54 protein-coding genes and 3 tRNA genes (1 of these 57 only partly in view) are annotated in these 55,203 nt (G+C 65.9%); 23 read left to right on the forward strand and 34 right to left on the reverse strand.

Going from position 1 to position 55,203, the window contains the following annotated elements:
* Nucleotides 1-139: 139 nt before the first annotated feature.
* The 7 genes from FHT19_RS05385 to FHT19_RS05415 form a co-directional block, all read right to left on the reverse strand.
* Nucleotides 140-215 (reverse strand) — tRNA-Lys (locus FHT19_RS05385).
* 47 nt (nt 216-262) lie between these two features.
* Nucleotides 263-338, reverse strand: a tRNA-Lys gene (locus FHT19_RS05390).
* Between the two features lie 104 nt (nt 339-442).
* Complete coding sequence (gene rodA / locus FHT19_RS05395; protein WP_168555473.1) at nt 443-1,558, reverse strand: rod shape-determining protein RodA; 1,116 nt, start codon at nt 1,556-1,558, stop codon at nt 443-445.
* A gap of 5 nt (nt 1,559-1,563) precedes the next feature.
* A complete protein-coding gene (mrdA, locus tag FHT19_RS05400; protein WP_169474213.1) occupies nt 1,564-3,642 on the reverse strand; it encodes a penicillin-binding protein 2 in 2,079 nt (692 codons plus the stop codon).
* Between the two features lies 1 nt (nt 3,643).
* Nucleotides 3,644-4,198 (reverse strand): rod shape-determining protein MreD, encoded by a 555-nt coding sequence (gene mreD / locus FHT19_RS05405; protein WP_169474214.1) that lies wholly within the window; start codon nt 4,196-4,198, stop codon nt 3,644-3,646.
* Between the two features lie 15 nt (nt 4,199-4,213).
* Nucleotides 4,214-5,125, reverse strand: a complete 912-nt coding sequence (mreC, locus tag FHT19_RS05410; protein ID WP_168554598.1) for a rod shape-determining protein MreC — start codon at nt 5,123-5,125, stop codon at nt 4,214-4,216.
* A 108-nt stretch (nt 5,126-5,233) separates the two neighbouring features.
* Complete coding sequence (locus FHT19_RS05415; RefSeq protein WP_168554599.1) at nt 5,234-6,280, reverse strand: rod shape-determining protein; 1,047 nt, start codon at nt 6,278-6,280, stop codon at nt 5,234-5,236.
* 189 nt (nt 6,281-6,469) lie between these two features.
* Here FHT19_RS05415 and mutL point away from each other — a divergent pair, with 189 nt between their 5' ends.
* From mutL to FHT19_RS05430, 3 genes are all read left to right on the forward strand, one after another.
* Nucleotides 6,470-8,323 (forward strand): DNA mismatch repair endonuclease MutL, encoded by a 1,854-nt coding sequence (gene mutL, locus FHT19_RS05420; RefSeq protein ID WP_169474215.1) that lies wholly within the window; start codon nt 6,470-6,472, stop codon nt 8,321-8,323.
* Nucleotides 8,324-8,400: 77 nt separating this feature from the next.
* Nucleotides 8,401-9,210 carry a ribonuclease E inhibitor RraB gene (locus FHT19_RS05425; protein ID WP_169474216.1) on the forward strand — a complete coding sequence of 270 codons (810 nt, stop codon included), beginning with the start codon at nt 8,401-8,403 and terminating at the stop codon, nt 9,208-9,210.
* Nucleotides 9,207-9,599: a hypothetical protein gene (locus tag FHT19_RS05430; protein WP_169474217.1), complete on the forward strand. Its 393-nt coding sequence runs from the start codon at nt 9,207-9,209 to the stop codon at nt 9,597-9,599. Before FHT19_RS05425 ends, FHT19_RS05430 begins: the two co-directional genes overlap by 4 nt.
* A gap of 121 nt (nt 9,600-9,720) precedes the next feature.
* Here the strand turns inward: FHT19_RS05430 and FHT19_RS05435 are convergent, their stop codons facing one another.
* The gene (locus FHT19_RS05435; RefSeq protein ID WP_168554603.1) at nt 9,721-10,482 is read right to left on the reverse strand and encodes an AAA family ATPase; all 762 of its coding nucleotides are present in this window, start codon (nt 10,480-10,482) and stop codon (nt 9,721-9,723) included.
* Between the two features lie 187 nt (nt 10,483-10,669).
* On the opposite strand from FHT19_RS05435, the gene FHT19_RS05440 reads away from it, so the two are divergent.
* A complete protein-coding gene (locus tag FHT19_RS05440; RefSeq protein WP_168554604.1) occupies nt 10,670-11,164 on the forward strand; it encodes a hypothetical protein in 495 nt (164 codons plus the stop codon).
* A gap of 122 nt (nt 11,165-11,286) precedes the next feature.
* The gene (locus FHT19_RS05445; RefSeq protein WP_179504530.1) at nt 11,287-11,739 is read left to right on the forward strand and encodes a hypothetical protein; all 453 of its coding nucleotides are present in this window, start codon (nt 11,287-11,289) and stop codon (nt 11,737-11,739) included.
* A 50-nt stretch (nt 11,740-11,789) separates the two neighbouring features.
* On the opposite strand, the gene FHT19_RS05450 is transcribed toward FHT19_RS05445, so the two are convergent.
* Nucleotides 11,790-12,248: a MaoC family dehydratase gene (locus FHT19_RS05450; RefSeq protein WP_169474218.1), complete on the reverse strand. Its 459-nt coding sequence runs from the start codon at nt 12,246-12,248 to the stop codon at nt 11,790-11,792.
* Between the two features lie 43 nt (nt 12,249-12,291).
* Entirely contained in the window at nt 12,292-13,392 is a 1,101-nt protein-coding gene (gene ychF / locus FHT19_RS05455; protein ID WP_169474219.1) for a redox-regulated ATPase YchF, read from the reverse strand.
* A gap of 171 nt (nt 13,393-13,563) precedes the next feature.
* Between ychF and FHT19_RS05460 the strand changes: the two genes are divergently transcribed.
* A complete protein-coding gene (locus FHT19_RS05460) occupies nt 13,564-15,138 on the forward strand; it encodes a tetratricopeptide repeat protein (protein WP_169474220.1) in 1,575 nt (524 codons plus the stop codon).
* A 159-nt stretch (nt 15,139-15,297) separates the two neighbouring features.
* Here the strand turns inward: FHT19_RS05460 and FHT19_RS05465 are convergent, their stop codons facing one another.
* From FHT19_RS05465 to FHT19_RS05485, 5 genes are all read right to left on the reverse strand, one after another.
* Nucleotides 15,298-15,711: a PEP-CTERM sorting domain-containing protein gene (locus tag FHT19_RS05465; RefSeq protein ID WP_169474221.1), complete on the reverse strand. Its 414-nt coding sequence runs from the start codon at nt 15,709-15,711 to the stop codon at nt 15,298-15,300.
* A gap of 212 nt (nt 15,712-15,923) precedes the next feature.
* Nucleotides 15,924-16,493 (reverse strand): aminoacyl-tRNA hydrolase, encoded by a 570-nt coding sequence (pth, locus tag FHT19_RS05470; RefSeq protein ID WP_169474222.1) that lies wholly within the window; start codon nt 16,491-16,493, stop codon nt 15,924-15,926.
* Between the two features lie 117 nt (nt 16,494-16,610).
* Complete coding sequence (locus FHT19_RS05475) at nt 16,611-17,222, reverse strand: 50S ribosomal protein L25/general stress protein Ctc (RefSeq protein ID WP_169474223.1); 612 nt, start codon at nt 17,220-17,222, stop codon at nt 16,611-16,613.
* 131 nt (nt 17,223-17,353) lie between these two features.
* Nucleotides 17,354-18,235 carry a TraB/GumN family protein gene (locus FHT19_RS05480; RefSeq protein ID WP_168554611.1) on the reverse strand — a complete coding sequence of 294 codons (882 nt, stop codon included), beginning with the start codon at nt 18,233-18,235 and terminating at the stop codon, nt 17,354-17,356.
* 3 nt (nt 18,236-18,238) lie between these two features.
* Complete coding sequence (locus FHT19_RS05485; protein ID WP_169474224.1) at nt 18,239-19,171, reverse strand: TraB/GumN family protein; 933 nt, start codon at nt 19,169-19,171, stop codon at nt 18,239-18,241.
* Between the two features lie 98 nt (nt 19,172-19,269).
* Between FHT19_RS05485 and FHT19_RS05490 the strand changes: the two genes are divergently transcribed.
* From FHT19_RS05490 to ppdK, 3 genes are all read left to right on the forward strand, one after another.
* A complete protein-coding gene (locus FHT19_RS05490) occupies nt 19,270-20,175 on the forward strand; it encodes a glycine--tRNA ligase subunit alpha (protein ID WP_169474225.1) in 906 nt (301 codons plus the stop codon).
* Entirely contained in the window at nt 20,142-22,496 is a 2,355-nt protein-coding gene (gene glyS, locus FHT19_RS05495; RefSeq protein WP_248290277.1) for a glycine--tRNA ligase subunit beta, read from the forward strand. Before FHT19_RS05490 ends, glyS begins: the two co-directional genes overlap by 34 nt.
* 65 nt (nt 22,497-22,561) lie before the next feature.
* A complete protein-coding gene (ppdK, locus tag FHT19_RS05500) occupies nt 22,562-25,228 on the forward strand; it encodes a pyruvate, phosphate dikinase (RefSeq protein ID WP_168554615.1) in 2,667 nt (888 codons plus the stop codon).
* Nucleotides 25,229-25,362: 134 nt separating this feature from the next.
* Here ppdK and FHT19_RS05505 read toward each other — a convergent pair whose 3' ends face one another.
* Nucleotides 25,363-26,190, reverse strand: coding sequence for a methyltransferase domain-containing protein (locus FHT19_RS05505; RefSeq protein WP_246865885.1), 828 nt, complete (start codon nt 26,188-26,190; stop codon nt 25,363-25,365).
* 67 nt (nt 26,191-26,257) lie between these two features.
* Between FHT19_RS05505 and FHT19_RS05510 the strand changes: the two genes are divergently transcribed.
* From FHT19_RS05510 to FHT19_RS05520, 3 genes are all read left to right on the forward strand, one after another.
* The gene (locus FHT19_RS05510; protein WP_168554616.1) at nt 26,258-27,004 is read left to right on the forward strand and encodes a ComF family protein; all 747 of its coding nucleotides are present in this window, start codon (nt 26,258-26,260) and stop codon (nt 27,002-27,004) included.
* Nucleotides 27,005-27,405: 401 nt separating this feature from the next.
* A complete protein-coding gene (gene hisI / locus FHT19_RS05515) occupies nt 27,406-27,789 on the forward strand; it encodes a phosphoribosyl-AMP cyclohydrolase (RefSeq protein ID WP_348981757.1) in 384 nt (127 codons plus the stop codon).
* A 33-nt stretch (nt 27,790-27,822) separates the two neighbouring features.
* Nucleotides 27,823-28,305, forward strand: a complete 483-nt coding sequence (locus tag FHT19_RS05520) for a MerR family DNA-binding transcriptional regulator (RefSeq protein WP_211184768.1) — start codon at nt 27,823-27,825, stop codon at nt 28,303-28,305.
* Nucleotides 28,306-28,327: 22 nt separating this feature from the next.
* Here the strand turns inward: FHT19_RS05520 and FHT19_RS05525 are convergent, their stop codons facing one another.
* The 5 genes from FHT19_RS05525 to tyrS form a co-directional block, all read right to left on the reverse strand.
* Nucleotides 28,328-29,029 carry a dienelactone hydrolase family protein gene (locus FHT19_RS05525; protein ID WP_168554617.1) on the reverse strand — a complete coding sequence of 234 codons (702 nt, stop codon included), beginning with the start codon at nt 29,027-29,029 and terminating at the stop codon, nt 28,328-28,330.
* A 6-nt stretch (nt 29,030-29,035) separates the two neighbouring features.
* Nucleotides 29,036-29,953, reverse strand: a complete 918-nt coding sequence (gene cysK, locus FHT19_RS05530; protein ID WP_169474226.1) for a cysteine synthase A — start codon at nt 29,951-29,953, stop codon at nt 29,036-29,038.
* Nucleotides 29,954-29,983: 30 nt separating this feature from the next.
* Nucleotides 29,984-31,279: an MFS transporter gene (locus FHT19_RS05535; RefSeq protein WP_169474227.1), complete on the reverse strand. Its 1,296-nt coding sequence runs from the start codon at nt 31,277-31,279 to the stop codon at nt 29,984-29,986.
* 113 nt (nt 31,280-31,392) lie between these two features.
* Nucleotides 31,393-31,731 carry a PilZ domain-containing protein gene (locus FHT19_RS05540; protein ID WP_168554619.1) on the reverse strand — a complete coding sequence of 113 codons (339 nt, stop codon included), beginning with the start codon at nt 31,729-31,731 and terminating at the stop codon, nt 31,393-31,395.
* Between the two features lie 109 nt (nt 31,732-31,840).
* The gene (gene tyrS / locus FHT19_RS05545; protein ID WP_169474939.1) at nt 31,841-33,067 is read right to left on the reverse strand and encodes a tyrosine--tRNA ligase; all 1,227 of its coding nucleotides are present in this window, start codon (nt 33,065-33,067) and stop codon (nt 31,841-31,843) included.
* Nucleotides 33,068-33,098: 31 nt separating this feature from the next.
* Between tyrS and FHT19_RS05550 the strand changes: the two genes are divergently transcribed.
* Both FHT19_RS05550 and FHT19_RS05555 read left to right on the forward strand, forming a co-directional pair.
* The gene (locus tag FHT19_RS05550; protein WP_248290278.1) at nt 33,099-33,665 is read left to right on the forward strand and encodes a DOMON-like domain-containing protein; all 567 of its coding nucleotides are present in this window, start codon (nt 33,099-33,101) and stop codon (nt 33,663-33,665) included.
* Nucleotides 33,662-34,864, forward strand: coding sequence for a DUF1343 domain-containing protein (locus tag FHT19_RS05555; RefSeq protein ID WP_169474228.1), 1,203 nt, complete (start codon nt 33,662-33,664; stop codon nt 34,862-34,864). The genes FHT19_RS05550 and FHT19_RS05555 overlap by 4 nt, the downstream gene beginning before the upstream one ends.
* Before the next feature lie 60 nt (nt 34,865-34,924).
* Here the strand turns inward: FHT19_RS05555 and FHT19_RS05560 are convergent, their stop codons facing one another.
* Both FHT19_RS05560 and FHT19_RS05565 read right to left on the reverse strand, forming a co-directional pair.
* Complete coding sequence (locus tag FHT19_RS05560; protein ID WP_169474229.1) at nt 34,925-35,488, reverse strand: outer membrane beta-barrel protein; 564 nt, start codon at nt 35,486-35,488, stop codon at nt 34,925-34,927.
* Between the two features lie 207 nt (nt 35,489-35,695).
* Complete coding sequence (locus FHT19_RS05565) at nt 35,696-36,133, reverse strand: GFA family protein (protein ID WP_211184767.1); 438 nt, start codon at nt 36,131-36,133, stop codon at nt 35,696-35,698.
* Between the two features lie 95 nt (nt 36,134-36,228).
* On the opposite strand from FHT19_RS05565, the gene FHT19_RS05570 reads away from it, so the two are divergent.
* Both FHT19_RS05570 and FHT19_RS05575 read left to right on the forward strand, forming a co-directional pair.
* Complete coding sequence (locus tag FHT19_RS05570) at nt 36,229-36,969, forward strand: glutathione S-transferase family protein (RefSeq protein ID WP_169474230.1); 741 nt, start codon at nt 36,229-36,231, stop codon at nt 36,967-36,969.
* A 156-nt stretch (nt 36,970-37,125) separates the two neighbouring features.
* The gene (locus tag FHT19_RS05575; protein ID WP_169474231.1) at nt 37,126-37,935 is read left to right on the forward strand and encodes a hypothetical protein; all 810 of its coding nucleotides are present in this window, start codon (nt 37,126-37,128) and stop codon (nt 37,933-37,935) included.
* Between the two features lie 19 nt (nt 37,936-37,954).
* Here the strand turns inward: FHT19_RS05575 and FHT19_RS05580 are convergent, their stop codons facing one another.
* From FHT19_RS05580 to FHT19_RS05600, 5 genes are all read right to left on the reverse strand, one after another.
* Nucleotides 37,955-39,052 carry a hypothetical protein gene (locus FHT19_RS05580; protein ID WP_169474232.1) on the reverse strand — a complete coding sequence of 366 codons (1,098 nt, stop codon included), beginning with the start codon at nt 39,050-39,052 and terminating at the stop codon, nt 37,955-37,957.
* 82 nt (nt 39,053-39,134) lie between these two features.
* Complete coding sequence (locus FHT19_RS05585; RefSeq protein WP_169474233.1) at nt 39,135-41,060, reverse strand: methyl-accepting chemotaxis protein; 1,926 nt, start codon at nt 41,058-41,060, stop codon at nt 39,135-39,137.
* A 114-nt stretch (nt 41,061-41,174) separates the two neighbouring features.
* The gene (locus FHT19_RS05590) at nt 41,175-41,972 is read right to left on the reverse strand and encodes a hypothetical protein (RefSeq protein WP_169474234.1); all 798 of its coding nucleotides are present in this window, start codon (nt 41,970-41,972) and stop codon (nt 41,175-41,177) included.
* Between the two features lie 151 nt (nt 41,973-42,123).
* On the reverse strand, nt 42,124-44,148 hold the full coding sequence (locus FHT19_RS05595) for a DNA topoisomerase IV subunit B (protein WP_169474235.1): 2,025 nt from the start codon (nt 44,146-44,148) through the stop codon (nt 42,124-42,126).
* A 69-nt stretch (nt 44,149-44,217) separates the two neighbouring features.
* On the reverse strand, nt 44,218-45,423 hold the full coding sequence (locus FHT19_RS05600) for a penicillin-binding protein activator (RefSeq protein ID WP_246865887.1): 1,206 nt from the start codon (nt 45,421-45,423) through the stop codon (nt 44,218-44,220).
* Nucleotides 45,424-45,462: 39 nt separating this feature from the next.
* On the opposite strand from FHT19_RS05600, the gene rsmI reads away from it, so the two are divergent.
* The 4 genes from rsmI to FHT19_RS05620 all read left to right on the forward strand — a co-directional run bounded on the left by rsmI (nt 45,463) and on the right by FHT19_RS05620 (nt 48,503).
* Nucleotides 45,463-46,305 carry a 16S rRNA (cytidine(1402)-2'-O)-methyltransferase gene (rsmI, locus tag FHT19_RS05605; protein ID WP_169474236.1) on the forward strand — a complete coding sequence of 281 codons (843 nt, stop codon included), beginning with the start codon at nt 45,463-45,465 and terminating at the stop codon, nt 46,303-46,305.
* Complete coding sequence (locus FHT19_RS05610) at nt 46,302-46,652, forward strand: YraN family protein (RefSeq protein WP_169474237.1); 351 nt, start codon at nt 46,302-46,304, stop codon at nt 46,650-46,652. Before rsmI ends, FHT19_RS05610 begins: the two co-directional genes overlap by 4 nt.
* A 200-nt stretch (nt 46,653-46,852) precedes the next feature.
* Nucleotides 46,853-47,803 carry a glutathione synthase gene (gshB, locus tag FHT19_RS05615; RefSeq protein ID WP_169474238.1) on the forward strand — a complete coding sequence of 317 codons (951 nt, stop codon included), beginning with the start codon at nt 46,853-46,855 and terminating at the stop codon, nt 47,801-47,803.
* A 58-nt stretch (nt 47,804-47,861) separates the two neighbouring features.
* A complete protein-coding gene (locus tag FHT19_RS05620) occupies nt 47,862-48,503 on the forward strand; it encodes a DedA family protein (protein ID WP_169474239.1) in 642 nt (213 codons plus the stop codon).
* A gap of 87 nt (nt 48,504-48,590) precedes the next feature.
* Here the strand turns inward: FHT19_RS05620 and accC are convergent, their stop codons facing one another.
* The 5 genes from accC to FHT19_RS05645 all read right to left on the reverse strand — a co-directional run bounded on the left by accC (nt 48,591) and on the right by FHT19_RS05645 (nt 51,747).
* Entirely contained in the window at nt 48,591-49,943 is a 1,353-nt protein-coding gene (gene accC, locus FHT19_RS05625; protein ID WP_168554633.1) for an acetyl-CoA carboxylase biotin carboxylase subunit, read from the reverse strand.
* 13 nt (nt 49,944-49,956) lie between these two features.
* Nucleotides 49,957-50,445, reverse strand: a complete 489-nt coding sequence (accB, locus tag FHT19_RS05630; RefSeq protein ID WP_169474240.1) for an acetyl-CoA carboxylase biotin carboxyl carrier protein — start codon at nt 50,443-50,445, stop codon at nt 49,957-49,959.
* A 118-nt stretch (nt 50,446-50,563) separates the two neighbouring features.
* On the reverse strand, nt 50,564-51,010 hold the full coding sequence (aroQ, locus tag FHT19_RS05635) for a type II 3-dehydroquinate dehydratase (protein ID WP_169474241.1): 447 nt from the start codon (nt 51,008-51,010) through the stop codon (nt 50,564-50,566).
* Nucleotides 51,011-51,101: 91 nt separating this feature from the next.
* Nucleotides 51,102-51,536, reverse strand: coding sequence for a hypothetical protein (locus tag FHT19_RS05640; protein WP_169474242.1), 435 nt, complete (start codon nt 51,534-51,536; stop codon nt 51,102-51,104).
* Between the two features lie 134 nt (nt 51,537-51,670).
* A tRNA-Pro gene (locus FHT19_RS05645) sits at nt 51,671-51,747 on the reverse strand.
* A gap of 261 nt (nt 51,748-52,008) precedes the next feature.
* Between FHT19_RS05645 and yajC the strand changes: the two genes are divergently transcribed.
* Genes yajC through secF form a run of 3 tightly spaced genes read left to right on the forward strand, consistent with a single transcriptional unit; the run spans nt 52,009 to nt 54,951 of the window.
* Entirely contained in the window at nt 52,009-52,332 is a 324-nt protein-coding gene (gene yajC, locus FHT19_RS05650) for a preprotein translocase subunit YajC (RefSeq protein ID WP_168554636.1), read from the forward strand.
* Nucleotides 52,333-52,359: 27 nt separating this feature from the next.
* Nucleotides 52,360-53,958 (forward strand): protein translocase subunit SecD, encoded by a 1,599-nt coding sequence (gene secD / locus FHT19_RS05655; protein WP_169474243.1) that lies wholly within the window; start codon nt 52,360-52,362, stop codon nt 53,956-53,958.
* 15 nt (nt 53,959-53,973) lie between these two features.
* Nucleotides 53,974-54,951 carry a protein translocase subunit SecF gene (gene secF / locus FHT19_RS05660; protein WP_168554638.1) on the forward strand — a complete coding sequence of 326 codons (978 nt, stop codon included), beginning with the start codon at nt 53,974-53,976 and terminating at the stop codon, nt 54,949-54,951.
* Between the two features lie 137 nt (nt 54,952-55,088).
* On the opposite strand, the gene FHT19_RS05665 is transcribed toward secF, so the two are convergent.
* Nucleotides 55,089-55,203 carry the end of a glycosyltransferase gene (locus FHT19_RS05665; protein WP_179504548.1) on the reverse strand. The gene runs 1,085 nt beyond the window's last position, so the window shows 115 of its 1,200 coding nt (coding positions 1,086-1,200); its start codon lies beyond the right edge, outside the window; the stop codon is at nt 55,089-55,091.

Consider the following 55,203-nt stretch of genomic DNA (forward strand, 5'->3'; position numbering starts at 1 on the left):
AATTTCCTGAGGATATTTTTCTGCGCCAGAGCACGCGAGGATACGCCAGCGCACCCCGAAAACCGATTACGTGGCGATTACGCGGGCCGAATTCGCCTTGGGCGAAAACGGCGTAATCGGCGCTAAGTGCTTGAAAAGGTGGTGGACGCACTTGGGCTCGAACCAAGGACCCGCTGATTAAGAGTCAGCTGCTCTACCAACTGAGCTATGCGTCCACACCTGCGGTTTGCGCAGGCCGGTGTTGGCGCACCGGAAAAAGGAGTGGTGGACGCACTAGGGCTCGAACCTAGGACCCGCTGATTAAGAGTCAGCTGCTCTACCAACTGAGCTATGCGTCCGGGTTCCCGAGCGACCGTCGCCGCCCGGGAGCGGCCCCAATAGCGTTTTCTCGCTCGCTGCCAAGCCCCAATTTCAACTTTTTTGGCAAAAGCCCTGTGGAGAATCAGGACAGGCCGGTGGCGCCCCGGCGGCTCCACCGATCGACCGCCATGATCGTGCCGATGCAGACCATGTTGGTCATCATCGACGAGCCGCCATGGCTGAGAAACGGCAGGGGAATGCCCACCACCGGCGCCAGGCCCATGACCATCATCATGTTGATGCAGGCATAGAAAAAGATCGTGGCGACCATGCCGGCGGCCAGCAGGCGGGAAAAGCGATCGGGCGCGCGCAGGGCAACCTTCAGCCCCCAGCGCAGCACCAGGCCGAACACCAGCAGGACGAACAGGCCGCCCAACATGCCCCATTCCTCGGCCATGGTGGCAAACACGAAGTCGGTGTGCGCCTCGGGCAGGTAGTCCAGGTGGCTTTGCGAGCCATGGCCAAAGCCCTTGCCGAAAAAGCCGCCAGAGCCGATCGCGATCTTGGACTGGGTGATGTGATAGCCCGCGCCCAGCGGATCGCTTTCCGGGTCCATGAACACCAGCACCCGCTTGCGCTGGTAGTCATGCAGGGCAAAGAAGAACGCGAGCGGGGCAATCACCGCGCCAGCGCCGCCCGCGCCCAGGAACCAGCGCAAGGGCAACCCGGCCAGGAACATCACGCAAACCGCGCCGAAACAGATCGCCAGCGCGGTGCCCAGGTCGGGCTGCAGCATCACGAACGCGGCGGGGAAACCCACCAGCAGCGCCGGCGGCGCCAGCGCGCGCCAGGTGCGCGTTTCGCCCGTGGGCAGCACGCTGTAGAACCAGGCGAGCACCAGCACGATGCCCGGCTTCATCAGTTCCGAGGGCTGCAGCGTCATGAAGCCCAGGTTGAGCCAGCGCTGGCTGCCCCCGCCGATGCCGCCGATCAGCTCCACCAGCACCAGCAGCACGCAGAGCGCACCATAGGCCGGCAGGGCGGCGCGGCGGAACCAATCCTGCGGGATGCGGGCCACCACCATGGCCATGGTCAGGAACACGAAGAAGCGCGCCACGTGCGTGGCCGCCCATGGCTGGAAATGCCCGCCGGCGGCCGAATAGAGCACTGCGCCGCCAAACAGCACCAGCATCAGCAGCGGCAGCAGAACGCCCCAGGGCTGGCGCGAGAGGGCAGCAGGGATGTAGGCGCGGCGCATGGCGGTCACTGCCCCCCGTTGGCCGGCGTCGCCGGGCCACCGGCAGTGCCGGGCGAGGGCGTGGGCTGCGGGGTGGGCGCATCGGGTTCGGGGGCGGGGGGCGCGGCGTCGGTCTGCGCAGCGGACGGCTCGGGCGCGGGCTTGTTCTCGTCTTCGACCACTTTGCTCGCCTGCGCTTCGTCGGGCGCGCGCGGGGCGCTGGTGCCATATTGCGCGGCAAAGGCATTGTAGCGGGTGGCCATGCGCTGTTGCACGTTGCCGCCCCAGCCTTGCTCCAGTTCCTCCAGCGCGGCCATCGCCTTGGCCGGATCGAACAGGTAGGTCATCACGTCGCGCGCGATGGGATAGGCACTGGGCGAACCGCCGCCATGCTCGATCGCCACGGCGCAGGCATAGCGCGGCTTGTCGAACGGGGCGAAGCAGATGAAGTGGCCATGGTCGCGCCGCTTCCATTCCACGTTCTTGCCGTTGCCGTGTTGCAGGCCCACGACCTGCGCGGTGCCGGTCTTCCCGGCCATCAGCACGTTTTCGATCGGAATGCGCGCCTTGCCCGCCGTGCCGCGCCCGTTGACCACTTCGTTCATCGCCGCGTGGATCAGGTCCAGATGGTCTTGGGCAAAGCCCATCGAGGGCGGCGGCGCGGCGTGCTTGTCAAGGATCAGGCGCGGGGTGAGTTGCAGGCCCGAGGCGATGCGCGACACCATCGTGGCCTGCTGCAGCGGGTTTACCAGCATGTAGCCCTGGCCGATGGTGGCGTTCACCGTGTCATAGATCGCCCATTCCTTGTGGTATTTCCGCAGCTTCCATGCCGGATCGGGCACCGTGCCATAGGATTGCCCCGGATAGGGCATGGGAAATTCCTGGCCCAGGCCCAGGCGCCGCGCCATGGCGGCAATCTTGTCCATGCCGATCTGTTGGGCGAAGTGATAGAAATAGACGTCGCAAGACTGGTAGATGCCCTTGAGCATGTCGGTCGAGCCGTGGCCGTGGTGGTTCCAGCAGTGGAACACACGGTTGCCCACGCGCAGGCCGCCGGCGCAATTGACCGACGCCTTGGGATCGAGCCCGGCTTCAAGAAAGGCCATGGCCACCAGTGGCTTGACCGTGGAGCCGGGGGGATAGAGCCCGCGCAGCACCTTGTTGCGCAAGGGCACGTGATCGTCTTCCGACAGCATTTTCCATTCGATGCGGCCGATGCCGTCGGAAAAGCTGTTGGGATCGTAGCAAGGCATGGAAACCATCGCCAGCACATCGCCCGTGGCGCAATCCATCACCACGACCGAGCCTGATTCCAGGCCGATGCGCCGCGCGGCATAGTCCTGCAGTCCGCCCAGGATGGTCAGCTGGATCGGCTGGCCGGGCACGTCCTCGCGCGTGCCCAGATCGCGCACCACGCGGCCCGAGGCGGTGGCCTCCACCCGCCGCGCGCCGGGCACGCCGCGCAGGCGCACTTCGAAATGCTTTTCCAGCCCGTCCTTGCCGATCTTGAAGCCGGGCGTGATGAGCAGCGGATTGCGCTCGCGCTCGTAATCTTCGGCAGAGGCGGGGCCGACATAGCCGACCAGGTGCCCCACCGATGGGCCGGTGGGGTAATAGCGCGAATAGCCGCGCTGCGGGATCACGCCGGGCATTTCGGGCAGGCGCACGCTGACCGCGGCGAACTTGTCCCAATCGAGCTTGGCCGCCACTTCCACCGGCTGGAACCCGCGCGCCTTGTCCAGCTTGTCCTTGATGTCGTTGATCTTGTCCGCCGTCAGGCCGAGCAGGCCCGACAGCTTGGACAAGGTATCGTCGGCATCGACCAGGCGATCGGGTATGACGTCCACCCGGAAATCGGCGCGGTTGGAGGCCAGCGCCGCGCCATTGCGATCGAGCACCCAGCCACGCCGGGGCGGGATCAGCGACAGGTTTACGCGATTGCTTTCCGATGCGGCCTTGTACTTCTCGTTCTCGAAGATCGAGAGATAGGCAAGGCGCGTGGCGAGCAGCGCGCCGACGCTGGCCTGGGCCATGCCCAAGACGAACGTGCGACGCTCGAAACGATTGGTCAGGATAGCCGAGGTGAGCGGCAACTTCTGCTTCACGTCACAGCCTTTTGAGCGGGAGCAGGCGGATCCGGTCGAGCAGCGCGACGATCCGCGTGATCACCGGGTGCAGCAACACCGCGAGCAGCACTTGTGGCCCCACCGTGACGGGCAAGGGATAGCCGGTGGCCAACCCGGCGAGGCACGCCGTGAGCACGACATAGGCCGCCAGCAGCGTGGCGGCGGTCAGCCAGTCCTGGATAAAGCCGCGCCACAGGAATTTCTCGTCGATCACGTCCATGGCCAGCATGGTGAGCGACCACAGCACGATGCCGCTGCCAAACGGCTGGCCGCTGTAGAGATCGTCGAACAGGCCCAGCGGCAGCCCGGCCCAGACCGGCAGCAGCGTGGGCCGCAGCAGGCGCCAGGCGAGCAAGGTCATGAAGCCGAGCGGCGGCAGCACCGGCGCGGAGGCGACCACCGGCGAAAACGTGACCATCGAGGCGAGCATGATCGAAAGCCACGGCAGGCCTTGCGCCACCACGGGCGAAGGCCCGCGATTGAGGCGGCGCCGCACGAGGTCTTCGGGATGCGCGGGAAGGAAGGGGAGGGGCATCGATGCGGCCGCGCTTCAAGGATTGCCGTCGTCGGCGGGCGGCGGCGGCGCGGCTTTCTGTGCAGCTTCCAGCGCGGCCTGGGCGCCGGCCTGCCAGGCCGGTAGCACGACCACGAAATCGGCGTCCGACGGGTCGCTGGCGAGATGGCCGGTGGCGCCATCGCGGTGCGGCTCTGTCGCCACGGCCACGGGAATGCCCGGCGGATAGAGCCCGCCCGAGCCCGAGGTGACGAAGACATCGCCCTTTTTCAGCGTGGCGACCCCGGTGTTGATCAGGCGGATTTCGATCCGGCCGTTGGCACCGCCCTGCACGAAGGCGGTAAGGCCATCCGAGGCGCGGCGCACCGGCACCACGTTGTCGGGATCGGTCACCAGCAGCACGCGTGCGGTGTTGGGCCCGGTTTCCACCACGCGGCCGATCAGGCCGCCGGCCGCGCGCACCGGCTGGCCGTTTTGCACGCCCTGGTTGCTGCCCACCGAAAGCACGGCAAAGCGGCGGGTGGACGTGGCGGTGGAGCCGATCAGGCGCGCGCCGGTAACGGGGCGCACGGCGGGATCGACGATCCCGAGCAGCGCCTTGAGCCGGGCGTTTTCCTGTTGCAGCGCATGCATCGTAACCGCGTCGGCGCGAGCGGCCTGCACTTCGCGGGTGAGCGCGGCGTTCTGCCGGCCGGCGTTGAAATAGGCGCCGATCGCGGCAAACACGCCCTGGCTGGCGCTGCGCGTTTCCGCGCCGGCCTGGCCCAGCGGACGCGCCACTTCGCTGGCGGTGGTGCGGGCAAAGGCAAAGGCTTCCGGGTTGAACATCGAGACGCCGAGCACGACGAGACCCGCCACGACGCCCAGAACGGCGATCACGTAGCCGGTGAAAATCCCGTATTGCGCCCTGCGCGAAAAGCCCGGGCGCCGGTCAGGCGACCGCGCCATGATATTCTACCCCTGATACTCTTCTCTATGCCAAGCCAGAGACGCGATGAAGGCCGGCTGAACCGCCGCTTGCCCCAATCGCGCCGCCGGCCCGAATATCGGCATTCCTCAGGCGGTCATCAGCACGCCGCGATAGATCGGATCTTCCATCGCGCGCCCGGTGCCCAGCGCCACGCACGACAGCGGATCTTCCGCCACGCTGACGGGCAGGCCGGTTTCCTCGCGCAAGTGCTCGTCCAGCCCGCGGATCAGGGCGCCACCGCCGGTCAGCACGATGCCCTGGTCGACAATGTCCGCCGCCAGTTCGGGTGCGGTGTTTTCCAGCGCGATGCGCACGCCTTCCACGATCGCGCCGATCGGTTCGGACAGCGCTTCGGCCACGTTGGCCTGGGTGATGGTGATTTCCTTGGGTACGCCGTTGACCAGGTCGCGGCCCTTGATGTGGATGGTTTCACCGATGCCGTCGGCCGGCATCGTGGCGATGCCATAGTCCTTCTTGATGCGCTCGGCCGTGGCTTCTCCAATGAGGAGATTGTGATGGCGGCGCACATAGCTGACGATGGCTTCGTCCATCTTGTCCCCGCCCACGCGGACCGAGGTGGTATAGGCCAGGCCGCGCAGCGACAGCACGGCCACTTCGGTGGTGCCACCGCCGATGTCGACCACCATCGAGCCCACCGGTTCGGTCACGGGCATGTCGGCGCCGATCGCGGCGGCCATGGGTTCCAGGATCAGGTAGACCTGGCTGGCGCCGGCATTGCTGGCCGCGTCACGAATGGCGCGGCGTTCCACCGACGTGGACCCCGACGGCACGCAGATCACGATTTCCGGGTAGCGCAGCAGGCTCTTGCTGCCGTTCACCTTCTGAATGAAGTGCTTGATCATCGCTTCGGCGACTTCGATATCGGCAATCACGCCATCGCGCAGCGGGCGGATCGCTTCGATGCTGTCGGGCGTCTTGCCCATCATCATCTTGGCATCGTCGCCCACGGCCTTGACCTTCTTGATGCCGTTCAAGGTTTCGATGGCAACGACGGACGGTTCATTGAGAACGATGCCGCGATCCTGGACATAGACGAGGGTGTTCGCCGTGCCGAGGTCGATCGCAATGTTCTGGGAACCGAACTTGAAGAATCGGGAAAACATCGAAGCCATCAGAAAATCCGTGTGATTCGCGCGCGGTACCACCGCCATTGGTGGCCTATGCGCAAAAGTGAGCGCCCGGGGAAGGCGGCTCATTAGCGCAAGCGGGGGGTAAAACCCAATATTTTGTGCGATGGCGGCGTGGGATAAGTCATGCCGCCCGTCTCGAAAAAGGGCACGTTCGTCGCTAGGTTGGCTTCCATGGCCAGTACAACCCGCGTGATACGCCGCCTGCCCGATACGCTGATCAACCGCATCGCCGCGGGCGAGGTGGTGGAGCGCCCGGCCAGCGCGCTCAAGGAACTGGTCGAGAACGCCATCGACGCGGGCGCCACGCAGATTTTCGTGCGCCTTTCGGAAGGCGGCCTGGGCCTGATCGAAGTGACCGACGATGGCTGCGGCATGCACGCCGAAGAGATCGCCCTGGCGCTGGAACGCCATGCCACGTCCAAGTTGCCGGACGAGGCAATCGAACTGGTGGCGACGCTCGGTTTCCGTGGCGAGGCCCTGCCTTCGATCGCTTCGGTCGCGCGCGTCACGATCGAAAGCCGCAGGCGTGAAGATGGCAGTGGGGCGCAAGGCGAGGCATGGAAACGCGTGGTCGATCACGGCGCGCTGGTGGCCGAAGGGCCCGCCGCCCTGCCGCCGGGCACGCGGGTGCGGGTAGAAGACTTGTTCGGCAAGATCCCGGCGCGGCGCAAGTTCCTGCGCAGCCCGCGTTCGGAATGGGCTTCGAGCCTGGATGTGGTGCGCCGCCTGGCGATGGCACGGCCCGACATCGGCTTTACCCTAGAGCATGATGGGCGCCGCGCGCTGCACGTGCAACCCGGTGACAACCTGGCCGCGCGCGTGGCGCAGCTGGTGGCCCGCGAACTGGCGGACAACGCCGTCGCGGTGGACCTGGCGCGGGGCGATTACCACCTCGTCGGCGTCGCCGGCCTGCCCACATACAACCGCGGCGTGGCCGACCACCAATACCTGTTCGTCAATGGACGCCCGGTGAAGGACCGGCTGCTGATGGGCGCGGTGCGCGGCGCCTATGCCGATATGCTGGCGCGCGACCGCCATGCCGTGCTGGCGCTGTTCCTCAATGTCCCGCCCGAGGAAGTGGACGTCAACGTGCACCCGGCCAAGACCGAAGTGCGCTTCCGCGACAGCGCCCTGGTGCGCGGCATGATCGTGACGGGCCTGCGCCAGGCGCTGTCCACCGGCGATCGTCGCGCGGCCCAGACGCCCGACGCCGGGGCGATGCGGGCGTGGCAGGCAGAGCCGATCGTTTCATCCCCCGCGCCGCTGTTCACGCCGCCCGCGGCGCCAGAGCCGGCGCGCCAGGGCAGTATCTTTGCGCCCTCCTATCAGCCGACGCGGCTGAGCGAAGCGGGGCAAGCCTGGCGTGGTTATGAAGCCAGTGTCATGGCCCCGCCGGTTGCGCGGGCCGAGGAAGCGGCAGCCCCGGTGCCCGAAGCGGTGGAGCACCCGCTCGGCGTGGCGCGTGGCCAGGTGGCCAAGACCTATATCGTGGCCGAAGCCAGCGATGGCCTGGTGATCGTCGACCAGCACGCCGCGCATGAGCGCCTGGTCCTAGAGCGCCTGCGCGCCGCAGGAGCGGGGGACGGTGCCGCGCCGGCCCAGGCGCTGCTCCTGCCCGAAGTGGTGGACCTCGACGAACCGGCCTGCGACCGCCTGGAGGAAGCCGCGCCGCGCCTGGCTGATTTCGGCCTCGCGCTCGAACGCTTCGGCCCGGCCGCGATGCTGGTGCGCAGCGTCCCCGCCGCGCTCGCCAAGGGCGACGTGCAGGCCCTGGTGCGCGACGTGGCCGACGACCTCGCCAAGCACGGCGACGCGCTGCTCTTGGGCGAGCGGCTGGATCTCGTCCTGGCCACCATGGCCTGCCACGGCTCGGTCCGCGCCGGGCGCGTGCTCTCGGTGCCGGAAATGAACGCCCTGCTGCGCGAAATGGAAGTGACGCCGCGCTCGGGCCAGTGCAACCACGGCCGCCCCACCTGGGTAAAGCTGGCGCATGGGGATATCGAGAAGCTGTTCGGGCGGAAGTAGGGACCTAGCGCCCCAATAAACGACCGCGCATCCCGCCATTCTCGGAGCTTTGCAGGGAGAAGTCAGTGCTTGCGAGAATGGTGGCTCAGCTTATCGGCCTATCGCTGTTCGCATCGTCGGCACAGGCCGCGATGCAGAAGGTTGTCAGCGTGGCGCCGGAAAAGTGGGAACTCTACACACGGACAGCAGAAGATGGTCGTCCTCTTGTGGTGATTGCGCGACAGCGCGACGAAAGCAAAGAAACGTTGTTGCAAAACGGCATCGTCACCCTGGTCCGGTGCCGTGCTGATCCTGATGCGGTAAACGGACAAGGGATGCCAAAGGGTACCGACCGCCTTTATCCGCTGGAAGACAGGCTTGATGAGGAGCCTGCGTTGCGTGCCGTTGGGGGGATTCGTGTGGCAAGCGTGACAGGGCAGGGCGAGCGCCGAATGATCCTCGTGCACAGAAGCCCCATCGACCTTGCCCCCGTTCTCTCTGCGTTTCCGGTAGAAGGCTATACTTGCGGAACCTCGGCGGTTTCGGATCGCGCCGCCCTGATCCAGCTCGTCACGCCCACCGAGGTCGAGCATCAATTCAACGCCGATGCAGACGTGATCGCGTCTCTTGAGAAGCAGGGGGATGACGGCCATGCACCGCGAAGTACCGATTTCTGGTTCTATGGCAGCCCAGAGGCGCTCAAAGCCACCGCCGGCCGGCTCGGGCCGCTCGGCTTTTCGGTAAAGCGATGGCTGGATGGCCGCTCCGGCATTGTCCTTTCCCGCACCATGCCGGTCGATCTCTCCAGCTTTCAGGCGGTCACCCCGGCAATCGTTGACGCAGCCGGCCAGAACGATGTCGAGTATGACGGCTGGGAAACAGAAGTCATCTCGGCGAGCGCGAAATGAAACAGTACCATCACGCATGGGGCAAGATCGGGCTTGCCGCCTTTCTCCTTGCCGGCACGGTTGGATGTAAGCAGCAAGGGTTGCCCGCCACGCCGCTGTTTGCCGGGGTTGAAGGTAGCACCTTTCAACAAGGCAGCGCGATGATCCAGCAAAGGCTCGATGCTCGTTTCCCCAAGGGCTCTTCCGCTCGCGCGCTGGCGGCATATCTTGAGCAACAAGGATTGATCTTGGTCCGTCCGGTCGGAGGAGCGTTGCCCACCACCGGTAGCGCGCAGGCCAAAGTTCGCGGATTTGTCTGCGGGAGTCAGGTCCGCGTGGATTGGAAAGCTGACAAGAATCAGGCAGTTGAGCGGATCTTCGCCCTGTACGGCGACACGGGCTGCCCGTAGCGTAGGGTGTGTGCGTGCCGTTTACGGGCTGGCCAATGCCAGGCTGGCCCACGGCGTATTCAGAAGCTGTTCGGGCGGAAGTGGCATCAGACTCCCCCACCGGAAGATGCTCTCGGCTGAGTCAGTCGATCATCGTTTCGACGGTTTCGTGTGGATAGAGCACGAATTCCCGATAGAGCTTGAAGTGCGCGGTCTGTTCGATGGCGGTGGGGCGAAAGCCGAATTCGTCGAGTTGCCAGAGATCGGCATCTGGCAGGGCCATCAGGATGGGTGAGTGTGTGGCCATGATGATCTGGCAGGTGCCGGCGCGCTGAAGTTGGCGCAGCAGCTTGAGGAACTCGAACTGCTTTGCCGGTGACAGGGCCGATTCCGGTTCGTCGAGAATGAAAAGACCCGGTTCGGTAAGGCGCTCTTCGAAGAAGCTGAAGAAGCCTTCGCCGTGCGACGCGCGCAGATAGCCGGCGCGCAGGGATCCCATCTCATCGAGATAGCGGGCCACGGAAAAGAAGCTCTCGGCGCGGAAAAACCAGCCATGCTTGACCTGGGGCAGCCATGCTGCCTTGAGCAGCTCGCCCAGGCGCGCTCCGTCTTCGCCCGAAGCGACCGAGGGGGCAACGGCACGCATGCCCGCCGCACCACCGCTTTCGCTAAAGCCGGCCATGGTGGCCAACGCCTCCAGAATGGTGGACTTGCCCGAGCCGTTCTCGCCGACAATGATTGTGATTGCCTTTTCGAATGTCAGGTCGAGGCCCTCGTTCTGGACGATGGGCAGCGACAGGGGATAGGCATTCCAGTCCAATTCGGCGTCTTGGGAAATGGTGGGCAGCCAGGCGCGCTTCAGGAATGGGGGCGGCAATCGGATGGTGCGGGATCTACGGCTCATCGCGGTTCTCTTCCAAAAGGCGAGCAAGGCATAAGGAATGCGCGGAAGCGCAGGCAAGGGCAGAAGGCGTTAACCGACAGGAAAACCGCGCCAACATCCACCCTCCGTGCAGCGGGTGAGGATCTGCTTGGTTGCTGGTGCTTGTGAGATTATCGAAGGGCTTGCCTGCGAAAAGGAGAGAGAGTTCATGCGGCACCTTGCGATCCTTCTGCCCCTGGCCGCCCTGACCGCCTGCCACAAGGCGCCGCAGCAGAGCGACGCGGCCGCGATTGCCCAGGTGGAGGCGGCGCAGAAGGAGCGGGCGCCGGCGCGCGAGATCAGCCCGCAAGTGATCGACTTCTTCGATATCACCAAAGGCAAGCTGACCGGATCGGGATGCAACTTCGTACCTGACAATGGCGGGATGGGTGCCGTGCTGCTGGCGCAGGAGGACCGGGGCATCATCAAGCTGGACGGCGCGCCGGTAATCCTGGCGGCTGACAAGGGCAGCGCGAAGCTGCCCCAGCATGGCTGGTCGCACTATACCGGGCGCGAATGGGCGCTCACGCTGACGCGGATCGATGATGGCAAGGGCAAGACGATGGGCGTGATCGACAGCTTTACCGGGCAATTGATCATTACCGATGCCGATAATCGCCCGGTCTATAACGCCAAGGGCAATGTGCAGTGCAAGCCGATGTAGGTTTCGTCACCATATCGCGCAAAAACACCAATCTGGCGCGTTTGGGCATTTCCCGTGGTTCCCCTTTGCCGCCTTGTGCGTCTTCCATCGCGCGGGGGCGCCAACGACTAAGGGAAATGCCTATGAACAAGGGTCGCCACATCGTGTTGCTTTCAGCACTTTTGCCAATGGCGCTGGCAGGGTGCGCAACCACCGGATCGGTTAAGCGCGCGCAAGCGGCTGCTGATCAGGCACAGGCGCGAGCCGACGAAGGGGTTACGGCCGCACAGCGGGCACAGGGCTCTGCCGACACTGCCGCACAGGCTGCGGCGCAGGCCCAGGGTTCGGCCAACAATGCGATGGCTGCCGCACAAGGCGCCGGTTCGGCCGCGCAGGCCGCCTCGATGGCGGCGCAATCGGCCGGTACCCGTGCGGACTCTCTGGAAACGCGCCTGCGTTCGCTCGAACGCTGGAAGTGGGCGAAGACCCACCCCAAGAAGGCGAAGAAGCACCATGCCCGTCACCATGCGGCCAAGCGGCAGAACACGCTGCATCGCCCGGTGACCGCCGACCAGACTTCGGCACAGCACATGTAATCATTGCCAGGGCGCGCGTTGCATCGGCACGCGCGCCCTTTTTCTACCGATCAATCCGTGCCGGTGGGATCGCGCGTCGAAACCATCGCGTTGCTCACCATGGTCAGAACCACGACATCGTCTTGGTTGAGCACGCGGGTGGCGGCGCGAAACAGGCCCATCTCGGGGCGCGACTGGCTGCGGCGCTTGCCCAGGATTTCGGTTTCCACCCGAAGTGTGTCGCCGGGATAGACCGGATGGCGCCAGCGCAGTTCGTCGATGCCGGGCGAACCCAGGCCCTGGTGGCCGGCGCGCTCCTGCTCTTCCACGATCATCGCCATGGTCATGGCGCAAGTGTGCCAGCCGCTCGCCGAAAGCCGCCCGAAATGGGTGGCGGCGGCCGCTTCGTCAGACAGGTGGAACGGCTGCGGATCGTATTTGCCCGCAAATTCGACCACTTCCTCGCGCGTGACGACACGCTGCCCGAACCGGGCAACGGCGCCAACCTCCAGATCTTCATAGTATCGCATGGCGGCAGGGTGCACCTGCCTTACGCTTACGTCAACCGTGCACTCAGACGTTGAACTTGAAGTGCATCACGTCACCATCCTTGACGACGTATTCCTTGCCTTCCTGGCGCAGCTTGCCTGCGTCGCGCGCGGCCGCTTCGCCGCCCAGGCCGACGAAATCGTCATAGGCGATGGTTTCGGCACGGATGAAGCCGCGCTGCATGTCGGAGTGGATTTCGCCCGCCGCTTCGGGGGCCTTGGCGCCCTGGTGCACGGTCCAGGCGCGGGCTTCCTTGGGGCCGACGGTGAAGAAGGTGAGCAGGTGCAAGAGATCGTACCCGGCGCGGATCACGCGGTTGAGGCCGGTTTCGTGCAGGCCCAGTTCTTCCAGGAACGCCAGGCGCTCTTCGGTGTCCATGCCGATCAGGTCTGCCTCGATCGCGGCGGAGACGACCACGGCCTCGGCGCCTTCGGCCTTGGCCTTTTCGAATACGCGAGCCGAATGGGCGTTGCCGCTGGCCGCGCTTTCCTCTTCCACGTTGCAGACATAGAGCACCGGCTTGGCGGTGAGCAGCTGGGCCTGGCGGAACAGGCGCTCTTCCTCGTCGTCCTTGGGCTGGGTCAGCCGGGCGGGCTTGCCTTCGCGCAGCAGTTCCAGCGCCTGGCCCAGGACCGAGGCCATGGCCTTGGCTTCCTTGTCGCCGCTGGTCGCCTTCTTGGCGGCGGCGGGCACGCGCTTTTCCAGGCTGTCGAGATCGGCCAGCATCAGTTCGGTTTCCACCGTGTCGGCATCCGACAGCGGATCGACGCGGTTGTCCACGTGCTGGATATCGTCGTTTTCAAAGCAGCGCAGCACGTGGATGATCGCATCCACCTCGCGGATGTTGCCCAGGAACTGGTTGCCCAGGCCTTCGCCCTTGGATGCGCCGCGCACCAGGCCGGCAATGTCGACAAAGCCAAGCTGGGTGGGGATGATCTTCTGGCTGCCGGCGATCTTGGCCAGGGTATCGAGCCGGGCATCGGGCACGCCCACGTTGCCCACGTTGGGTTCGATCGTGCAGAACGGATAGTTGGCGGCCTGGGCGGCCTGCGTCTCGGTCAGCGCGTTGAACAGCGTCGACTTGCCGACATTGGGAAGGCCGACGATCCCGCAACGAAAACCCATCTTCGTGTCCTTGGCTATGGCCCCAAGCCGATGCGGGGCCGCATATTGCGGCTGGCGATGGTGGCTTGCACGCGCAAGGTCAAGGGGGCACGGGTGGCAGGGCACGGGGTTTTGCGTGGGGTGGCGACAATCTTCATCGAAGTTTCAACCCTTGCTGGCATGGCAGGCGGCATGAAGCGCCCTGCCTGGTCTTCCCTTTTGCGTTCCTGTCGTGGGTTGGCGCTCGCCCTGGTGGCGGGCGCGGGGCTGGCGCTGGCCGGCTGTGGCGATGATCCGTCAGCCCATGCGGCCCGCGCGCGCACGGCCTTTGCCGCGCAGGATTTCGTGGCGGCACGGATGGAGGCGCTGGCTGCGCTCGATTCTGGGCTCGATTCGGGCAAGCTGGCGCCGGGCGATGCCCAGGCCCTGCTGCGCCTGCTGGCGCGCGCGCAGTTGCAATTGGGCGATGGCGATGGCGCCCAGGCCACCTTGGTGCGGCTGGACGAAGCCGGCGGTGGAGGGGCCGCGGTCAATCGCATGAAGGCCGAAGCGGCGCTGCTTCGCGGGCTACCGCGCCAGGCGTTGTCGCTGCTCGGGCAGGATGGCGATGCCGATGCCTGGCGCCTGCGCGCCGCCGCGCAGCAGGCCCTGGGCAACAATGCCGATGCACTGGCCGCCTTCCGCCAGGGCCTTGCCGCTGGCGATCACGTGGCGTTGGCGCGCGATTATGCCCGCTTCCTGATCACGGCCGAAGACTATGCCGGCGCGCAAGCGGCGCTGGCGGTGATGCAGCGCGGCGATCCCAAGGGCCTCGATACCGCGATGGTGGAAGGCGCGCTGCGGGCCAAGCAGGGGCAGCTTGACCAGGCGGCCGCGGCCTATGACCGGGCCATCGCCGGCTATCCCACCCGCGTGGAACCTTTGATCGAGCGGGCCAACCTGGCCGACATGCAGGGCCAGCTGGACCGGGCCATCGGCCTGATCACCCGCGCCGCCAAGCTGGCGCCGGGCGATGGCCGCGTGCTCGACCTGCAAGTGCAGTTCGCCAGCGAGAAAGGCGATTGGGAAAAGGTGCGCCAATTGCTGGCCCCGCACGAGATCGATCTCGATCCGCGCACGCCCAATGGCCTCACGTATGCCGAGGCGTTGTTGCGCCTGGGCCATCCCGAGCAGGCACGGGTGATCTTTGCCCGCGCCCTGCTGCTTTCGCCGCAGAACCCCTATTCGCGCATGATGCTGGCCGAAGCGCAATTGGCCACCGGCGATCCCGCCACGGCCTTGCGCACGATCCGGCCGCTGTCGGATTCGCTGCTGGCCGGCCCGCGCGAACTGGACCTGGCGCTGCGTGCGGCGCGGGCGGCGGGCGATCCGGCTGCCGATGCCCTGGCGGGACGCATCCGCTCTGCCCAGTGGCAGCAGGACCAGCGCCTGGCCGGAGAAGGGCAGGCGGCCATGGGCCGGCGCGATTGGGCCGCGGCGATCGAGGCTTACACGGCTCTGCTGGCCGATGGCAGCGACGCCGAAGTGCTCAAGCGCCTGGCCGTGGCGTGCAGCAACGCCGGGCGCCACCGCGAGGCGATTGCCTATGCCGACCGCGCCCTGCTGATCGCGCCGCGCGATCCCGACATGGTGCACATGGCTGGTCTGGCGCGGCTCAATGCCGGGCAAGACCTGGATGCGGCGCGCCGGCTGCTCGCCCGCGCTGCAGAGGCCGAGCCCGCCAACCGCCTGTTCCGCGCCGATCTGGCCCGCGCCCAGGCACGCTGACACCGCGCTGGGCCACTTTCAACGCAACACGCCGCCCAAGCCAGGCTTGGACGGCGTGCGGAGAAACAACGCTGAGGCGGTTGCGGGGGCCAGCCAGGCCGCGCGGTATGCGCAAACCCGTCCCTGTGCCGGTATCCCCCCGCTATGCGCCGGCGTGGATCAGCGGCGACGGCGGCGCACGAAGGCCAGGCCAGCCAGGCCCGCACCCATCAGGCCGAGCATGCCCGGTTCCGGCACGTCGGTGCCGCCGGTCGACGAGGAAGTGGTGCTGCCGCCCGACGTCGTCGAAGAGGTGGTCGAGCCGCCCGAAGTGGTCGAAGACGTGGTGCTGCCACCCGAAGTCGAGGACGAGGTGGTCGAACCGCCCGAGGTGGACGACGTGGTCGAAGACGTGGTGCTGCCGCCCGAGGTCGACGAAGTCGAGGACGAGGTGGACGACGTGCTGCCGCACATGGCCGCACCGGACGAGTGGCCGCAGTTGCAGTAGTGCGTGTGGAAGAAGGTGGCATGGGCCGGTGCGGCAGCGATGGTGGTGGTCATCGCGGCGGCGAGAATGGCAATCGAGCGCTTCATGGTCTGTCCCCTGTCAAATCCGGTAAACTGGCGAATTCGAGAATTCCGTCTTGGTTGACGGGAATAAAAGCAAATCCGGTGCCAATTGCGGATTTCCGCCATTTTTGATAGTTAATGGTGCTTCAGGGGTATGGCTGTTGTAAGCGTTTCCGACGGTTTGTACGCGGATCGACGTTAACCTTTTCGTTTCGTTGCAGCCCGAGCCAATGGGGTCAATCCTGCTGGCGCAGCGCCACGTCGTTCATGAAACGGGTGTCTTCGCCCCGCGCCAGGCGGTCGGCCTCGGCCGCCACGGCGCCCAGCATGGTGACCAGGTCGTCCTGCTCGGCCTTGGCAAAGGGTCCGAGCACGTAGCCGGTAACGCGATCCTTGTGGCCGGGATGGCCGATGCCCAGGCGGATGCGGCGAAACTCGGCGCCGCAATGCTGGTCGACCGAGCGCAGCCCGTTGTGGCCGGCATGGCCGCCGCCCTGCTTCACTTTCACTTTGAACGGGGCAAGGTCCAGCTCGTCATGGAACACGGTCAGCGCGTCGGTGCCCAGCTTGTAGAAGCGCAGCGCTTCGCCCACGGCACGGCCGCTTTCGTTCATGAACGTTGCGGGCTTGAGCAGGATCACCTTGTCGCCACCGATGCGGCCTTCCTGCACCCAGCCCTGGAATTTCTTCTGCACCGGGCCAAAGCCATGCACTTCGGCAATGGTGTCGAGCGCCATGAAGCCCACGTTGTGGCGATGCAGCGCGTATTGCGGGCCGGGATTGCCCAGGCCAACCCAGACTTGCATGGCAGATGCTCCTTGCCGTCGCGCGGCTCCAAAAAGAAACCCCTCCTGCGCGGCAGAAGGGGTTCCCGATAGCTTGCCGGCCTGCACAGCTTTTTGCGCTGCGCAGGCCCGGAAGGATCAACCTTCCGTGGTGGCTTCGCCGGCTTCTTCTTCCTCGGTCAGCACCGTGGGGGTGGCGATCGTGGCGATGGTGAAGTCGCGGTCGGTAATGGCCGAGCGGGCGCCGGCGGGCAGGTTCACAGCGCTGATATGCACCGAGTCGCCCACTTCCAGACCGGACAGATCGACGATGATGTCATCGGGGATCTTGTTGGCTTCGCACACCAGTTCGAGTTCGTGGCGCACGATGTTGAGCACGCCACCAGCCTTGATGCCGGGGGCCTTTTCTTCATTCTGGAACACCACGGGCACGTTCACGTGCACTTCGGCGTTGGCGGCCACGCGCAGGAAGTCGGCGTGCTGCGGACGGTCGCTCACGGCGTGGAAGGCCACGTCCTTGGGCAGGGTGCGGACGGTCTGGCCGCCGATGGTCAGCTCGACGATCGAGTTGAAGAAGTGGCCGGTGCCCAGGGCCTTGGCCAGCGCCTTTTCCTCGATGTGGATGGCAACCGGTTCCTGGTTGCCGCCATAGATCACGGCGGGGGTGCGGCCTTCGCGACGCAGAACACGGGAGGCTCCCTTGCCAGCCCGTTCGCGCAGCTCAGCCGACAGAGTCAGCGTCTCGCTCATGTGAATTACCTTCCGAAATAAATCTGTTGTGCATTCCTTCCGCCACGCCTCCAGGGATGACCATGACGGGGAAGCGGCGGCCCATAGCCGATTGCCGCGAAAATGCAAGCGCGCCAGTGCTTGATTAGGCGCTATTCCACCCGGCGCACCAGCCAGCCGCGCGCCTTGAGCAGGGCAGGCAGGCCATCGCTGCCCGCCACATGCGCCGCGCCCACGGCGATGAACGGTGCGGCGCCATCTTTCAGCATCGCATCGATCTGCGCCGCCCAGGCCGCATTGCGCGCCGTCAGCAGCGCCTGGTGCAGCGTGGGATCGGACAGGAAGCCTTTCTGGCTTTCCCGGGCAATGCCCAGGTCATCGCCGCGCAGCCACAGGCGCACCATGTCGGCATCGTCGTCGCTGTCGTCGGCCGCCTCCACGGCAACTTGTTCCAGCAGGGTCTGCTGCGCGTATGGCGGCAAGGTATCGAAAATGCCGAATTGCCCGTCCAGCGTTTCCAGGCCCTGCACGGGCTTGCCGCCGATCAGCTTGCGCAATTGCGGCTCCACCCCGCTGGCCGGGTCCATGCCCTGCTTTTCCCCGCCGATCGAGGCGATCTGCAGGGCTACGGCCCAGGTTTCCTCGTTCTGGAACTGCGCGTCGGTGAGGTTGAGATCTTTGTAGACCTTGGCCAGCGCCGCGCGATACTTCATTGCCACCCGTTGCGACGGGGGCGGCAGGCCGGGGGTGTAGGCCAGGCGCGCCAGGGCGACGCCGGCGACATTGCCATCGAGCGGTTGCGCGATTTCCAGCACGAGACGGTCGGCATTGGCCAGCGCGTGGTCGATCGCCGGCCGGCGCCATTGCAGCCCGGCGGGCAGGGCATGCACCGTGCCGAAGATCCAGCCGCGCGTGCCGCTGGTATCGGCGATTTCCCACAGCGCCACTTTGGCCGGCGGCGCTTGCGGCGCAGGCTTGTGACAGGCGGCGGCGAGCAGGGCGAACGCGGCGGCAAGGACGTTTTTCCAGCGCATGGCCTATTGCACCCGCGTGACGGCAATGCCGTCCTTGGCCAGATCGTCCTGCACGCTGCCCTTGCCGGCAAGGTGCCCGGCGCCCACTGCCACGAACACCGTGCCCGGCGTTTTAAGGCGTTGCACGATCCATTTGGCCCAGGTGGCGTTGCGGCGGGTGAGCAAGGTTTCGACCAGGCGCGGATCGTCCTGCATGTCTGCGGTCATCAAGCGGCCCAGTTCGTCGGGATCACCCGCGCGCCAGGCATTGACCATCTGGGCGATCTGCGCGCCGATGGTATCGTACTGGGCGATCACCGTGTCGAGCCAGGCGATTTGCGCGTCCTGCGGCAGGCCATCGAGCAGGCCAAGCTGGAACGCCACGGTTTCGAGCGCCTCCTGCTTTTGCGGGTGGGCGTTTTCCAATGTTGCTTCCACGCCTTGCGAGGTCAGATAGCCGCGCTGGATCAGCGGCAGCAGGGATAGCGCGGTGGCTGCCATCCATGGCTTGTAGGCATCGAACTGTGCAGCCGGAACGCCCGAGGCGGTCAGCGTGGCGGCAAGCCTGCCGGCGCGTTCCGGCCCCAACAGCGCGGGCAGGGTCTGCCCGGCCGGCAGCATACCGGGGGAAACGTTTGCGCCATGCTCTGCCGAGGCCTGCGTGTCGGCCCGCGCAATTTCGGTAACGAGCGTGTCTGACCCTTGCAGCGCTTGCGCGACGGGCCCCACCAGCCATGGCGCGCCGCCCTTGGGCAGCACATGGATCGTGCCGAACAGCCAGATGGTGGTATCGGCATCGGACACTTTCCACAGCGCCGGGCGCGATGGCGGCGGCGGCGTATCGGCGGCGGGCAGCGACGGCACGATCTGGGCCTTGGCCGGCAGCGGCTGCCACAATAGCGCGAACACGGCGCAGGCGGAGATCAGGCTGGGGAGGGGCTTGGGAAAACGGCGCATGCTTGTCCCATGCACAGCGCAGGCTGCCATGGGAAGTCCCCATCTTGCGTCTGCTTGCGGTTGATTTGCAGCCCGCCATCGGCCATGGGCGGCACACCATGGCCGACACTGCACCAAAGCCGCTCAGCCTGCAGGACATGATCCTGCGCCTCCACGCCTATTGGAGCGAGAAGGGCTGCCTTGTCCTGCAACCCTATGACATGCGCGTGGGCGCGGGCACGTTTCACCCGGCCACCACGCTGCGTTCGCTGGGTCCGGAACCGTGGAACGCAGCCTATGTGCAGCCCAGCCGCCGCCCCACCGACGGCCGCTATGGCGAAAATCCCAACCGGCTTCAGCACTATTACCAATACCAGGTGATCATGAAGCCGAGCCCGGAGGCCATGCAGGACCTCTATCTCGACAGCCTGCGCGCCATCGGGGTGGACCCGCTGCAACACGACATCCGCTTTGTGGAAGACGACTGGGAATCGCCCACGCTGGGCGCCTGGGGCCTGGGCTGGGAAGTCTGGTGCGACGGGATGGAAGTGACCCAGTTCACCTATTTCCAGCAGATGGGCGGGTTCGATTGCAAGCCGGTGGCGGGCGAGCTGACGTATGGCCTCGAACGCCTGGCGATGTACATCCAGGGCGTCGATAACGTCTATGACCTGGCTTATAACAGCCAGGGCGTGACCTATGGCCAGGTGTTCCTGGAAAACGAACGCCAGATGTCGAAGTGGAACTTCGAGGTGGCCAACACCGACGCGCTGTTCGACTTGTTCAACAAGGCGGTGGCCGAATGCCAGAACTGCCTTGAGGCCAAGCTGCCGATCCCGGCCTATGAACAGGCGATCGAAGCCAGCCACGTGTTCAACCTGTTGCAGGCGCGCGGCGTGATCTCGGTGCAGGAACGCGCCAGCTACATGGGCAAGGTGCGCGATCTCGCGCGCGGCTCGTGCGAAGCCTACATGGACAAGTACAAGGACGAATGGGCGCAGAAATTCCCGGGGTGGAGCGCATGAGCATGACCGCCGATTTCCTGCTCGAACTGCGCAGCGAAGAAATCCCCGCGCGGATGCAGGCCGGCGCACGCGCCGATCTGGAAAAGCTGTTCGTCAAGGAACTGGCCGCTGCCGGACTGAAGGCCGGCGCGATCACGGTGTGGTCCACCCCGCGCCGCCTGGCGCTGATCGCGCGTGACTTGCCGCTGGCAACGCAGGCGGTGCGCGAGGAAGTCAAAGGTCCGCGCGCCTCGGCCCCGCCGCAAGCGCTCGAAGGCTTCCTGCGCAAGACCGGCTTGACGCGCGAGCAACTGACCGAGCGTGACGGTGTGCTGTTTGCCATTACCGAAAAGCCCGGCCGCGCGACCAAGGACGTGCTCACGCAAGCGATCCCGGCGATTGTCCGCGCGTTCCCCTGGCCCAAGTCGCAGCGCTGGGGCGCCGCGTCGTTCAGCCCGGAAAGCTTGCGCTGGGTTCGCCCGCTGTCCGGCATCATCGCCATCCTGGGCGACGAGGCCATCGATCTCGAAGTGGGCGGGGTGCACTCCGGCACGGTCACGCGCGGCCACCGTTTCCACCACAGTGGCGATGTGACCATTACGGGCGCCGGCGATTACGCCGCCAAGCTGCGCGACGCTTTCGTGATCGTCGACCATGCCGAGCGTGAAGCCATCGTGCGCGACAAGGCGCATGCCGCGGCGCAGGAAGCCGGCCTCGTGCTGGTGGACGACGAAGGCCTGGTGGTGGAAAATGCCGGCCTTACCGAATGGCCACAGCCGCTGCTCGGCCGCTTTGACGAGGCCTTCCTGGAAGTGCCGCCCGAAGTGATCCAGCTGACCGCGCGGGTGAACCAGAAGTATTTCATTTGCCGCGATGCCGCCGGCAACCTGGCCAATGCCTTTGTCTGCACGGCCAACATTGCTGCCACCGATGGCGGCGCGGCGATCGTGGCGGGCAACCGCAAGGTTCTGGCCGCGCGTCTGTCCGACGCCCGCTTCTTCTGGGAGCAGGACAAGAAAGTGCCGCTGGCCCGCCAGGCGGAAAAGCTGGTGCGCATCACTTTCCATGAAAAGCTCGGCACCGTGGCCGACAAGGTTGCCCGCGTGGCCGACCTGGCCGAATGGCTCGCCCGCGAAGGCGTGGTGCCCGGCGCCGATCCGGTGCTGGCGCGCCAGGCGGCGGAGCTGTGCAAGGCTGATCTCGTCACCGACATGGTCGGCGAGTTCCCCGAACTGCAGGGCCTCATGGGCGGCTATTACGCCCGCGCCGAAGGCCTGCCCGATGCCGTGGCCGACGCCATCCGCGATCACTACAAGCCGGTGGGACAGGGCGACGACGTGCCGACCGCGCCGGTTTCGGTCTGCGTAGCGCTGGCGGACAAGCTCGATACGATCGTTTGCTTCTTCTACGAAGGAATGGTGCCTACAGGCTCCAAGGATCCATTCGCGCTCAGGCGTTCTGCGCTTGGTGTACTTGAAATAATAAAGCGAAACGAGATTAGGCTGAATCTCGTCGAATTCTCGGCAAAAGCTCTTGGTAAGTTTGAAGGTAAACGGACCGGCCGTGATTTGTTGCGAGTAGTTAATGAATATTTGACCGCACGAGAGGGTGTTGGGTTAACGGTTGATGCCGGAGAAATTGAGGCAATCAACAAGGCGACTCTTGGTAATGCGTTGGACGATCAGACTGTCGAAGAGCTCATTCAGGAGCGTGTCGTTCCTGCAGTTGCTGCTATAATGGTTTTCTTCGCCGACCGCCTCAAGGTCCAGCAGCGCGAAGCGGGCGTGCGGCACGACCTGATCGATGCGGTGTTCGCGCTGGGCGGGGAAAGCGATCTCGTCCGCCTGCTGGCGCGCGTTTCCGCGCTCCAGGCCTTTGTCGGCACCGAGGACGGCGTGAACCTGCTCGCCGGGTACAAGCGCGCGGCCAATATCCTGAAAAAGGAAGGCACCGCCACGGCCGGCGCCAAGGGCGAAGGCGTGGTGCCGCCCACGGGCGAGGAAGACCCGCTGGTGCTGGTGGACGACCCGCTGTTCAAGGATATTGCGGCCGAATTCGCGCATGGCCAGCCTGGCTTGCCCTACGCGCCCGAACCGGCCGAAGCCGCGCTGATGGCCGCGCTGGCCCAAGCCGCGCCCAAAGTCGAAGCGGCCGTGCGCCAAGAGGCGTTTACCACGGCGATGGCTGCGCTCGCCTCGCTGCGCGCGCCGATCGACGCCTTCTTCGACACGGTTACGGTTAATGACGCAGATGCGGAAAAACGGACCAATCGCTTGGCCCTGCTTGACCAATTCCGTGCTGCGGTGCACAAAGTAGCGGACTTTTCGCGGATCGAGGGCTAAGCGCCCTCGATCCACTTCCTAGACCTTGCAATGGCTCAACTTTGCTCAGGGGACGGACTGTAATTATGAGTGCATACGTATTCCATTTCGGCGGTGGTGCGCGAAACGACGATCCTCGGGCCAAGGACAAGACCATCACCGGGGGCAAGGGGGCGAACCTCGCCGAGATGGCGGGCATCGGCCTGCCGGTGCCGCCGGGCTTCACGATCAGCACCGAAGTGTGCGCGCAGTACAACACGGCCGGCAAGACATTCGATGCCGGTATCGAGGCGGGCGTTGCCGCCGGGATCGCGCATATCGAAAGCGCCACCGGCCGCGTGTTCGGCGATCCGGCCAATCCGCTGCTGGTTTCGGTGCGTTCGGGCGCGCGGGTTTCCATGCCCGGCATGATGGACACCGTGCTCAACCTCGGGCTCAACGACGTGACCGTCGAAGGGCTCGCCACGGATTCGGGTGACGCGCGCTTTGCGTGGGACAGCTATCGCCGCTTCATCCAGATGTATTCCGACGTCGTGCTGGGCGTGGACCACCATCGCTTTGAAGATGCGCTGGAAATCGCCAAGGAAGATAACGGCTATTACGCCGACGTGGAAATGAGCGCGGACAACTGGCGCAAGCTGGTGGGCGAATACAAGGCGATCGTTTCCGAAGAACTGGGCCGCCCGTTCCCGCAGGACGTGCACGAGCAGCTCTGGGGCGCAATCGGCGCGGTGTTCGATAGCTGGGAAAGCGAACGTGCCAAGGTCTATCGCCGCCTGAACGACATTCCGGCCGAATGGGGCACGGCGGTCAACGTCCAGGCCATGGTGTTCGGCAACATGGGCGATACCTCGGCCACCGGCGTTGCCTTCACGCGCGATCCGGCGACCGGCGAAAAGGCCTATTACGGCGAATGGCTGGTCAACGCCCAGGGCGAAGACGTGGTGGCCGGCATCCGCACCCCGCAGTACCTGACCAAGTTCTCGCGCGAGCGGGCCGGGGCCAAGCCGCTGTCGATGGAAGAAGCCATGCCCCAGGCCTATGCCGAGCTGGCGAGCGTGTTCGAGCTGCTGGAAAAGCACTACAAGGACATGCAGGACATCGAGTTCACGGTCGAAAAGAACAAGCTGTGGATGCTGCAAACCCGCTCGGGCAAGCGCACCGCCAAGGCCGCGCTCAAGATGGCCGTGGACATGGTGGCCGAGGGCCTGATCGACGAAGCGACCGCGATCGCCCGCGTCGATCCCATGGCGCTTGACCAGTTGCTGCACCCCACGCTCGATCCCAAGGCGCCGCGCGACGTGCTGACCAAGGGCCTGCCGGCATCGCCGGGCGCGGCCAGCGGCGCGATCGTGTTCGATGCCGATACCGCCCAGGCGCGCGCCGAACGCGGCGATGCGGTGATCTTGGTGCGCGTGGAAACCTCGCCCGAAGACATTCACGGCATGCATGCGGCCAAGGGCATCCTTACCGCGCGCGGCGGGATGACCAGCCACGCCGCCGTGGTGGCGCGCGGCATGGGCCGTCCCTGCGTTTCGGGCGCCTCGGGCCTGTCGATCGACATGGTCTCGCGCAAGGCGCGCATCGGCAACCGCGATGTGGCCGAAGGCGACCTGATCACGCTCGACGGTTCGACCGGCGAGATCATGGCCGGTGAAGTGCCGATGGTGGAACCCGAACTGGTTGGCGATTTCGCCACGCTGATGGTCTGGGCCGACAAGCACCGCCGCATGAAAGTGCGCACCAACGCCGAAACCCCGCTCGATTGCCAGGTCGCGCGCCAGTTCGGTGCCGAAGGCATCGGCCTGTGCCGCACCGAGCACATGTTCTTCGAAGCCGGGCGCATTTCCGCCGTGCGCCAGATGATCCTGGCCGAAGACGAAGCCGGCCGCCGCGCCGCGCTGGCCAAGCTGCTGCCCGAACAGCGCGCCGACTTCATCTCGATCTTCGAAGTGATGGCGGGCCTGCCGGTCACCATTCGCCTGCTCGATCCGCCGCTGCACGAATTCCTGCCGCATGGCGATGCAGAGTTCGAGGAACTGGCCGAAGTGACCGGCCTGGGCGTCGACCACCTCAAGCGCCGCGCCGGGGAGCTGCACGAATTCAACCCCATGCTGGGCCATCGCGGCTGCCGCCTGGGCATCACGTTCCCCGAAATCTATGAAATGCAGGCTCAGGCCATTTTCGAGGCGGCGGTGGAAGTTGCCACGAAGTCTGGCGAAGCGGTCGTGCCCGAAGTCATGATCCCGCTGGTGGCGACCAAGAAGGAACTGCAGATCCTGCGCGCGCTGGTCGATCGCGTGGCCGCCCAGGTCTTTGCCGACAAGGGCAAGACGCTGGACTACCTCGTCGGCACGATGATCGAACTGCCGCGCGCCGCGCTGATGGCCGGGGAAATCGCCGAGGAAGGCACGTTCTTCTCGTTCGGCACCAACGACCTGACGCAGACCACCCTGGGCGTGAGCCGCGACGATGCCGCGCGCTTCCTCAACCCCTATGTGGACCAGGGCATCTACCCGCGCGATCCGTTCGTCAGCCTGGATATCGAAGGCGTGGGCCAGCTGGTGGAACTCGCCGCCGAGCGTGGCCGCAAGACCCGCCCCGATATCAAGCTGGGCATCTGCGGCGAACATGGCGGCGATCCGGCCTCCATCGCGTTCTGCGAAAAGGTCGGCCTCGATTACGTATCCGCCAGCCCCTATCGCGTGCCGATCGCACGGCTGGCGGCCGCGCAGGCGGCGCTGAAGGCTTGAGGTTGGCTTAGGCCTCGCACCACCCCCCGCCCCCCCTCCTCTGAAGAGGAGGGGGAGTTAAGCCGCTGAAAAAGGCCCCCTCCTCTTCAGAGGAGGGGGTTGGGGGTGGTGCGAGGCCTTACGCAATCCAACGATTAAAACTTCGGCGCGCGCAGCGGCTTGGCCCAGCCGCTCAGCGTCAGGATCTCGAACGTCTCGGTCACGCGGCCATCCGCGTCGGCCATTTCGGCAAAGGCTTGCTGCGCGCGGGCCAGCGCGGGCTTGCCCAGCGGGGCGCCGGGGCGGGCAAGGCAGTTGGACAGGCCCTGTTCGCGCAAGTCCTGCACCAGTCGCGCCAGGCTGCGATAGCGCACCGCCAGGCTGCGGCTGTCGATCACCGGATCGGCAAAACCGGCGCGTTGCAGCAGTTGCCCGCCGGCGCGCACGTCCACCTGCGGGTGCACGCGAGGCGCGGGCCGGTCGGCATCGGCCGCCAACATCACGCCGCGCAAGGCCGGCAGGCTGCCGGCGGCGGTAAAGCTCATCATCGCCAGGCCATCGGGCGCGAGCGCGCGGCGCAAGTGCACCAGCGCGCCGGGCAGATCGTTGACCGTGTCGAGCGTGCCGAGCACGGCGATCAGATCAAAGTCTTGAGCAAAGGGCAGGGGGGCTTCCTGCTCCACGCCGGTTTCGCCCGGCAGCGGCGCGGGATCGGCGCGTGTCACCGCCACGCCCTGGGCAACGAGCGCGGTGGCCAGCGCCCCGCGCACATCCCCGATCACCAGCGCCGTCTTGGGCGAGTGGCGCAGGAACGACAGGCGATCGAGCATGTCCTCGATCATGTCGTCGGCCAGGAAATGCGCGGCATCGGGCCGCTGGGCCAGGCGGCGCATGCGCGCACGCTGGGCCAGGCGGCGCTGCGGGGCAAAGATCACCGGCGGGGCCGGATTCGTGGGCTGGGAAGGGGATGCGGATTGAGCCATGGCGTGCTGCCTGCCCGCAAGCTGCGCGCTTGCCAAGCCTCTTGCGCTGGGGGATGGAGAGCAGGCGATGCTGCGCCCCGCATTCCTTGCTCCGGTCGTCGACCTGCTGTTCCCGCCGCGCTGCCCGCTGTGCGGCGAAACGCTGGCAAGCCATGGCGGTCTGTGCGCGGCGTGCTGGTCCAATCTGGAAATCCCTGGAGAGCCGGCATGCAAGCTGTGCCAGCGCCCGCTGGACACCAGCCTGGTGGGCCAGGAAGACGCGCTGTGCGCGCCGTGCATGGCGCAGCCGCCCCGGCACGACGGGATCGCCGCCGCCACGCTCTATGGCGATGCCACGCGCACGCTCGTGCTGCGCTTCAAGCATGGGCGCAAGGTTGGCCTGGCCGGCCTGATGGCGCGGCTGATGGTGGCGCGCCTGCCCGTGCTGGAGGGGGAATGGCTGATCGTGCCGGTGCCGCTGCACCGCTGGCGGCTGTGGCAGCGCGGCTATAACCAGTCGGCGCTGCTGGCCAGGCAGATTGCCCAGGCCACCGGGCAGCGGCTGGTGGTGGATGGCCTGGTGCGGCGCAAGCGCACGCCCTCGCTGGGCGGCCTGGGGGCCAAGGCCCGCGCGCAGGCGCTGTCGGGCGCCATTGCCCCCCATCCGCGCCACGGCGCATCGCTCAAGGGCGCGCAGGTCTTGCTGGTGGACGATGTGCTGACCAGCGGGGCCACCAGCGATGCCTGCGTGCGCGCGTTGCGCCGGGCTGGCGCGGCCAAGGTGAAAATCGCCTGCTTTGCCCGCGTGCTGCGCGAGGCCGAAGGAAAGGGGTGATTCGCGCCGGGGCTGTTTTGCACGATGCAAACGGCATCAAACCGAAAACGCCCGGAACCTTGCGGCCCGGGCGTTTCGTGACGAAACCTTTTGATTGACGGGGCTCCCTCTCGGCCCTGACCGTAGCCCCGCCACTCAATCTCTCCGAACGGCCGTGCCTTCCTTGTCAGAAGGTCGAACCAGCCACCCGGTCCCTCGCGTGTCCCTGAACTTTGGCGCTTGCCGCGCCGCCTTTCGGCGGTTCAGTTCGCGGTTCCCTCAAACCGCATGTTCTTTCTTGACGATTGCGCCGCCGGAAGGAAGGGGAAGCCGCGTATACCGCCGATTTTGCCCCGGCCATGTGGTTATCGTGCAACAATGGATGCGGTTGGGGTGCTTTTTGCAGAAGGGATTTACCCACAGTGTCGGTCGATAACGATTCGCTGCAACGCGAGCAGGGCACGGCATTCATGCCGCGCTTCGATTCCCAGGGCCTGGTCACCGCCGTGGCGATCGATCATCGCACCGGGCAATTGCTGATGCTCGCGCACATGGACCGCGAGGCGATCGAGCGCACGCGTGAAACCGGCCTGGCGCACTTCTGGTCGCGCTCGCGGCAACGGCAATGGATGAAGGGTGAAACCTCGGGCCACGTGCTCAAGGTGCTGGAGATTCGCGTGGACTGTGACCAAGACGCGCTGGAACTGCGGGTGGAGGCGGCGGGGCCGGCCTGTCACACCCTGGCCACCAGTTGCTTCTATCGCCGCATCGCGGCCGACGGATCGCTTGAGCGGATTGCAGTTTGACGTTTACGTAAGCTGCGCGGTATCGTGGCGGGCATGGAAACCGTGCCCGCCAATTCGACCAGCGCTGCATCTGCCCCAACACCGGCTCACGGGCCGGCCGGCCATATCGATCGGCCCGATGCCCTTGCCCGCGATCAGTTTTCCATCACCGACTTGTCCGCCGAATTCGGCGTCACGGCGCGGGCTTTGCGCTTTTACGAGGATGAGGGGCTGATTTCGCCCACGCGGCAGGGCACGCAGCGGATCTATTCGCGCCGCGACCGGGCGCGTCTGGCGTGGATCATGCGGGCCAAGAACGTGGGCTTCAGCCTGGCCGATATTCGCGAGATGATCGATCTTTACGATCTGGGCGATGGCCGCGCGCAACAGCGCAAGGTGACCATTGCCAAGTGCCAGGACCGCATCGCCGCGCTGGTGCGCCAGCAGGCCGACATTGCCGGCGCCATCGCCGAACTGGAAGGGTTCGTTGCCCAGTTGCGCGGGCTGGAGGGAGCAGTGGGCGACACCCCGGCGTGAGGTGCCGCCCGATTGCACTGGATCAGGGATAGACTTCGTCGAGCAAGGCGGTCAGCGCCAGCCACGACTGGCGATCGGCACTGGCGTTGTAGCCCAGGAAATCCTTGCCGCGCGCTTCGCTGTCGGGATCGGTAAAGCCATGCTTGACCCCGGCATAGGCGTGGAAATGCCAGTTGCCGCCGGCGGCATCCATTTCCTTCCAGAAATCGAGCACCTGCTCGCGCGGGACCAGCGGATCGGCATCGCCATGGCATACCAGGATGCGCGCCTTGATCGGCGTTTCGGCCGTTGCCGGGCGACCGGTGGCCAGAATGCCGTGGAAACTGGCTGCCAGCGCGATCGGCGCGCCTTCGCGGGCCAGTTCGAGCGCGGCCTGGCCTCCCATGCAATAACCGATGGCCGAGAGCGTCAGGCCTGGTGCGGCGGCAGCCAGGGCATCGAGCCCGGCCTGCAAGCGGGCGCGATAATGATCGACATTCTCGCGCAGGGCATTGCCCAGCGGGAACGAGGCTTCGAAACTCTCCACCGGCTCGCCATAGAAATCGGCAACCATGGCGACAAAGCCCTGGTCGGCCAGCATCTGGGCGCGGCGGCCCATCGCTTCGTTGTAATTGGCGATGGTCGGCAGGATCAGGATCGCACCGCGCGCGGTGCCTTCGGGGCGCGCAAGCCACCCCGTCAGCGCCACGTCGCCATGCGCATAGTCGATGCGTTCAAGGCTCAAGGCTTGTTACTCCGGAAGGAAATCGGGCACCGACAGATAGCGTTCGCCGGTGTCGTAGTTGAAGCCCAGCACGCGGCTGCCCGGGGGCAGCTCGCCCAGCTTGGCGGCGATCGCAGCCAGCGTCGCGCCCGAAGAAATGCCCACCAGGAGGCCTTCCTCGCGCGCCGAGCGGCGGGCCCATTCCTTGGCATCGGCAGGATCGACCTGGATCGCGCCGTCGATCGCCTGGGTATGCAGGTTGCCCGGAATGAACCCGGCGCCGATGCCCTGGATCGGGTGCGGCGCGGGCTGCCCACCGGAAATGACCGGGGAGAGCGTGGGTTCCACGGCATAGGCCTTGAAACCGGGCCAGACTTTCTTGAGCTCTTCGGCGCAGCCGGTGAGGTGGCCGCCGGTGCCAACGCCGGTGATCAGCACGTCGATCGGGCTATCGGCAAAATCGGCCAGGATTTCCTGGGCCGTGGTGCGCACGTGCACCGCCACGTTGGCGGGGTTGTCGAACTGCTGGGGCATCCAGGCGCCGGGCGTTGACGCCACCAGCTCCTTGGCGCGTTCGATCGCGCCTTTCATGCCCTTTTCGCGCGGCGTCAGGTCAAATGTTGCGCCATAGGCCAGCATCAGCCGGCGCCGCTCGATCGACATCGATTCGGGCATGACCAGCACCAGCTTGTAGCCCTTGACGGCGGCCACCATGGCCAGGCCGATGCCAGTGTTGCCCGAAGTCGGCTCCACGATGGTGCCGCCGGGTTGCAGGCTGCCGTCGGCTTCGGCCGCCTCGATCATCGCCAATGCGATCCTGTCCTTGATGGAGCCACCGGGATTGGTGCGCTCGCTCTTCACCCATACCTCGTGGTCGGGAAACAGGCGGGACAGGCGAACATGCGGCGTGTTGCCGATAGTGGCGAGAATGGAATCCGCTTTCATGTCGCGAGTGCTCCTTGGATGGTGAGCGGGTCAGGATTGGTATTTTGCAGCAAAGGTCCGGGCGCGGCGCAATTCGGGAAATCCGATCGCCCAGGCCAGGGTAACGATTATGGCACCCACCCCGCCAAACACAACTGCGCCGGTTGCGCCCAGCAGGGCCGCAGCCACGCCCGATTGCATGTCGCCCAGTTCGTTGGAGCAGGAAATGGCCAGGCCCGAGATGGCCGAAACCCGGCCGCGCACCGCGTCAGGCGTGTGCAACTGCACCAGGGTGGTTCGGATATAGACCGAAACCATGTCGGCCGCGCCAAGCAGGGTGAGCATGACCAGTGACAGCCACAAGTTGCGAGACAGGCCAAAGACCACGGTGGCCGCGCCAAAGGCCGCCACGGCCAGCAGCATCTTGGCACCCACTTCGCGCTCTACCGGCCGTCGCGCCAGGAACGCGGCGACCAGCGCCGCACCCAGCCCGGGCATGGCGCGCATCACGCCCAGGCCATAAGACCCCACCGGCCGGCCGTCGAAGGTCAGGATGTCGCGCGCATAGACCGGCAGCAGCGCCGTGGCCCCGCCCAGCAGCACGGCGAACAGATCGAGCGTGACGCAGCCGAGCAGGAAGCGATCGTGCGCGACGAAGCGAAAGCCGTCGGCAATCTGGCGGAACGGATGGGTCTGGCGGTTTTCGGCCGGCGGCGGAATGCGCCGGATGCCAAACGCGCCCACGGCGGCAATCACCAGCAAGGCCACCGAAACGCCATAGGGCAGGGCGGCTGCCGCGGCGAACAGCACGCCGGCCAGCGCCGGCCCACCCATCGAGCCGATCTGCCAGGCCATGGCATTGATCGCCACCGCGCGCGGCATCAGTTCTGCCGGCACGATATTGGGGGCGATCGATGACAGCGCCGGGCCGATGAACACGCGGCTGGTGCCGTGGCAGGCGGCCATGGCGAACAGCAGCGGCAGCGACAGCGCATCGGCATACGTCGCGAGCGTGAGCACCAGGGCGATCAGCGCGTCGAGCACCATGGTCAACCCCGCGATCACGCGGCGGTCGAACCGGTCGGCGACCACGCCGGCCACGGGCGTGAGCACGAATTGCGGCAGAAATTGGACCAGGCCCATCAGGCCCAGCTGGAACGCGGCTTCCTTGATGCCCATGCCATACTGGCCGCGCGCCACGTCATAAAGCTGATAGCCCAGCACCACGACCATGCCCGACGTGGCCACCACCGAAAACAGGCGGGCCACCCAGAACCGGCGAAAATCGGCGATCTGGAACGGCGATGAAGGGTCTTCGGGCAGCGCCGGGGCAGGGGTTTGCGTCACGAAGGCGTCTGTGGCAGCGCCATGCGGCTTTGCCAAGCCAACAATTGTTTGCCGTCGCTTCAGAAATTCATGACGGGCAAGCAGTTTTGCTCAAGTGTCGTGGCGCCGGGCGCTCAACCCTTGGCGCGCAGCCTGGCGTTCGGCTGCAATTGCTTGATCATCTTGGTAAAGTCATCCTGCCGCACGATCCGTTCGAACTGAAAGCCGGCGCGGCTGTCATCGCTCCACACCAGGAAGGCCTCGATCCGGCCGATTTGCGGGAGGCGGATGGTCACGCGCTCGCCCCGGCCCAGATCGAGAGTGTCGCGCACCATGAAACCGGTGGTGGAGATGTTGACGATATTGAGCATCACGTCGCCCAAACGCCGGTGTTCCCCGATCACTGGCAAGTGAACGGGGTGGCGGGTAGACCGGCGCAGGTCGGTCACTGATAGCTGCGCGCCGCCAGACATGGCTTCTCCTGCCGGTAAGAGCGATTCCAGCGGCAAGAATAGAACCAAATTGGCTTAGATTTGGTTAACGGGCGGCAGCGGGCTGCCGCCGCCCGGCAAAAACAAGTCGTTAAGCTGGCTTGATAATGCCATGCTTCTTTTTGCCTGACGAAAGGCGTCGTTCGGCCGATACTTCGATAATGGTGGTATCGTCGCGCACCGCTTCGCCATCCAGCCGCGCACCGCCGCCCGCGACCAGCCGCTTGGCCTCGCCACGGCTGGCGGCAAAGCCCAGACCGATCAGCGCCTCGATCACGCTGATGCTGCCACCGCCCACTTCCAGCGTGGGCAGGTCCTGGCCCAGCCCGCCGCCGGCAAAGGTGGCCTTGGCGGTCGCCTCGGCCGCGTCAGCCGCCTCGCGCCCGCGGATCAGGGCGGTCACCTCGTTGGCAAGCACGGTCTTGGCGGCATTGATCTCGCTGCCCTGCAGCGCTTCCAGACGGGCGATCTCGTCCAGCGGCACATCGGTGAAGATGCGCAGGAAACGGCCCACGTCGCGGTCGTCGGTGTTGCGCCAGAACTGCCAGAAATCGTAGTTGGGCAGTTGATCTTCGTTCAGCCAGACCGCGCCGTTGACCGACTTGCCCATCTTGGCGCCATCGGCGGTGGTCAGCAGCGGGGTCGTGGCGCCGAACACCTCGATCCCGTTCATGCGCCGGGTCAATTCGATGCCGTTGACGATGTTGCCCCACTGGTCAGAACCGCCGAACTGCAGGCGGCAGCCATGGCGCAGCGCCAGTTCGCGGAAGTCATAAGCCTGGAGAATCATGTAGTTGAATTCCAGGAACGTGAGCGGCTGTTCCCGATCCAGGCGCAGCTTCACCGAATCGAAGGTGAGCATGCGGTTGACCGTGAAATGCGGCCCGACGTCGCGCAGCAGATCGATATAGCCCAGCTTCGAAAGCCATTCGTCGTTGTTGACCAGGGTCGCGCCCGTCGCGCTGTCATCGAATGTCAGCAGGCGATCGAACACCTTGCGAATGCCGGCGATGTTGCTGGCGATGACCTCTTCGGTCAGCATCTGGCGGCTGGCATCCTTGCCCGAAGGATCGCCGATCTTGGTGGTGCCGCCACCCATCAGCGCGATGGGCTTGTGGCCGGCCTGTTGCAGGCGGCGCAGCAGCATGACAGAGGCCAGGTTGCCGACATGGAGCGATGGCGCCGTGGCGTCATAGCCATTATAGCCCACCACGATTTCCTTGGCCGCCAGGGCATCAAGCCCCTCGGCATCGGTCAACTGGTGGATATGGCCCCGCTCGGACAGCAGGCGCAACAGGTCGGACTTGTATTCGGTCATGGTTGCCTCGATGTGGAGCGGGGCGCCTAGCATGAAAGGACGTGCCTTGGAACCGGCGCTGCTTGTTGCCCATCCCGATCACCCGGCGATTGCCGTGCGCCAGGTTTCGGCGCGCATCCTGTCGATGGATGCCAACTGGCTGTGCCTGCGCTGGCGGGTGGAGGGTACGGCCGCCCTGGTAGTGCCGCCGTTCGCCGGGCGCGCGCGCACCGACGGCCTGTGGCAATCCACTTGCTTCGAGCTGTTCCTGGCCGAAGACGAAGGCATTGCCGCGGGTACCTATGCCGAATTCAATTTCGCCCCGTCGGAACGCTGGGCGGCCTATGATTTCGATGGCTATCGCGCCGGCATGGCGCCGCGGCCGATCCCGCGCGAACCGGTGATCACCCCGCGCCGGGGTCAGGACCTGCTGATCTGCGATGCGGCGCTTCCCATCGCAGGCCTGCCCCCGCTGCCCTGGCGCATGGGGCTTTCGGCCGTGCTGGAAGAGGCGGACGGCGCCAAATCCTATTGGGCGCTGGCCCATCCGCGCGGCAAGCCCGATTTCCACCATGCAGCTTGCTTCGCCGCGCGGGTTGAGGCACCGCAAGCGGCATGAAGACCGGACTTGATCGCCTTGTGGCCGATGCCGCGCTGCGCGCGCCGCTCGCTGGCCGCCGCGTGGCCCTGGTGGCCCATCCCGCCTCGCTCACCCAAGGCCTTGTGCACGCCCTCGATGCCCTGGCGGCCTGCCCGGACGTGAACCTGACCGCCGCCTTTGGCCCGCAGCACGGGCTCAAGGGCGACAAGCAGGACAACATGGTGGAATCGCCCGATTATCGCGATCCCGGCCTGGGGATTCCGGTGTTCAGCCTTTATGGCGAAGTCCGCCGGCCCACGCCGGCCATGATCGATGCCGCCGATGTCTTCCTGTTCGATCTGCAGGATCTGGGCTGCCGCATCTATACCTTCGTTACAACCTTGCTCTACCTGCTGGAGGCCTGCCACGGCACGGGCAAGGCGGTGTGGGTGCTCGACCGGCCCAATCCCGCCGGTCGGCCGGTGGAAGGCACCCGGCTCGTGCCCGGGTGGGAGAGCTTTGTTGGCGCCGGCCCCATGCCGATGCGCCACGGGCTGACGCTGGGTGAAATGGGCCGCTGGTTCATCGCGCACTACAACCTCGATGTGGATTACCGCGTCATCGCCATGGACGGCTGGCAGCCCGATGCCGCGCCGGGCTTTGGCTGGCCGCAGGACCGCATCTGGATCAACCCCAGTCCCAACGCGGCGAGCCTGGCCATGGCGCGCGCTTATGCCGGCACGGTCATGCTCGAAGGCGCGACGCTTTCCGAAGGGCGCGGCACGACCCGCCCGCTCGAAGTGCTGTTCGGCGCCCCCGATGTCGATGCGCTGGCGGTGCGGGCTGAAATGGCGCGCGTGGCGCCGCACTGGCTGGCGGGCGCGGCAATCCGCGAATGCTGGTTCGAGCCCACTTTCCACAAGCACGTCGGCCACTTGTGCCACGGCCTGATGCTCCACCCCGAAGGCGGCTTTTACGATCACGCCGCGTTCCGTCCCTGGCGGCTGCAGGCGCTGGCGTTCAAGGCCATCCGCAATCTCTATCCCGATTATCCGCTGTGGCGCGATTTTCCCTATGAATACGTGCTCGATCGCCTCGCCATCGATGTGATCAATGGCGGCCCGGCCTTGCGCGAATGGGTGGACGATCGCGGGGCGCAGGCCGCTGACCTCGATGCCGTGGCCAGCCCCGATGAAGCCAGTTGGATTGAGGAACGGCAGCAGTTCCTGCTCTACTGACAAAAAAGGGAGGGCCAGGCCCTCCCTTTTTCCATGGATGAAAGGGCTGCTATCGGTGGCTCAGAAGCGCGTGCCGACCTGTACCGCCACGTGGCGACGCTGGAAGTTGATGCCTTCATAGCTGCCGAGATCGGCGTAGTTCAGCGAGAAGCCGGCATAGACACGCTGGCTGACGACAAAGTTCACGCCCAGTTCGCCACCGATCCCGTCGAGATTCTCATGGCCGGTGCGGCTGCCGATCGAGGCCTTGAGGCGGAAGCGGTCATAGCCCAGCTTGAAGAACGCCTCGACCTTGGGGGTCACGGCCACGCCCACGCGCGCGCCGGTCAGCAGGTTGCCGTTGGAACCCAGGCACACGCCATCGACACAGTCCTTGGCATCGGCATAGTCATAGTTGATGAACGGGCCCGCGGTCACGCTGTTGCCCAAGGGCACGTCATAGCCCAGTTCGCCACCGATCGAGGCAGAATTGCCGATCTTGTAGACTTCGCCATCGCCAAGGCCGCTGACGGTGGGCGTTTCGTAGCCCACACGCACTTCGGCGCGCAGGCCCGAGAACTTGGCATCTTGTGCAAAAGCAGGCTGTGCAGCCACCATGGCAGCCAGCAGAACGATCTTCTTCATGTTTTCCCCTGTTAGGCCTGTCTTGCCGCCGGGTTGTTGGCAGATCGGCAGTCACGCCACTGTCATGGCGGCGTGATGCGCGGCGTCTGGTCGAAGACGCCGCGCAAGACAAGAGGGAAGATTGCTATTTGTTTCGAGATTGGACGAATAATACTGGCGGATACTTGCCGATCTGCACGCGTTTTACGTTTTACTGTTGCGGCAGTGTCACGCCTGCTCTGCCACCGGCTGGCCCGGCGCGGGCGGTTGCCCGCTATAGCTGGCGGCCCGTTGATCGACCTGGGCCCAGGCCGGCGCCTCGTCCGTCCAGATCACGGTATCGGGTTCCAGGCCGTGGCCGGGATCGAGAAAGCCCAGGCGCACCGTCCGCAAATGCATGCGCCCCGATGATTGCGCCATGACGCCGGTGCCGCACTGCGGGCAAAAGAACTGGGTCAGCGTGTTGCCCGATGGCGCGACATAGCCGAACGAGCCCAACGCGCCGCTGACCGTGACGGATTCTGCCGGAAACACTGCATTGTTGGTGGAGCCACCTGCGGCGGCCTGCTGGCACTGGCGGCACCAGCATTGGCGCACGGCCACCGGCTCCTGCGCGGAAATGGTGGCGGTAACCGCCCCGCAGGCGCAGCGTCCGGTAAAGGCCATGGCAATTCTCCATTCGGGTATTGTTAGGTTGGCAAACAATGTCTAGGCTGCGTTGGCAAAGCCGGGAAGCTACCCGGGAGAGGATAACAGGCTCCATGCTCAAGCTCTACAGTTTCGGTCCTGCCGCCAATTCCATGAAGCCCTTGCTCACCCTGTTCGAAAAGGGCCTGCCGTTCGAAGCCAACCGCCTCGATCCGGCCAAGTTCGAACATCATGCCGATTGGTTCAAGGCGATCAACCCGCGTGGGCAAGTGCCCGCCTTGGTGGATGGCGACAAGGTGATCACGGAAAGCACGGTGATCTGCGAATACCTGGAAGACGAATATCCCACGCAAGTCTCGCTGCGTCCGGCCGATAGCTATGGCCGTGCGCAGATGCGGGTGTGGACCAAGTGGGTGGACGAATACTTCTGCTGGTGCGTGTCGACCATCGGTTGGCACCGCTATGTCGGCAAGATGGTCCAGGGCCTGTCCGACGCCGAATTCGAAGCCAAGGTCAAAGCCATTCCCGTGGTCGAGCAGCAGGTGAAATGGCGCCGCGCCCGCGAAGGCTTCCCACAGGACCTGCTGGACGAGGAAATGCGCAAGATCGCCTTTTCGGTGCGCCGGCTGGACGATCACCTGCGGGATCACGAATGGCTGGTGCCGGGGCAATATACCCTGGCCGATATCTGCAACTTTGCCATCGCCAATGGCATGCAGTTCGGCTTTTCCGAACTGGTCAACCGCGCAGACACGCCGCATCTGCTGCGCTGGATCGAGCAGATTGCCCAGCGGCCGGCGGCGCGCACGATGTTCGAACGCGTCGAACTGGAAAAGCTGGGGCCACGCGATTGAAGCCATCCCCCGGCGCGAACAATCTTTTTTGTCGTTGCCGCGAAGGGTAACGCGCAATCGAAGGGTTTTGTCACTGCCGGCCTTAGTATAGGGCGGCGGCTGGCGGGGCCTGTTGCGCATGCGCAGCGCACAGGCACCCGCGGTGACGGAGCCTAGATGCAAGACGTGCTGCTTGCGGAGGGGGGCGGGCGCTATGGCGCCGATCCCCGCCGCCGTTCCCTGTCGTTCGTGCTGGCGCTGGCCATGTCGCTGCTGTTGCTGGCGGCGTTGCTGTCCGTGGGGCTTTACGAGCCACCGGCCAAGCACGAAGGCGGCACGCTGACCGCCGTCAACCTGTCTGCCGCAGCCGGCGACAAGAGCGACAATCCCACGCCCAAGCAGCAGAAGGCGGCGCAGCAGGCCACCCGCGCTGCCGCCACCATGCCCGCCGCGGCCAAGCCGCCGCGCGTGGTCATCCCCACCGACAACAAGGTGGTCTGGCCCGAAGGCTTCATCCCGATGAGCCGGTCAGACTTCGCCTCGGCCGACATTTCCAAGCTGAAAGGCCCGGCCGGGACCGGCAGCGCGGCGCAGCAGGCCTCTGCCGGCGGCGGTGGCGGCGGCACCGGGGGCACCGCGCCCGATGGCTCGCGCCTCTACAACGCCGAATGGTATCGCGAGCCGCGCGACGCGGAAATCAATGGCTATATGCGGCCGGGCCAGAGCTCGGGCCGCTGGGCGATGATCGCGTGCCGCACCGTGGCCGATTATCACGTGGAAGACTGCCAGGAACTCGACGAAAGCCCGCGCGGATCGGGCATGGCCCGCGTGCTGCGCCAGGCGGCCTGGCAATTCCTGGTGCGCCCGCCGCGCGTGAACGGCACGCCGCAAGTGGGCACCTGGGTGCGCATCCGCTTCGACTTCATTCGCGGCAAGCGCGATGACGACGCGGGCGGCGCGGGTGCAGGCCCCAACGGCGACGGTTGAGCACCCGACCGCCGCGCCGTCAAAGGCTGATCGTCACGTTGTCGGTCCCGCTGGAGGTGCCCTGAGGCTGTTCGTGGTTCAATGCGTCCATCGCCTGCTCTGGCGTGGGAAGGCTCTTGAAAGGTTGATAGAACAGTATCTTGTCGAACAAGATCAGATGCAGGTCAAAATTGTCCGGCTTCTTCTTCAAGGCTGCCAACACATTGGGGCCCGCTTCCAGCGTGACGCCGGCATCACCGAGTGCGATGATGTAGTGCTGGGTGTCGCCCGGTCTGCGGTATAGCGCGCGGTCTGGCGTCGCGCCGGGATCGCGGCAGAGCGTGTCCGCATAATCCGGGCTGGCATCCTTCTCCCCATCGTCCTTGTCGGCGTTTGCCACTGCGTTGCTCAGCGCGGCTCCCAGCAAGGCATTCATCATCACGCTGGCGCGGCTATCGTCGCCATTTAAGCGCTTGGCGGGCTTGATCGACAGCGCATCGGCACAAGGCGCAATCGGCTCGGCAGCCGGCAAAGGCTTGGCCGGCACGGGAACGTACAGGGCCGCCGCCGTTGCCGCGAGCTGCGCATCGAGCGCTGCGGCGTCGAACTTGGGCGAACTCATCCGCATGGTCACCAGCCAATTGCCGGCCGGGATCACCACGGCACCGGTGGCCTGCAAAGCGCCGCCCTGCGCGCTCTGCACCACGCGCATGCCACTCGCACTGGCATGGCCGGTGGGCGTGAACGGCGTGAACACAGGCGTTCCTGCCAGCGTGCCGCCCATGCGCTGCACGGTCATGCCCATCACCTGGCTCAGCCGGTCTGCCCACAACGGCGCCTGGGGCCAGCCGGCGCGGAAGATATAGATCGTCAGCGTGGTGCGGGTGGTGTTGTCGTCATAGCCGATCGAAACGTCGGCCAGGCCGTGGTCGCTTTGCGACACCGACGTGCGGGTGAAGGCCCCGATGGCAGGCGGGATCACGATGCCGGTGGGTGGGTGTGTCCAGGCTGCCGCGGTATCCACCACGATTGGCCCGGCCTTGGGCGGGGGCGGTGGCTCTGCCGCCCCGGCAACCGCCGATCCGCCAACCGTGGCCACGCCCATCGCGGCCAGCATTGCCCATACCACCTTGTTCATTGCGCCTTGCCCCTGCACGCGCCGCAATAGTGCAGCAAAGCATGAGCTTGGCGTGGCGGGCGGGCCCGCGCAAGCGAGGCTTCTAGAATTCCGACCAATCTTCCATGCCACCGCCACCGCCACCGGCCACCTTGCGCGGCGCAGGTGCCGGCGCCGGTGCCGGCGCCGGTGCCGGTGCGGGCGGTGGGGGCAGGGCGCGCACGGCCGCGCTGGGCGGGGGTGGCGCCGCAATGGCAACCGGGGTCGCCGGTGCCGTGGCCACGGGCGAAGCACTGCGCAGCGGCTGGCGGCTGCCACCGGCACGGAAGCGCGCCACCAGCGTGCTGAGCGAATCGGCCTCGGTCGCCAGGGTGCGGGCCGCGGCCGTGCTTTCTTCCACCATCGCGGCGTTCTGCTGCGTCATGCGGTCGATCGCGCCCACGGTTTCATAGACTTTCTTGACGCTTTCCGATTGGTCGGCCGTCGCTTCGGCAATGCCTGCCACTAGACCGCGCAGATTGCCGATGCGCGCGATGATCGCTTCCAGCGCTTCGCCGGTGCGCGTCACCAATTGCACCCCGGCTTGCACCTGCCCGGTGCTCTGGCCGATCAGGCCCTTGATGTCGTTGGCAGCATCGGCCGATCGGCGGGCAAGCGCGCGCACTTCGGTGGCCACCACGGCAAAGCCCTTGCCGGCATCGCCAGCGCGCGCCGCTTCCACCCCGGCGTTGAGTGCGAGGAGGTTGGTCTGAAAAGCAATGCCTTCGATCAGATCGATGATCTGGTTGATCATCTGCGATGACTTGGCGATGCCGTCCATTGCCGCCACCGCTTCGCTCACCACCGCGCCGCCTTCGCTTGCCGCGCTCGATGTTTCCTCGATCGTCTGACGCACCGCCTCGGCCTTGGCCGCACTGTCGTCCACCATCGCGGTCACGTTGCGCATGGCGCTGGCAGCCGATTCCAGTTGGGCGGCCTGCGCCTCGGTGCGGTGGGCAAGATCGTCGGAAGCGGCACGGATCTCGGTCGATCCGGTGCGGACGTTGTCGGCCGCGCCGGTTACCGCGCCGATCACTTTGCCCAGTTCGGCCGCCATGGTGTTGAAATCGTCGCGCAACTGGGCAAACGGGCCTTCCAGCCCGGCATCGATCCGCGCGCCGAGGTTGCCGCTTTTCAGGTCGGCCAGCGCCACCCCCAGCGTGCGCACGATGAGGTCGACCTGGGCGGTCTTGGCTGCATCGGCGGCGGTGAGCTGGTCGCGCAGCGCGTCGAACGCGCGGGCAAGATCGCCCAGTTCGTCGGCGCTGCCGCCGTGGTCCACGCGCACGTCGCGATCGCCCGCGCCCAGCCGCACCAGCGCCTGCGCCACTTGCGATACCGGGCGCGCCACCAGCCGTTCAAGCAGGCGATAGCTCCACGCCAGTACCACGATCAGCCCGACCAGCGCGCAAAGGCCGGTGCCCAGCGAAAACCAATAGGCTTGCGCGGCTTCCGCCGTCGCGGCGGTGATATGGCCGCGCTGATAGTTGATCAGCTTGTCCAGCGCCTGGTCGATACGGTGAGCCAGTTCCTCGCCCCGCTGGATCAGCGCCTGGGCTTCGGCAACGCGGTTCTGCCCGGCGAGGCTCTCGACGTTGTCGATCGAGGCTGCGTATTCGCTCCAGCCCTTGGCGAAATCGGCCACGAAGGACGATTCGTTTTCATCCAGATCGGTGCTCTTCAGCCCGGTCAAACCCTCTTCGAGCAGCTTGCGGTTTTTGGCAATGCGCGCTTCATGAGCCTGGCGCACCTGGGCTGATGACGACATCGTCAACGCGCGCAGATCTGCGTCGATCTGGGCGATGGCCGTGTCCATGCCGTTGGCCAACATGGCCTGTGGCACGTGGTCGTTGGTGATTTCTGCGTCCTGCAGGCTGATCTGGTGCAGCCCGGCGCCGATCATTGCGAGCGCCGCCATGATCATGATCGCAATAATTGTAAACAACCGCGACAGCTTACGCCCGATCGGCGCGTTCATGAGGTAGTTCATCAGCACTCACCCGGTCCACCGACGCCGCCCAGGCACCGGTTCTTGATCGGGTGGAATGCCACAGCGCGCTTAGGCGCTGTTCAATGGCGGCCTAAGCGAAAGCGCCTAGTGCGCCTAGCCGTTCGTATCGGCGTTGTCGTGAAACAGCGCGGTTCGCAGCCGCCGGACGGGCGGCGTGCGCCATAGCAAAACCAGGGCCAGCGCGAGCAGCGCCCAGGGCAGGGCCATGCCGCCGATCACCAGCACCGCCCACACCATGGTGCGCCCGCTCGACAGTGTGTTTTGCAGGGCATCGGCAAAGGGATTGTCGCTCAATGCCAGACCCGTGGCCCCTTCATAAGTGAAGTGCATCGGTGTGGTGGCGAGTTCGGCGCGCGCCGCGGTACCGCTTTGGACGGCGGTGGCCAGAGCCTGATCCAGCGCGGCGATCTGGCGGGTCAATTCCGTCCGCTCACGATCGGCCAGGCCGGGCTGGGCCAGTCGCTTCTGCAACGCCTCGCGCTGTTGGGCACTTTGCCGTTCGCTGTTCCGTGCTTCTTCGATCTTGGGCGCCTGGTCGGTGCCCTCGATCTCGGTGTCTTCCAGCCTTCCGCCTTCCTGGGTGACCGTGGCAATGCGGTCGCGGCCAAAGCCGCGTGCGAGATCACGGGCCAGGGCAAGGTCCAGCCGACCCGAGATGTCGCCGTGGCCATCGTTGCTAAAGCGCATGCCCACCACGCGGCATTGCGCCGGGCCAAGCCTTTCACAGGCGGTGGCATGCTGCTCCTGGATCGCCGCCAACTTGTCGCCGGGCACGAGCACGCGATAGAAATAGGTGAACGCCACCGAAGGCGCGGAACTGGCATCGATGCCGTCGAACCTGCCTTGGTCCGCAACGTCTGCCGGCTTTTCAGAGCATGCCGACAATGCCAACGCGCCGGCGCAAAGGCCGGCCAGGGCCGCGTGCTTTTTGCGCCAAACGAAATGCCCAATGTCGGTAAACACACCAGTGTGGCCCCCCACGGATTCAACCGCAACAGTCTGCACGCGTGGACAAAGATTGCAAGGCGTGTTCCCGGCGGGCTCAGGCGTCGATCAGGTCGCGGTCTAGGTCGCCGGCGCGGTTCTGGATGAACATGAAGCGGTGTTCGGGGTTGCGGCCCATCAGGCGGTCGACCAGGTCCTTCACGGCTGCGCGGCCTTCGTATTCGGGCGGCAGGGTGATGCGCAGCAGGCTGCGGCTGGCCGGGGCCATGGTGGTTTCGCGCAACTGGCCGGGGTTCATTTCGCCCAGGCCCTTGAAGCGCGCCACGTCCACTTTCTTGCCCTTGAACTTGGTCGCTTCCAGTTCGGCGCGGTGCGCATCGTCACGGGCATAGGCCGAAACGGTGCCGGCGGTGAGGCGGTAGAGCGGCGGTTGTGCCAGGTAGAGATGCCCGCGCTTCACGATCTCGGGCATTTCCTGGAAGAAATAGGTCATCAGCAGGGTGGCGATGTGCGCGCCGTCCACGTCGGCGTCAGTCATGATGATCACGCGGTCATAGCGCAGCGCGTCGGGATTGCAGTCCTTGCGCGTGCCGCAGCCCAGCGCCAGGCACAGGTCGGCGATTTCCTGGTTGGCGCGGATCTTGTCGGCCGTGGCGCTGGCCACGTTGAGGATCTTGCCGCGGATCGGCAGGATCGCCTGTGTCTTGCGGTCGCGCGCCTGCTTGGCGCTGCCACCGGCCGAATCCCCTTCGACAATGAACAGTTCGGTCTCGCCGCTGCCTTCGCCCGAACAATCGGTGAGCTTGCCCGGCAGGCGCAGCTTGCGCGCGTTGGTCGCGGTCTTGCGCTTCACCTCGCGCTCCGCCTTGCGGCGCAGGCGCTCGTCCATCCGCTCCATCACCGCGCCCAGCAGCGCGCGGCCACGGTCCATGTTGTCGGTCAGGAAGTGGTCGAAATGGTCGCGTACCGCGCTTTCCACCATGCGCGCGGCTTCGGGCGAGGTGAGGCGGTCCTTGGTCTGGCTTTGGAACTGGGGATCGCGGATGAACACCGACAGCATGATCTCGCTGCCGGTGATCATGTCTTCGGGCGTGATGTCCTTGGCCTTTTTCTGGCCAACCAGATCGCCAAAGGCGCGGATGCCGCGGGTGAGCGCGGCGCGCAGGCCCTGCTCGTGCGTGCCGCCATCGGGGGTGGGAATGGTGTTGCAATACCAGGAATAGGCGCCGTCAGACCACAGCGGCCAGGCAATCGCCCATTCCACCCGGCCCATTTCCTGGCCATCGGGGCCCAGCGGAAAGTCCTGCCGCCCGGCAAAGGGCACGGTGGTCACGCATTCGCGGCCCTTGACCTGTTCGGCCAGGTGATCGGCAAGGCCACCGGGGAACTGGAACACCGCCTCGGCCGGGGTATCGTCGGCAATCAGCGCGGGATCGCACTTCCAGCGGATTTCCACCCCGGCAAAGAGATAGGCCTTGGACCGCACCAGGCGGAACAGGCGCGCCGGCTTGAACTTGGCGTCCGCGCCAAAGATCGTGGCATCGGGAATGAACGTGACGGCGGTGCCGCGCCGGTTGGGCGCATTGCCCACGCGCGCCAGCGGCCCCGTGGCCAGGCCACAGGAAAACTCCTGCGCGTACAATTCCTTGTTCCGGGCCACTTCCACGCGGGTGAGGGTGGACAGAGCATTGACCACCGAAATGCCCACGCCGTGCAGGCCGCCCGAGGTGGCATAGGCCTTGCCCGAAAACTTGCCGCCCGAGTGCAGCGTGGTGAGGATCACTTCGAGCGCGGACTTGCCCGGATACTTGGGGTGCTCGTCAACCGGGATGCCGCGCCCGTTGTCGGTGATCGTCACTTTGCCTGCCGCGCCCTCGGCAGCTTCGAGCGTGACTTCGATGCGGTTGGCGTGGCCGGCAACGGCCTCGTCCATGGCGTTGTCGAGCACTTCGGCCACCAGGTGGTGAAGCGCGCGCTCGTCGGTCCCGCCGATATACATGCCGGGCCGGCGGCGAACCGGCTCAAGCCCTTCCAGCACCTCGATGGCAGAGCCATCATAGCTTTCTTGAGGGCTGCCCTGGGGCAGCTTGTCGAACAGGGAGCCGGAATCTTCTGTCGCCATGAGAACGGCTATAGAACATGCGCGAATTGCCGCGCAAGCCGTCGCCGTCCCCTTATTCGCTTCAAATGCTCAGTTTGCGAACTTTTCCGGCGCGCGCGACACCGTCACCACCGTGCCGCCGGAAACCTCGCGCACTTCCAGCGCGCGCTCGGCCACGCCATTGGCGTTGAAGCGGAACACGCCGTCGGTGCCGATGAAGCCATCGCGGTCATAGAGCCTGGCGGTGGGGAACAGCGTGCCCGGCTTCCACCCCCGCGCGATGTTGAGCGTGAGCAGCACCGAATCATAGCCCAGCGTGGCGATGCGCGCAGGGCTGGCACCAAAGCGCTGGCGATAGGATTGCTCGAAGCGGGGCAGGCGATCGTCGGAGATGGCAGCAAACCATGCGCCCTTCATCGCCGGGCTTTTCGCCAGCATGGAATCGCCCTTCCACAACTCGGTGCCCAGCAGGCGTGTGCCCTTGGCAAAAGGCGCGGCCTGCAGGGCGATGCGCGCGCCATCGCCGATCAGCAGCGCGTCGATCGGGCCCTTGGCCTTGACGCGGCGCACCGCGCTGGCGGCCGAGGTATTGCCACGGTCATAAGTCTCGATCGCGGTCAGGCGAATGCCCTGGAGCCGCGTGGCCTCGGCCAGCGCGCTGCTCACCCGTTGGCCATAGGTGCCGGTCGGCACGATCGCGCCCACGGTCTTGATCCCCTGGCTATGAGCATAGCCGACCACGCGCGCGATCGACTGGCCGGGCACCTGGCCCAGCACGAAGACATCGCGATCGGCCACCGCGCTGTCGTTGGAATACGTGATCATCGGCACTTTGGCCGGGCGCGCCACGCCAGCCACCACGCTCACGTCATCTGCCGTCAGCGGCCCCAGGATCAGCCGGTTGCCGTCCATCACTGCCTTGCTGGCCGCCGCCGCCGCACCGCTGCCGGTGTCATAGGTGGTGATGCGCAGCGATTGGGCGTTGGTATCGAGCAGCGCCATGGTGGTGGCGTTGGCGATCGCCTGGCCCACGGCCGCGTTGGGGCCGGACAGCGGGACGAGCAGCGCCACGCGATGGCGCCCGGCGTCGGTCGGCAGCACGTTTTCCTGCGGGGCGGTTTCTTTGGGCGGGGGGGGCGCGCCTTGCGTGCCGGGCTTGGGGATCACCGAACAGCCAGCCAGCAGCACGGCAGGAAGGGAAAGGGCCAGCCACTGCCCCGCGCGGCGTCGGCTCCATCCGGCAGGCTGGTTTCCTGCACGCGAAATGCCGTCGTTGCCGCTCTTGCCCATCATCATCTGCTTGCCGCTCCCGTAAGGCCGGTCCATGGAAAAGGGATGGATAAACCACCCCTTGCGCCCGGGCTCTATATCGTGGCCACGCCTATCGGCAATCTTGGCGATATCACCGCCCGTGCTGCCGACGTCATTGCCCGGTGTGACGTCATAGCCTGCGAAGATACCCGCGTCACGGGCAAGTTGCTCAATCATCTGGGAATCCGCAAGGCCATGCGCCGCTATGACGACCACGCTTCGGCCGAGGTGCGCGAGCGTCTACTCGGTGAAATGGCCGAAAAGTCGGTCGTGCTGGTGTCGGATGCGGGCACGCCGCTGATTTCCGATCCCGGCTATCGCCTGGTGCGCGAGGCGCGCGAGCGGGGCCTGGCGGTCACCAGCCTGCCGGGGCCGAGCGCGCTGACCGTGGCGCTCACGCTGGCCGGCCTGCCCACCGACCGCTTCCTGTTCGCCGGGTTCCTGCCTTCCAAGGACAAGGCGCGCGGCGATGTACTGGGCGAGCTGGCGGCAACCCCGGCCACGCTGGTGTTCTACGAAACCGGGCCGCGCCTGGTCGCCTCGCTCACCGCGATGGCACAGCACCTGCCAGGCCGTGAACTGGCCGTGGCGCGCGAATTGACCAAGCTGCACGAGGAATGCCGGAGCGGCACCCCCGAAGAACTGATCGCGCACTATACCGCCCATCCGCCCAAGGGCGAGATCGTCCTGCTGGCCGGCCCACCGCCCGAACCGGCCGCTCCGCAGGCCGATGATGTCGATGCGCTGCTGCGGGCCGCGCTGGCGCAGGCATCCCCCTCGCAAGCGGCAGGGCAGGTGGCCAAGGCGCACGGCCTTGATCGCAAGGCGCTATATGCGCGCGCCATGGCGCTGAAAGCCGAGCCGTGAACCGTGCCCGGGCCGAGGCGCAGGGCCGGCGCGGCGAGTGGTTGGCCGCGCTCTACCTCAGGTTGACCGGCTGGCGCGTGCTGGCGCAGCGGGTGAAGATCGGCGTGGGAGAGGTGGACCTGGTCGCGCGGCGCGGGTGCACGGTGGCCTTCGTGGAAGTGAAATGGCGCGCGAGTGCCGCCGCGCTCGATACCGCCATCGACGCACGCCGCCTCGCGCGCGTGGCGCGGGCCGCCCAAGCCCTGGCGCCGCGCTATGCCGGGCCGGATGACGATGTGCGGATCGACGTGATCCTGCTGGCGCCGGGGCGCTGGCCGCGCCGCATCGTCAATGCGTGGCGGGGGTGACGGTCAGGCATGAACCAGGCCGGGCACGTCGATCAACACCACGGCACAGGCGATCAGGCCAAGAAACGGGGTGACGAGCCGGGCGGCGAGCATGGTTGAATTTTCCTGATGCGGTTGCGGTTCCTTTTTGGTCGCGCTGCTGCCAATTCGCCTTTAAACGGGCCACCCGCAAGACCACGGATATCATTCGGAGCACTGCCTTGACCCTGCGCGTTGCGGTCCAGATGGACCCTCTCCACTCGATCAAGATCGGTGGTGATTCGACCTTTGCCCTGATGCTTTCGGCGCAGGCGCGCGGGCATGAACTGTGGTATTACCACGTCACCAGCCTGGCCTGGGAAGCGGGCCGCGTCACGGCCGATGCCGCGCCCGTCACCGTGCAGCATGTGCAAGGCGATCACTACAAGCTGGGTGAAACGCGCAAGATCGACCTGGGCCACGATATCGATGTCGTGCTGATGCGCCAGGATCCGCCGTTCGACCTGGGCTATATCACCGCCACGCACCTTTTGGAGCGGCTGGAGGGCGAGACCCTGGTGGTCAACGATCCCCGCTCGGTCCGCAACGCCCCCGAAAAGGTCTACGTGCTCGATTACGCGCGGTTCATGCCGCCCACGCTGATCACCCGCTCGGCCGCCGATGTGCGTGCGTTCCAGCACAAGCACGGGGACCGCGCCGTGGTGGTCAAGCCCTTGCACGGCAACGGCGGCAAGGCGGTGTTCAAGATCGATGCCGATGGCGGCAACCTGTCGGCGCTGGCCGAACTGTTCGGCCAGGTCTGGCCCGAACCCTTCATGGTCCAGCCGTTCCTTCCCGAAGTGGCGGAGGGCGACAAGCGCATCGTGCTGGTCGATGGCGAAGTGGCCGGCGCGATCAACCGCAAGCCGGGCGAGGGCGAGTTCCGCTCCAACCTGGCCGTTGGCGGTTATGCCGAAGCGGCCACGCTCACCACGCGCGAGCAGGAAATCTGCGACGCGTTGGGGCCCGAACTCAAGAAGCGCGGGCTGATCTTCGTGGGGATCGACGTGATCGGCGGCCAGTGGCTCACCGAAATCAACGTGACCTCGCCCACCGGTATCGTGGCCATCGACAAGTTCAACGGCACCGACACGGGCGGCATGATCTGGGACGCGATCGAGCGGCGCATCTGAGCGCCCCGCATCGGAACGGCGCGGGGAGCATTTCCGGCTCCTCGCGCGTTTTGCCGTGATGAACGACTGGATTCTGCAACTCATCGCCGACGGCGGCTATTGGGGCATTGCGTTCCTGATGGCGCTGGAAAACATCTTTCCGCCGATCCCGTCCGAAGTGATCATGGGCATGGGCGGCATTGCCGTGGCGCAGGGGCGGATGGAAGTCCTGCCGCTGATGATCTTCGGCACGGTGGGTTCCACGTTGGGCAACTATGCCTGGTTCCTGCTGGGGCGGTCGCTCGGCTATCGCCGGCTGCGGCCCTTCGTGGCGCGGTATGGCCGCGTGCTCACGCTCGATTGGCCGGCCATGCGCCGCCTTGTCGCGTTCTTTCGCCGCCACGGGCAATGGGTGGTTTTTGGCATGCGCTTTTCCCCCGCCATGCGCACGATGATCTCGCTGCCCGCGGGCCTTGCCGCGATGGGCCACGCGCGTTTCCTGGCCTTCACCTTTGCCGGCGCGGCGATCTGGAACGCGCTGCTGGTCTGGGCCGGCTGGCATCTGGGGCAGCATTACGAAAAGGTGGCCGCCTATACCGGGCCCGCCTCGCTCGCGCTCATGGCCGTGCTGGTGGGGGCGTACCTGTGGCGGGTGATCACCTGGAAGCCGCGGGAAAAAGATCCTCGCTCGCGCAGTGGGGTAGGGGGACCGCCGGCGTAGGCGGTGGTGGCGGGGGCGGCTCGCGAACAGCCCCTCCGTCAGGCCTGCGGCCTGCCACCTCCCCCACGATGTGGGGGAGGATCGAGGTTACTTGCCGCCGCCCTGGGCCAGCCATTCCTCAAGATACTTGATGGAATAGCCGCCATCGAGCACCGTCGGGTCTTCCAGCAGGCGCTGGTGCAGGGGGATCGAGGTCTTGACCCCGTCGATCACCATTTCCTCCAGCGCGCGCTTGAGGCGCATGATGCAGCCTTCGCGGGTGCGGCCATAGACGATCAGCTTGGCGATCATCGAATCGTAATAGGGCGGGATCTTGTAGCCGGCATAGAGCCCGCTATCGACACGCACGTGCATGCCGCCCGCCGCGTGATAGCTCTTCACCAGGCCCGGCGAGGGCGCGAAGGTGAAGGGATCTTCGGCGTTGATGCGGCACTCGATGGCGTGGCCCTTGAACTCGATCTCGTCCTGCGTCACCGACAGCGGCTTGCCATCGGCGATGCGGATCTGTTCGCGCACCAGGTCCACCCCGGTGATTGCTTCGGTCACCGGGTGTTCCACCTGCAGGCGGGTGTTCATTTCGATGAAATAGAACTCGCCGTTTTCCCACAGGAACTCGATCGTGCCCGCGCCGCGATAGCCCATGTCGGCCATCGCCTTGGCCACGATGCCGCCCATGCGCGAGCGCTCGTCGGACGAGATGACCGGCGAGGGGGCTTCTTCCAGCACCTTTTGGTGGCGGCGCTGCAACGAGCAGTCGCGTTCGCCCAGGTGGATCGCCTGGCCATTGCCATCGCCAAAGATCTGGAATTCGATGTGGCGCGGGTTGCCCAGGTACTTTTCCAGGTACACCGTGGCATCGCCGAACGCGGCCTTGGCTTCCGAGCCGGCCTGCTGCATCAGCGTTTCCAGGTCATCGGGGCTGTTGCACACTTTCATGCCGCGCCCGCCGCCGCCCGATGCGGCCTTGATGATCACCGGATAGCCGATTTCCTCGGCAATTTTCCGCGCTTCTTCCACGTCGGAAATCGCGCCGTCGGAACCGGGCACCAGCGGCAGGCCCAGCGCGCCCGCGGTGCGCTTGGCTTCCACCTTGTCGCCCATCGTGCGGATGTGCTCAGGCTTGGGGCCGATCCAGGTGATGCCGTGCGCTTCGACGATTTCGGCAAAGCGGGCGTTTTCCGAAAGGAAGCCATAGCCGGGGTGGATCGCGTCGGCCTGGGTGATCTCGGCCGCGGAAATGATCGCGGCGATGTTGAGATAGCTGTCCTTGGCGGCCGGCGGGCCGATGCACACCGCATGGTCGGCCAGGCGAACGTGCATGGCATCGGCATCGGCGGTGGAATGAACCGCCACCGTCTCGATGCCCATTTCATGCGCGGCGCGATGGATGCGCAGCGCGATTTCGCCGCGATTGGCGATCAGCAGGCGCTTGATGGCCATTGTGTCCGCGTCCTTAGCCGATGACCACGAGCGGCTGGTCGAATTCGACCGGCTGCGCGTTTTCGACCAGAATCGTCTTGATCGTGCCGCTGGTGGGCGCGGTGATCGGGTTCATCACCTTCATCGCTTCCACGATCAGCAGGGTGTCACCAGCCTTCACTGCCTGGCCCACCGCGATGAACGGGGCCGCGCCCGGTTCCGGGGTAAGATAGCAGGTGCCGACCATCGGGGATTTCACCGCGCCGGCGACATCGGCAGCCGCCGCCGCTTCAGGCGTCGGGGCGGCGGCGGCAGGCGCGGCTGCCGGGGCCGCGGCGGGCGCTGCCACCATGTGCGCCACCGGGGCGGCGGTGAGTGTGCGTGCCACGCGGATCTTGCGCGGCCCGTCTTCCACTTCGATTTCGGAAAGCCCGGTATCGGCCAGCAATTCGGCCAGTTCGCGCACGAGCGCGCCGTCGATTGCCATGGTTGCGGCGGTCTTGTCGCCGGTGTCGTGGCCCATTGTTAACCTCACAGGTGGGAACTTCAAGCGCAGCGCCATGCCCGCACGGCGCCACGCTGGCAAGGGGGAAGGCAGGCGAAAACGCCCACCCTTCGGGGAAAACGGCGCTGGCGACGCGTTAAAGATGCAAAACCGCGTCCAATGCCACGAGATAGCTGGCAGCGCCGAACCCGGCGACGGTCGCCTTGGCCGCCATGCCGACATAGCTCTTGTGGCGGAATTCCTCGCGCTTGTGCGGGTTGGAAAGGTGCACTTCGATCACCGGGGTCTTGATGCCCTTGATCGCATCGTGCAGCGCCACGCTGGTGTGGGTATAGGCGCCGGCGTTGAGCAGAACGGCGCGGGCGCCCACGGCCTGGGCCTCGTGGAGCCAGTCCACCAGGTGGCCTTCGTGATTCGATTGGCGCACGTCCACGCTCAGGCCCAGGTCCTGCGCCCGGTCTTCGAGGCGGCCGGCAATGTCATCGAGCGTATCGTGGCCATAGATTTCCGGCTCGCGCATACCCAAGAGATTGAGGTTGGGGCCGTTGAGCACGAATACGACAGGTGCGGCGGTATCGGTCATGATCGGGCAAAACTCCTGCCGAAAGCGGTGCGCGCGTGATAGCGCGCTGCCGCTTGCGTGCAAGGGGCGCCGATCGCGCGGTGTGCGCGGCTCAGGTGGCGACGGGCGGGTTGCCCACGTCGACCGGGCCGGGCACGTTGGCCGGCGGCGGCTGGATCACCAGTTGCGGCCCTTCGCCATCGGGCGCGGCGTCGAACGAGGTGTCGTTGTTGCTCTGCTGCTGCTGCTGCTGGTCGAAATCACCTTCCACCGGCGGCTGGTCGTCGGGGTTGGCGTCCTGGTTTTCGGTGTCGGCGCTGTCGTCTACCGTGCCCACGGTGACCGGGGAACTGGCGCCGGCGGCCGATTCCGCCGCCGCGGCGCGCTTTTCCGCGGCAGCGGCCTTGGCCTCCGCGGCGGCAATGCGCTCTTCCAGCTTGCGATCGCGCTCGCTTTCGCAGCCCGCCAGGGCAAGCGCGCCCAGGCCCAGCGCCAATAGCGGCAGGCGGACGAGCGTGGCGCGCAGGGATTTGTGCAAGTTCGGCATCTTGGCCAATGGCCTAGCAGGTAAAGGTTACTGCAAGCTAACCAGACTGATGTCTGCGCCGATCGCCGGCACGCAAACGAAAGAGGCGGCCCGCTTGCGCTGCCGCCTCTTTCGTATCGACGATGTCGAATGATTGGTCGGGACGAGAGGATTCGAACCTCCGACCCCCACACCCCCAGTGTGATGCGCTACCAGGCTGCGCTACGTCCCGACCGGTGGGGCGCCTCTAGGCGGATCGTTTGGGGATGGCAAGCCCCTTGGCGCGCATCTTTTTCGCGCTGGCCGGTTTTGCCTGTGGATTGTGGCACGGCTGAATTGTGGCGCGGTTTGGGCACGCCCTGCCGCTTCATTGCCTTGGCCCGCCCAAACTGCTAGCAGCCCCGGCCAATTGCAACAATCTGAGGGCAGCGGGGCCAAACGTGCCGCGCCGGGGTTGCAAACCCTTGTCCTCGATCCCACGAACGGTCCTGTCATGCTCACCCTTCTTTCTGCCGCCGCCGCCAATGCCGGTTCGCCGCCCGCCTACCTCCAGTTCCTGCCGCTGGTGGCCATGGCCGTGATCTTCTATTTCCTGATCCTGCGCCCGCAGATGAAGCGGCAGAAGGAGCATCAGCAGCGCATCGCCGGCCTGCAAAAGGGTGACCAGGTGATCACCGCCGGCGGCCTGGTCGCCAAGGTGGTCCGGATCGACGATCACTACGTCGATCTCGAACTGGCGCCCAATGTGCGGGTCAAGGCCGTGCGCTCCACCCTGGGCGAAGTCGTCCAGCCGGGCGACAAGGCCGCCAACGACTGACCTTATAGACTTTCCGAAAGTCCGATCATGCTCGATTTCCCGCGCTGGAAGGTGCTGATGCTATGGGGGGTGACCATTCTGGTCGCGCTTGCATCGCTGCCTTCGCTGTTTTCGGTCTCCGGCCTCAACTGGCCCGCGGCCCTGCCTTCGCCCAAGATCAACCTGGGCCTGGACCTGGCCGGCGGTAGCCATATCCTGCTCGAGGCTGATCCGTCGCAAGTGCGCCAGCAGCGGCTGGAAGGCATGGACGAATCCGTGCGCAACAAGCTGAAGACGACCGATGCGACGATCCGCATCAGCGACATCAGCAACAACAACGGCAGCCTCACCTTCCTGGTCGACGATGTCACCAAGGTGGACGCCGTGCGCGAGGCGATCCTGCCGCTCACGTCGGGCGCCGGGCTGACCGGCCAGCGCGACTGGAACATCCAGGTGGTGGACGGCAACCGCTTTGTCCTTACCCCCACCCAGGAAGGCATCGACCAGGCGGTGACGCAGGCGATGGACACCGCGGTGGAAGTGGTGCGCAAGCGCATCGACGGCCTGGGCACCAAGGAACCCACGATCCTGCGCCAGGGCGCGCAGCGCATCGTGGTGCAGGTGCCCGGCCTGCAAGACCCGCAGCAGCTCAAGAACCTGCTGGGCCAGACGGCCAAGCTGGAATTCAAGCTGGTGGACCAGAGCGCCCTGCCATCCGACGTGGCGCGCGGCATTGCCCCGGTGGGCAGCCAGATCGTGCCTTACGCCGATCCCAAGATGGGTGCGCCGATCGCGGTCAAGCGGCTGGGCGGGATTCGTGGCGATGAACTGACCAACGCGCAGACCGGCAACAACTCGCAGACCAACGAACCGGTGGTGAGCATCACGTTCAACACCGAAGGCGGCGCCAAGTTTGCCAAGCTGACCACGCAGAACGTGGGCAAGCCCTTTGCCATCATCCTCGATGGCAAGGTGCTGTCTGCGCCCAATATCAATGAGCCGATCCTGGGTGGCAGCGCCCAGATTTCGGGCCACTTCACCACCGAAAGCGCGGGCCAGCTGGCTATCGCGCTGCGCTCGGGCGCCTTGCCGGTGGACCTCAAGGTGGTGGAAGAACGCACCGTCGGGCCAGACCTGGGCGCCGATTCGATCCGCAAAGGCGTGATCGCGATGACCGTGGGCACGCTGGCGCTGGTGGTGTTCATCATCGCCACTTATGGCCGCTTCGGCGTCTATGCCTGCATCGCGCTGGTCATGAACATGCTGATGATCCTAGGCGTGATGGCCACGATCGGGGCCACGTTGACGCTGCCGGGCATTGCCGGCTTCGTGTTGACGATCGGTGCCGCGGTCGATGCCAACGTGCTGATCAACGAACGCATCCGCGAGGAACGCCATCGTGGCCGACGCGTGGTGGCGGCCGTCGAAACTGGTTACAAGGAAGCCAGCCGCGCCATTTTCGATGCCAACGTCACCAACGTCATCGCCGCCGTGCTGATGGCGGGCTTCGGCACCGGCCCGATCAAGGGTTTCGCCGTGGTGCTGATCATCGGCATCGTCACGTCGGTCTATACCTCGATGTGGCTCACCCGCATGTGGGTGGCGCAATGGCTGCGCCGCGCCCGCCCGTCCGATCTCAATCTGTAAAGGGGAGCGCAGACCATGAAACTCTTGAAGCTCGTTCCCGACAACACCAACATCCACTTCCTCAAGTGGCGCCTGCCGTTCTACATCGGCAGCCTGCTGCTGATGGCGGCCTCGCTGGGGCTGGTGTTCACCAAGGGCCTTAACCTGGGCGTCGATTTCGTCGGTGGCCAGATGATCCGCGTGACGTTCGAACGCAGCGCCGAAGCGCCCGTGGCCGACCTGCGCGAGGAAGTGACCAAGCTGGGCTATGGCGAACCGATCATCCAGCGCTACGGCAAGCCCAACGAGATCTCGATCCGCATGAAGCTGCCCAGCGGCGCGGACCACGATCCCGCGCTGTCGGACAAGATGGCCCGTACCATCACCGCCGATATAAAGGGGCACTACGCCGATGCCCGCATCGACGGGATCGATTCGGTTTCGGGCAAGGTGTCCAAGGAACTCGGCTGGGACGCATTCCAGGCGCTTGGCCTCGCCGCGCTGGCGGTGGCGGCCTATATCTGGCTGCGCTTCGAATGGCAGTTCGGCATCGGCGCGCTGTTCAGCCTCGTGCACGACGTGACGCTCACGCTCGGCATGTTCGCGCTGACGCAGATGGAATTCGATCTCAACATCGTGGCAGCCTTGCTCACGCTGATCGGCTATTCGCTCAACGACACGATCGTGGTCTACGATCGCGTGCGCGAAAACCTCAAGAAGTATCGCAAGATGCCGCTGCCCGAGCTGCTCGATCTCTCGGTCAACGAAACCCTGGCGCGCACCATCGTCACGTCGCTGTCGATGCTGATCACCCTGGTGGCGTTGCTGGCCTTCGGGCCGGAAGTGATCTTTGGCTTTACCGCCGCGATCACGCTGGGCATTTTCGTGGGGACCTACAGCTCGATTTACATGGCCGCGCCGATTCTCATCTGGCTCAAGGTCAATCCCAAGAGCTTCGTGCCCACCGAAACCGCGCTCGAAAAGCAGGAACGCCTGGCCCGCGACGGGGCTTGATCGGTCCCGGTTGCGCCATGCCTCGCACCACCCCCAACCCCCTCCTCTAGAGAGGAGGGGGCTTTTTTGTGCACGGCTTGGTTCCCCCTCCTCTTCAGAGGAGGGGGCTAGGGGGTGGTGGAAGCCTCGCGCAACGCTTATCCGCCCCTCACAACCTTCTCATAAACCCCTGCCAGCGCCGCCGCATTGGTTTCCCAGCTGAACCGCGCGGCGCAGGCTGCCACCGCTTCGGGTGCGCTGGGCTGGGCAATC

Origin of the sequence: Novosphingobium sp. SG919 (genome assembly GCF_012932495.1) — a bacterium.
Classification (GTDB): Bacteria; Pseudomonadota; Alphaproteobacteria; order Sphingomonadales; family Sphingomonadaceae; genus Novosphingobium; species Novosphingobium rhizosphaerae.

What these genes read in the sequence shown, in the direction of transcription:
- mreC (WP_168554598.1), bottom strand. Translation starts at nt 5,125, where the DNA reads ATGGCGCGGTCGCCTGACCGGCGCCCGGGCTTTTCGCGCAGGGCGCAA.
- FHT19_RS05445 (WP_179504530.1), top strand. Translation starts at nt 11,287, where the DNA reads ATGAACAAGGGTCGCCACATCGTGTTGCTTTCAGCACTTTTGCCAATG.
- accB (WP_169474240.1), bottom strand. Translation starts at nt 50,445, where the DNA reads ATGGGCCACGACACCGGCGACAAGACCGCCGCAACCATGGCAATCGAC.
- pth (WP_169474222.1), bottom strand. Translation starts at nt 16,493, where the DNA reads ATGCAAGTCTGGGTTGGCCTGGGCAATCCCGGCCCGCAATACGCGCTG.
- FHT19_RS05465 (WP_169474221.1), bottom strand. Translation starts at nt 15,711, where the DNA reads ATGAAGCGCTCGATTGCCATTCTCGCCGCCGCGATGACCACCACCATC.
- FHT19_RS05520 (WP_211184768.1), top strand. Translation starts at nt 27,823, where the DNA reads ATGGAAACCGTGCCCGCCAATTCGACCAGCGCTGCATCTGCCCCAACA.
- rodA (WP_168555473.1), bottom strand. Translation starts at nt 1,558, where the DNA reads ATGCGCCGCGCCTACATCCCTGCTGCCCTCTCGCGCCAGCCCTGGGGC.
- secF (WP_168554638.1), top strand. Translation starts at nt 53,974, where the DNA reads ATGAAACTCTTGAAGCTCGTTCCCGACAACACCAACATCCACTTCCTC.
- FHT19_RS05480 (WP_168554611.1), bottom strand. Translation starts at nt 18,235, where the DNA reads ATGCGCTGGAAAAACGTCCTTGCCGCCGCGTTCGCCCTGCTCGCCGCC.
- FHT19_RS05640 (WP_169474242.1), bottom strand. Translation starts at nt 51,536, where the DNA reads ATGCCGAACTTGCACAAATCCCTGCGCGCCACGCTCGTCCGCCTGCCG.
- FHT19_RS05540 (WP_168554619.1), bottom strand. Translation starts at nt 31,731, where the DNA reads ATGTCTGGCGGCGCGCAGCTATCAGTGACCGACCTGCGCCGGTCTACC.
- FHT19_RS05555 (WP_169474228.1), top strand. Translation starts at nt 33,662, where the DNA reads ATGAAGACCGGACTTGATCGCCTTGTGGCCGATGCCGCGCTGCGCGCG.
- cysK (WP_169474226.1), bottom strand. Translation starts at nt 29,953, where the DNA reads ATGAAAGCGGATTCCATTCTCGCCACTATCGGCAACACGCCGCATGTT.
- FHT19_RS05580 (WP_169474232.1), bottom strand. Translation starts at nt 39,052, where the DNA reads ATGAACAAGGTGGTATGGGCAATGCTGGCCGCGATGGGCGTGGCCACG.
- FHT19_RS05620 (WP_169474239.1), top strand. Translation starts at nt 47,862, where the DNA reads ATGAACGACTGGATTCTGCAACTCATCGCCGACGGCGGCTATTGGGGC.
- rsmI (WP_169474236.1), top strand. Translation starts at nt 45,463, where the DNA reads ATGGATAAACCACCCCTTGCGCCCGGGCTCTATATCGTGGCCACGCCT.
- FHT19_RS05485 (WP_169474224.1), bottom strand. Translation starts at nt 19,171, where the DNA reads ATGCGCCGTTTTCCCAAGCCCCTCCCCAGCCTGATCTCCGCCTGCGCC.
- secD (WP_169474243.1), top strand. Translation starts at nt 52,360, where the DNA reads ATGCTCGATTTCCCGCGCTGGAAGGTGCTGATGCTATGGGGGGTGACC.
- FHT19_RS05505 (WP_246865885.1), bottom strand. Translation starts at nt 26,190, where the DNA reads ATGGCTCAATCCGCATCCCCTTCCCAGCCCACGAATCCGGCCCCGCCG.
- yajC (WP_168554636.1), top strand. Translation starts at nt 52,009, where the DNA reads ATGCTCACCCTTCTTTCTGCCGCCGCCGCCAATGCCGGTTCGCCGCCC.
- ychF (WP_169474219.1), bottom strand. Translation starts at nt 13,392, where the DNA reads ATGGGTTTTCGTTGCGGGATCGTCGGCCTTCCCAATGTCGGCAAGTCG.
- mutL (WP_169474215.1), top strand. Translation starts at nt 6,470, where the DNA reads ATGGCCAGTACAACCCGCGTGATACGCCGCCTGCCCGATACGCTGATC.
- FHT19_RS05450 (WP_169474218.1), bottom strand. Translation starts at nt 12,248, where the DNA reads ATGCGATACTATGAAGATCTGGAGGTTGGCGCCGTTGCCCGGTTCGGG.
- FHT19_RS05490 (WP_169474225.1), top strand. Translation starts at nt 19,270, where the DNA reads ATGGCCGACACTGCACCAAAGCCGCTCAGCCTGCAGGACATGATCCTG.
- FHT19_RS05570 (WP_169474230.1), top strand. Translation starts at nt 36,229, where the DNA reads ATGCTCAAGCTCTACAGTTTCGGTCCTGCCGCCAATTCCATGAAGCCC.
- ppdK (WP_168554615.1), top strand. Translation starts at nt 22,562, where the DNA reads ATGAGTGCATACGTATTCCATTTCGGCGGTGGTGCGCGAAACGACGAT.
- FHT19_RS05430 (WP_169474217.1), top strand. Translation starts at nt 9,207, where the DNA reads ATGAAACAGTACCATCACGCATGGGGCAAGATCGGGCTTGCCGCCTTT.
- FHT19_RS05460 (WP_169474220.1), top strand. Translation starts at nt 13,564, where the DNA reads ATGAAGCGCCCTGCCTGGTCTTCCCTTTTGCGTTCCTGTCGTGGGTTG.
- FHT19_RS05510 (WP_168554616.1), top strand. Translation starts at nt 26,258, where the DNA reads ATGCTGCGCCCCGCATTCCTTGCTCCGGTCGTCGACCTGCTGTTCCCG.
- FHT19_RS05565 (WP_211184767.1), bottom strand. Translation starts at nt 36,133, where the DNA reads ATGGCCTTTACCGGACGCTGCGCCTGCGGGGCGGTTACCGCCACCATT.
- aroQ (WP_169474241.1), bottom strand. Translation starts at nt 51,010, where the DNA reads ATGACCGATACCGCCGCACCTGTCGTATTCGTGCTCAACGGCCCCAAC.
- FHT19_RS05415 (WP_168554599.1), bottom strand. Translation starts at nt 6,280, where the DNA reads ATGGCTTCGATGTTTTCCCGATTCTTCAAGTTCGGTTCCCAGAACATT.
- FHT19_RS05600 (WP_246865887.1), bottom strand. Translation starts at nt 45,423, where the DNA reads ATGATGATGGGCAAGAGCGGCAACGACGGCATTTCGCGTGCAGGAAAC.
- accC (WP_168554633.1), bottom strand. Translation starts at nt 49,943, where the DNA reads ATGGCCATCAAGCGCCTGCTGATCGCCAATCGCGGCGAAATCGCGCTG.
- FHT19_RS05435 (WP_168554603.1), bottom strand. Translation starts at nt 10,482, where the DNA reads ATGAGCCGTAGATCCCGCACCATCCGATTGCCGCCCCCATTCCTGAAG.
- FHT19_RS05475 (WP_169474223.1), bottom strand. Translation starts at nt 17,222, where the DNA reads ATGAGCGAGACGCTGACTCTGTCGGCTGAGCTGCGCGAACGGGCTGGC.
- FHT19_RS05440 (WP_168554604.1), top strand. Translation starts at nt 10,670, where the DNA reads ATGCGGCACCTTGCGATCCTTCTGCCCCTGGCCGCCCTGACCGCCTGC.
- glyS (WP_248290277.1), top strand. Translation starts at nt 20,142, where the DNA reads ATGGGCGCAGAAATTCCCGGGGTGGAGCGCATGAGCATGACCGCCGAT.
- tyrS (WP_169474939.1), bottom strand. Translation starts at nt 33,067, where the DNA reads ATGACCGAATACAAGTCCGACCTGTTGCGCCTGCTGTCCGAGCGGGGC.
- FHT19_RS05550 (WP_248290278.1), top strand. Translation starts at nt 33,099, where the DNA reads ATGAAAGGACGTGCCTTGGAACCGGCGCTGCTTGTTGCCCATCCCGAT.
- FHT19_RS05425 (WP_169474216.1), top strand. Translation starts at nt 8,401, where the DNA reads ATGGTGGCTCAGCTTATCGGCCTATCGCTGTTCGCATCGTCGGCACAG.
- FHT19_RS05595 (WP_169474235.1), bottom strand. Translation starts at nt 44,148, where the DNA reads ATGGCGACAGAAGATTCCGGCTCCCTGTTCGACAAGCTGCCCCAGGGC.
- mreD (WP_169474214.1), bottom strand. Translation starts at nt 4,198, where the DNA reads ATGCCCCTCCCCTTCCTTCCCGCGCATCCCGAAGACCTCGTGCGGCGC.
- FHT19_RS05585 (WP_169474233.1), bottom strand. Translation starts at nt 41,060, where the DNA reads ATGAACTACCTCATGAACGCGCCGATCGGGCGTAAGCTGTCGCGGTTG.
- FHT19_RS05575 (WP_169474231.1), top strand. Translation starts at nt 37,126, where the DNA reads ATGCAAGACGTGCTGCTTGCGGAGGGGGGCGGGCGCTATGGCGCCGAT.
- FHT19_RS05560 (WP_169474229.1), bottom strand. Translation starts at nt 35,488, where the DNA reads ATGAAGAAGATCGTTCTGCTGGCTGCCATGGTGGCTGCACAGCCTGCT.